Annotated in this window: 63 protein-coding genes and 1 other annotated feature (2 of these 64 only partly in view); of the genes, 4 read left to right on the forward strand and 59 right to left on the reverse strand. The window is 32.2% G+C overall.

Features of this window, described 5'->3' with window-relative positions:
* The 3 genes in view from dnaG to ccpN are tightly spaced (at most 14 nt apart) and all read right to left on the reverse strand, a layout consistent with a single transcriptional unit that may run on beyond the window.
* Positions 1-276: the beginning of a DNA primase gene (gene dnaG, locus LQ679_RS01415; RefSeq protein ID WP_025904191.1), read on the reverse strand. It extends 1,497 nt beyond the left edge of the window; only the first 276 of its 1,773 coding nucleotides appear in the window; it begins with the start codon at positions 274-276; its stop codon lies off the left edge, out of view.
* 11 nt (positions 277-287) lie between these two features.
* The gene (locus LQ679_RS01420; RefSeq protein ID WP_037588325.1) at positions 288-1,103 is read right to left on the reverse strand and encodes a pyruvate, water dikinase regulatory protein; all 816 of its coding nucleotides are present in this window, start codon (positions 1,101-1,103) and stop codon (positions 288-290) included.
* Positions 1,104-1,117: 14 nt separating this feature from the next.
* Positions 1,118-1,753, reverse strand: coding sequence for a transcriptional regulator CcpN (ccpN, locus tag LQ679_RS01425; RefSeq protein ID WP_037588327.1), 636 nt, complete (start codon positions 1,751-1,753; stop codon positions 1,118-1,120).
* A gap of 294 nt (positions 1,754-2,047) precedes the next feature.
* Between ccpN and LQ679_RS01430 the strand changes: the two genes are divergently transcribed.
* Positions 2,048-3,436: a glycine--tRNA ligase gene (locus LQ679_RS01430; RefSeq protein ID WP_204188565.1), complete on the forward strand. Its 1,389-nt coding sequence runs from the start codon at positions 2,048-2,050 to the stop codon at positions 3,434-3,436.
* A gap of 102 nt (positions 3,437-3,538) precedes the next feature.
* Here the strand turns inward: LQ679_RS01430 and recO are convergent, their stop codons facing one another.
* From recO to lepA, 20 genes are all read right to left on the reverse strand, one after another.
* The gene (gene recO / locus LQ679_RS01435; RefSeq protein WP_037588328.1) at positions 3,539-4,291 is read right to left on the reverse strand and encodes a DNA repair protein RecO; all 753 of its coding nucleotides are present in this window, start codon (positions 4,289-4,291) and stop codon (positions 3,539-3,541) included.
* Positions 4,292-4,313: 22 nt separating this feature from the next.
* Positions 4,314-5,213: a GTPase Era gene (gene era / locus LQ679_RS01440; protein ID WP_037588330.1), complete on the reverse strand. Its 900-nt coding sequence runs from the start codon at positions 5,211-5,213 to the stop codon at positions 4,314-4,316.
* Complete coding sequence (gene cdd / locus LQ679_RS01445; RefSeq protein WP_025904197.1) at positions 5,214-5,618, reverse strand: cytidine deaminase; 405 nt, start codon at positions 5,616-5,618, stop codon at positions 5,214-5,216.
* A gap of 19 nt (positions 5,619-5,637) precedes the next feature.
* Positions 5,638-5,985, reverse strand: a complete 348-nt coding sequence (locus LQ679_RS01450) for a diacylglycerol kinase family protein (RefSeq protein ID WP_107565597.1) — start codon at positions 5,983-5,985, stop codon at positions 5,638-5,640.
* Complete coding sequence (gene ybeY / locus LQ679_RS01455) at positions 5,978-6,439, reverse strand: rRNA maturation RNase YbeY (RefSeq protein WP_025904199.1); 462 nt, start codon at positions 6,437-6,439, stop codon at positions 5,978-5,980. The genes LQ679_RS01450 and ybeY overlap by 8 nt, the downstream gene beginning before the upstream one ends.
* Before the next feature lies 1 nt (position 6,440).
* Positions 6,441-7,388 carry a PhoH family protein gene (locus LQ679_RS01460; protein ID WP_037588335.1) on the reverse strand — a complete coding sequence of 316 codons (948 nt, stop codon included), beginning with the start codon at positions 7,386-7,388 and terminating at the stop codon, positions 6,441-6,443.
* Positions 7,389-7,423: 35 nt separating this feature from the next.
* Complete coding sequence (locus LQ679_RS01465; protein WP_239762002.1) at positions 7,424-7,927, reverse strand: PH domain-containing protein; 504 nt, start codon at positions 7,925-7,927, stop codon at positions 7,424-7,426.
* 102 nt (positions 7,928-8,029) lie between these two features.
* Positions 8,030-8,734, reverse strand: a complete 705-nt coding sequence (locus LQ679_RS01470) for a hypothetical protein (protein ID WP_204169996.1) — start codon at positions 8,732-8,734, stop codon at positions 8,030-8,032.
* Positions 8,735-8,749: 15 nt separating this feature from the next.
* A complete protein-coding gene (gene floA, locus LQ679_RS01475; protein WP_025904203.1) occupies positions 8,750-9,745 on the reverse strand; it encodes a flotillin-like protein FloA in 996 nt (331 codons plus the stop codon).
* Positions 9,746-9,768: 23 nt separating this feature from the next.
* Positions 9,769-10,485 carry an NfeD family protein gene (locus tag LQ679_RS01480; RefSeq protein WP_176698803.1) on the reverse strand — a complete coding sequence of 239 codons (717 nt, stop codon included), beginning with the start codon at positions 10,483-10,485 and terminating at the stop codon, positions 9,769-9,771.
* A gap of 211 nt (positions 10,486-10,696) precedes the next feature.
* Entirely contained in the window at positions 10,697-10,873 is a 177-nt protein-coding gene (gene rpsU / locus LQ679_RS01485) for a 30S ribosomal protein S21 (protein ID WP_016998564.1), read from the reverse strand.
* A gap of 124 nt (positions 10,874-10,997) precedes the next feature.
* A complete protein-coding gene (gene mtaB / locus LQ679_RS01490) occupies positions 10,998-12,344 on the reverse strand; it encodes a tRNA (N(6)-L-threonylcarbamoyladenosine(37)-C(2))-methylthiotransferase MtaB (RefSeq protein WP_126477524.1) in 1,347 nt (448 codons plus the stop codon).
* Positions 12,345-12,350: 6 nt separating this feature from the next.
* Positions 12,351-13,100 carry a 16S rRNA (uracil(1498)-N(3))-methyltransferase gene (locus tag LQ679_RS01495; RefSeq protein WP_107577765.1) on the reverse strand — a complete coding sequence of 250 codons (750 nt, stop codon included), beginning with the start codon at positions 13,098-13,100 and terminating at the stop codon, positions 12,351-12,353.
* Positions 13,101-13,108: 8 nt separating this feature from the next.
* Positions 13,109-14,041 carry a 50S ribosomal protein L11 methyltransferase gene (prmA, locus tag LQ679_RS01500; RefSeq protein ID WP_037588345.1) on the reverse strand — a complete coding sequence of 311 codons (933 nt, stop codon included), beginning with the start codon at positions 14,039-14,041 and terminating at the stop codon, positions 13,109-13,111.
* 3 nt (positions 14,042-14,044) lie between these two features.
* Complete coding sequence (dnaJ, locus tag LQ679_RS01505) at positions 14,045-15,178, reverse strand: molecular chaperone DnaJ (RefSeq protein ID WP_025904208.1); 1,134 nt, start codon at positions 15,176-15,178, stop codon at positions 14,045-14,047.
* Between the two features lie 94 nt (positions 15,179-15,272).
* Positions 15,273-17,108, reverse strand: coding sequence for a molecular chaperone DnaK (gene dnaK / locus LQ679_RS01510; RefSeq protein WP_126477526.1), 1,836 nt, complete (start codon positions 17,106-17,108; stop codon positions 15,273-15,275).
* 44 nt (positions 17,109-17,152) lie between these two features.
* Positions 17,153-17,740 (reverse strand): nucleotide exchange factor GrpE, encoded by a 588-nt coding sequence (gene grpE, locus LQ679_RS01515; RefSeq protein ID WP_037588350.1) that lies wholly within the window; start codon positions 17,738-17,740, stop codon positions 17,153-17,155.
* Positions 17,741-17,767: 27 nt separating this feature from the next.
* Positions 17,768-18,742, reverse strand: a complete 975-nt coding sequence (hrcA, locus tag LQ679_RS01520) for a heat-inducible transcriptional repressor HrcA (RefSeq protein WP_037588352.1) — start codon at positions 18,740-18,742, stop codon at positions 17,768-17,770.
* Positions 18,743-18,858: 116 nt separating this feature from the next.
* On the reverse strand, positions 18,859-19,977 hold the full coding sequence (gene hemW / locus LQ679_RS01525) for a radical SAM family heme chaperone HemW (RefSeq protein ID WP_159315595.1): 1,119 nt from the start codon (positions 19,975-19,977) through the stop codon (positions 18,859-18,861).
* A gap of 54 nt (positions 19,978-20,031) precedes the next feature.
* Positions 20,032-21,855 (reverse strand): translation elongation factor 4, encoded by a 1,824-nt coding sequence (gene lepA / locus LQ679_RS01530; RefSeq protein ID WP_239762003.1) that lies wholly within the window; start codon positions 21,853-21,855, stop codon positions 20,032-20,034.
* A 234-nt stretch (positions 21,856-22,089) separates the two neighbouring features.
* On the opposite strand from lepA, the gene rpsT reads away from it, so the two are divergent.
* Positions 22,090-22,341, forward strand: a complete 252-nt coding sequence (gene rpsT / locus LQ679_RS01535; RefSeq protein ID WP_025904213.1) for a 30S ribosomal protein S20 — start codon at positions 22,090-22,092, stop codon at positions 22,339-22,341.
* 72 nt (positions 22,342-22,413) lie between these two features.
* On the opposite strand, the gene holA is transcribed toward rpsT, so the two are convergent.
* Complete coding sequence (gene holA / locus LQ679_RS01540) at positions 22,414-23,388, reverse strand: DNA polymerase III subunit delta (RefSeq protein WP_159315594.1); 975 nt, start codon at positions 23,386-23,388, stop codon at positions 22,414-22,416.
* A 91-nt stretch (positions 23,389-23,479) separates the two neighbouring features.
* Here holA and LQ679_RS01545 point away from each other — a divergent pair, with 91 nt between their 5' ends.
* Positions 23,480-23,617 (forward strand): YqzM family protein, encoded by a 138-nt coding sequence (locus LQ679_RS01545; protein ID WP_075577996.1) that lies wholly within the window; start codon positions 23,480-23,482, stop codon positions 23,615-23,617.
* Between the two features lie 35 nt (positions 23,618-23,652).
* Here the strand turns inward: LQ679_RS01545 and LQ679_RS01550 are convergent, their stop codons facing one another.
* From LQ679_RS01550 to sal(A), 33 genes are all read right to left on the reverse strand, one after another.
* A complete protein-coding gene (locus LQ679_RS01550) occupies positions 23,653-25,833 on the reverse strand; it encodes a DNA internalization-related competence protein ComEC/Rec2 (RefSeq protein ID WP_239762004.1) in 2,181 nt (726 codons plus the stop codon).
* A 147-nt stretch (positions 25,834-25,980) separates the two neighbouring features.
* Positions 25,981-26,436 carry a ComE operon protein 2 gene (locus LQ679_RS01555; protein ID WP_037588364.1) on the reverse strand — a complete coding sequence of 152 codons (456 nt, stop codon included), beginning with the start codon at positions 26,434-26,436 and terminating at the stop codon, positions 25,981-25,983.
* Positions 26,437-26,496: 60 nt separating this feature from the next.
* Positions 26,497-27,144 carry a helix-hairpin-helix domain-containing protein gene (locus tag LQ679_RS01560; RefSeq protein ID WP_126477530.1) on the reverse strand — a complete coding sequence of 216 codons (648 nt, stop codon included), beginning with the start codon at positions 27,142-27,144 and terminating at the stop codon, positions 26,497-26,499.
* Positions 27,145-27,186: 42 nt separating this feature from the next.
* A complete protein-coding gene (locus LQ679_RS01565) occupies positions 27,187-27,906 on the reverse strand; it encodes a class I SAM-dependent DNA methyltransferase (RefSeq protein WP_371683272.1) in 720 nt (239 codons plus the stop codon).
* A complete protein-coding gene (gene rsfS / locus LQ679_RS01570) occupies positions 27,903-28,256 on the reverse strand; it encodes a ribosome silencing factor (RefSeq protein ID WP_025904219.1) in 354 nt (117 codons plus the stop codon). Before rsfS ends, LQ679_RS01565 begins: the two co-directional genes overlap by 4 nt.
* A 12-nt stretch (positions 28,257-28,268) precedes the next feature.
* Positions 28,269-28,841: a bis(5'-nucleosyl)-tetraphosphatase (symmetrical) YqeK gene (gene yqeK / locus LQ679_RS01575; RefSeq protein WP_037588367.1), complete on the reverse strand. Its 573-nt coding sequence runs from the start codon at positions 28,839-28,841 to the stop codon at positions 28,269-28,271.
* Positions 28,831-29,403, reverse strand: coding sequence for a nicotinate (nicotinamide) nucleotide adenylyltransferase (gene nadD / locus LQ679_RS01580; protein ID WP_037588369.1), 573 nt, complete (start codon positions 29,401-29,403; stop codon positions 28,831-28,833). The genes yqeK and nadD overlap by 11 nt, the downstream gene beginning before the upstream one ends.
* 4 nt (positions 29,404-29,407) lie before the next feature.
* Entirely contained in the window at positions 29,408-29,698 is a 291-nt protein-coding gene (yhbY, locus tag LQ679_RS01585) for a ribosome assembly RNA-binding protein YhbY (RefSeq protein WP_103360667.1), read from the reverse strand.
* On the reverse strand, positions 29,692-30,510 hold the full coding sequence (gene aroE / locus LQ679_RS01590) for a shikimate dehydrogenase (RefSeq protein WP_239762005.1): 819 nt from the start codon (positions 30,508-30,510) through the stop codon (positions 29,692-29,694). Before aroE ends, yhbY begins: the two co-directional genes overlap by 7 nt.
* Positions 30,511-30,522: 12 nt before the next feature.
* Entirely contained in the window at positions 30,523-31,623 is a 1,101-nt protein-coding gene (yqeH, locus tag LQ679_RS01595; RefSeq protein ID WP_119650964.1) for a ribosome biogenesis GTPase YqeH, read from the reverse strand.
* Positions 31,624-31,625: 2 nt separating this feature from the next.
* Positions 31,626-32,150 carry a YqeG family HAD IIIA-type phosphatase gene (locus LQ679_RS01600; RefSeq protein WP_025904225.1) on the reverse strand — a complete coding sequence of 175 codons (525 nt, stop codon included), beginning with the start codon at positions 32,148-32,150 and terminating at the stop codon, positions 31,626-31,628.
* 230 nt (positions 32,151-32,380) lie between these two features.
* The gene (locus LQ679_RS01605) at positions 32,381-33,070 is read right to left on the reverse strand and encodes a 5'-methylthioadenosine/adenosylhomocysteine nucleosidase (protein WP_239762006.1); all 690 of its coding nucleotides are present in this window, start codon (positions 33,068-33,070) and stop codon (positions 32,381-32,383) included.
* Between the two features lie 67 nt (positions 33,071-33,137).
* Entirely contained in the window at positions 33,138-34,376 is a 1,239-nt protein-coding gene (locus LQ679_RS01610) for an NRAMP family divalent metal transporter (protein WP_239762007.1), read from the reverse strand.
* Positions 34,377-34,387: 11 nt separating this feature from the next.
* Entirely contained in the window at positions 34,388-35,146 is a 759-nt protein-coding gene (gene pxpA / locus LQ679_RS01615; protein ID WP_037588380.1) for a 5-oxoprolinase subunit PxpA, read from the reverse strand.
* Between the two features lie 12 nt (positions 35,147-35,158).
* A complete protein-coding gene (gene accC, locus LQ679_RS01620) occupies positions 35,159-36,496 on the reverse strand; it encodes an acetyl-CoA carboxylase biotin carboxylase subunit (protein WP_239705345.1) in 1,338 nt (445 codons plus the stop codon).
* A gap of 14 nt (positions 36,497-36,510) precedes the next feature.
* Positions 36,511-36,930 (reverse strand): acetyl-CoA carboxylase biotin carboxyl carrier protein, encoded by a 420-nt coding sequence (locus LQ679_RS01625; protein ID WP_204252596.1) that lies wholly within the window; start codon positions 36,928-36,930, stop codon positions 36,511-36,513.
* Positions 36,927-37,934, reverse strand: a complete 1,008-nt coding sequence (locus tag LQ679_RS01630) for a 5-oxoprolinase subunit C family protein (RefSeq protein ID WP_239762008.1) — start codon at positions 37,932-37,934, stop codon at positions 36,927-36,929. The genes LQ679_RS01625 and LQ679_RS01630 overlap by 4 nt, the downstream gene beginning before the upstream one ends.
* On the reverse strand, positions 37,931-38,656 hold the full coding sequence (gene pxpB / locus LQ679_RS01635; RefSeq protein WP_239762009.1) for a 5-oxoprolinase subunit PxpB: 726 nt from the start codon (positions 38,654-38,656) through the stop codon (positions 37,931-37,933). Before pxpB ends, LQ679_RS01630 begins: the two co-directional genes overlap by 4 nt.
* Before the next feature lie 149 nt (positions 38,657-38,805).
* Entirely contained in the window at positions 38,806-39,282 is a 477-nt protein-coding gene (greA, locus tag LQ679_RS01640) for a transcription elongation factor GreA (RefSeq protein WP_025904231.1), read from the reverse strand.
* A 29-nt stretch (positions 39,283-39,311) separates the two neighbouring features.
* Positions 39,312-39,935: a uridine kinase gene (udk, locus tag LQ679_RS01645; protein WP_025904232.1), complete on the reverse strand. Its 624-nt coding sequence runs from the start codon at positions 39,933-39,935 to the stop codon at positions 39,312-39,314.
* A complete protein-coding gene (locus LQ679_RS01650; protein ID WP_037588390.1) occupies positions 39,935-41,203 on the reverse strand; it encodes a peptidase U32 family protein in 1,269 nt (422 codons plus the stop codon). Before LQ679_RS01650 ends, udk begins: the two co-directional genes overlap by 1 nt.
* A 23-nt stretch (positions 41,204-41,226) precedes the next feature.
* Positions 41,227-42,150, reverse strand: a complete 924-nt coding sequence (locus LQ679_RS01655; RefSeq protein WP_037588393.1) for a peptidase U32 family protein — start codon at positions 42,148-42,150, stop codon at positions 41,227-41,229.
* A complete protein-coding gene (locus LQ679_RS01660; protein WP_126477539.1) occupies positions 42,150-42,791 on the reverse strand; it encodes an O-methyltransferase in 642 nt (213 codons plus the stop codon). Before LQ679_RS01660 ends, LQ679_RS01655 begins: the two co-directional genes overlap by 1 nt.
* 183 nt (positions 42,792-42,974) lie before the next feature.
* The gene (gene mltG, locus LQ679_RS01665) at positions 42,975-44,090 is read right to left on the reverse strand and encodes an endolytic transglycosylase MltG (protein WP_239762010.1); all 1,116 of its coding nucleotides are present in this window, start codon (positions 44,088-44,090) and stop codon (positions 42,975-42,977) included.
* A 79-nt stretch (positions 44,091-44,169) separates the two neighbouring features.
* The gene (locus LQ679_RS01670) at positions 44,170-44,475 is read right to left on the reverse strand and encodes a DUF1292 domain-containing protein (protein ID WP_025904237.1); all 306 of its coding nucleotides are present in this window, start codon (positions 44,473-44,475) and stop codon (positions 44,170-44,172) included.
* A gap of 19 nt (positions 44,476-44,494) precedes the next feature.
* A complete protein-coding gene (gene ruvX, locus LQ679_RS01675; protein ID WP_239762042.1) occupies positions 44,495-44,923 on the reverse strand; it encodes a Holliday junction resolvase RuvX in 429 nt (142 codons plus the stop codon).
* Entirely contained in the window at positions 44,916-45,185 is a 270-nt protein-coding gene (locus tag LQ679_RS01680) for an IreB family regulatory phosphoprotein (RefSeq protein WP_037588397.1), read from the reverse strand. Before LQ679_RS01680 ends, ruvX begins: the two co-directional genes overlap by 8 nt.
* A 67-nt stretch (positions 45,186-45,252) precedes the next feature.
* Positions 45,253-47,883 carry an alanine--tRNA ligase gene (gene alaS, locus LQ679_RS01685; RefSeq protein ID WP_239762011.1) on the reverse strand — a complete coding sequence of 877 codons (2,631 nt, stop codon included), beginning with the start codon at positions 47,881-47,883 and terminating at the stop codon, positions 45,253-45,255.
* Positions 47,884-47,927: 44 nt separating this feature from the next.
* Positions 47,928-48,093: a binding site (T-box leader), on the reverse strand.
* A gap of 39 nt (positions 48,094-48,132) precedes the next feature.
* Complete coding sequence (recD2, locus tag LQ679_RS01690; protein WP_191835640.1) at positions 48,133-50,523, reverse strand: SF1B family DNA helicase RecD2; 2,391 nt, start codon at positions 50,521-50,523, stop codon at positions 48,133-48,135.
* A 2-nt stretch (positions 50,524-50,525) separates the two neighbouring features.
* The gene (locus LQ679_RS01695) at positions 50,526-51,194 is read right to left on the reverse strand and encodes a tetratricopeptide repeat protein (protein WP_239762012.1); all 669 of its coding nucleotides are present in this window, start codon (positions 51,192-51,194) and stop codon (positions 50,526-50,528) included.
* 86 nt (positions 51,195-51,280) lie between these two features.
* A complete protein-coding gene (gene mnmA, locus LQ679_RS01700; RefSeq protein WP_037588402.1) occupies positions 51,281-52,390 on the reverse strand; it encodes a tRNA 2-thiouridine(34) synthase MnmA in 1,110 nt (369 codons plus the stop codon).
* Positions 52,383-53,531 (reverse strand): cysteine desulfurase family protein, encoded by a 1,149-nt coding sequence (locus LQ679_RS01705; protein WP_037588405.1) that lies wholly within the window; start codon positions 53,529-53,531, stop codon positions 52,383-52,385. The genes mnmA and LQ679_RS01705 overlap by 8 nt, the downstream gene beginning before the upstream one ends.
* Before the next feature lie 59 nt (positions 53,532-53,590).
* A complete protein-coding gene (gene sal(A) / locus LQ679_RS01710; protein ID WP_204188555.1) occupies positions 53,591-55,216 on the reverse strand; it encodes an ABC-F type ribosomal protection protein Sal(A) in 1,626 nt (541 codons plus the stop codon).
* Between the two features lie 316 nt (positions 55,217-55,532).
* Between sal(A) and LQ679_RS01715 the strand changes: the two genes are divergently transcribed.
* Positions 55,533-56,543: an LLM class flavin-dependent oxidoreductase gene (locus LQ679_RS01715; protein WP_025904246.1), complete on the forward strand. Its 1,011-nt coding sequence runs from the start codon at positions 55,533-55,535 to the stop codon at positions 56,541-56,543.
* Positions 56,544-56,588: 45 nt separating this feature from the next.
* Here LQ679_RS01715 and LQ679_RS01720 read toward each other — a convergent pair whose 3' ends face one another.
* Together LQ679_RS01720 and cymR are read right to left on the reverse strand one after the other, a co-directional pair.
* Complete coding sequence (locus LQ679_RS01720) at positions 56,589-57,323, reverse strand: trypsin-like serine peptidase (protein ID WP_126477544.1); 735 nt, start codon at positions 57,321-57,323, stop codon at positions 56,589-56,591.
* A gap of 215 nt (positions 57,324-57,538) precedes the next feature.
* Positions 57,539-57,671: the 3' portion of a cysteine metabolism transcriptional regulator CymR gene (gene cymR / locus LQ679_RS01725; protein ID WP_025904248.1), read on the reverse strand. It continues 287 nt past the right edge of the window; only the last 133 of its 420 coding nucleotides appear in the window; the start codon falls outside the window, past its right edge — the gene reads right to left on this strand; it ends in the stop codon at positions 57,539-57,541.

A 57,671-nucleotide genomic window follows, 5' to 3' on the forward strand; every position in this document is an offset into this window, starting at 1 on the left:
ATCTACTTTATCACCCAGTTCTCTTACTGCATCAACAAATGATATTCCTTTAATTTCTTGAATAAACTGAAAGACATTGCCGCCTTTCTTACAACCAAAGCAATGACAAATTTGTTTATCTTCAGATACTGAAAACGACGGTGTCTTTTCATCATGGAAAGGACATAATCCTATATAATTACGTCCTCTTTTTTCTAGTTTCACATATTCACTTACGACATCTAATATGTCATTCTTCTCACGTATTTCATTTATTAAATCTTGTTCTATACGCATCCTGTCACCCTTTAACGGTTTTGTTGTGTAATGATTTTAATAATGTCATTTGCTGTTTCTTCTATTGCCTTGTCAGAAACATCTAGTACAGGACAGCCAATTTTCTCAACAATTTCCTCGAAGTATCTTAATTCTTCTTCGATTCTGTCATCTTTCGCATAATTAGCATCATCACTTAAACCTAATTGAATTAATCTTGCTCTTCTAATCGCATTAAGGTTTTTTTGATTAATTTTTAAAGCGATACATTTCTTTGGATCAATTTCAAATAATCCTTCTGGTGGTGCAACTTCAGGCACTAATGGTACATTCATTACTTTATAACGTTTATGTGCCAAGTATTGTGACAATGGTGTTTTTGAAGTTCTAGATACACCAATAAGAATGATATCAGCTTTTGGTAAGCCGCGTGGATCTCTACCATCATCATATTTAACCGCAAATTCGATTGCTTCAATTTTCTTGAAATAATCTTCATCTAATTTATGGATATTGCCTGGCTCATTAAGTGGGGCTTCATTAAGTTCATTGCTTAATATGCTCATCAATGGACCCATAATGTCTACATTTTCAATATTATTTTCTTCTAATTTTTCTTTTAAGTATAATCGCATTTCTGGTTTAACCAATGTATAAACGACTATTGATTTTTGTTCTAATGCTAATGATACGACTTCATTAATATTACTTTCATTCTCTATATATGGTAATCTTACAATATCTAAAGCATTTCCTTCTGTCTTATATTGAGACGTACATGCTTTCGTAACAAGCTCTGCCGTTTCTCCTACTGAATCGGATGCTATAATTATTCTTATCTCTTCCATTTAACTAATTCCTCCTACTCATCTTCAATAAGTGAAACAAATGCTCTTGTGATCGTTGTTTTTGTAATTCTGCCTTTAACTTTCATTTTGTCGCCTTTAAGTTTTTTGACAACAGGTATCGCATCTATTTGTTTATCAATTAATAATTTAGCTGCATAAATCAATAAATCATCTTCTAAACATACTGTTATGTTTGGCATTCTGCTCATATTAATACTAACCGGTGTATCTTTTAAACTTTGACCACCTATTGCTGCCCTCAGTAAATCTTTTCTTGAACATACGCCAATTAAATTGCCTTCTTTATTTATAACAAATAATGTGCCGACATCTTCTAAAAACATCTTACATATTGCTTCATATACAGAAATACTTTCTTCTATTACAACTGGTATCGCCATCGATTCTTTTACGGTCATTTTTTTAATTGAATCACTTAATAATTGTGTACTTGATTTCCCTGTATAAAAATATCCTACTCTAGGTCTTGCATCAAGATAACCTGCCATTGTTAAAATTGCTAAATCTGGTCTTAAAGTTGCTCTTGTTAAATTTAGTCGTTCAGCTATTTTTTCTCCTGTAATGGGTCCATTGTTCTTAACAATTTGTACAATTTGTTCTTGTCTTTGATTTAATTCGATTGCTCTCACCCCTTCGAACACAATTCAGATAGATTAATTATAACATGTAACGCAAATATTGCTCAATTTGAATATCTGTTTTCACTTGATAACTCTCCCATACCATGCTATATTTTAATTAACTTTGAAATAAAAGCGAGTTAAGGATGGTGAAAGCTTAACATTAAAGTTTTGGCTTACAAAATTTTATAAAAAGTGAGTGGCTACACTAATTTGGGTGGAACCGCGGGTAATATACTCGTCCCAAGGCATTATTTGATGATGTCTTGGGGCTTTTTTAATTTAATTGAGGAGTGAATTTTTATGGCAAAAGATATGGATAAGGTAGTAACATTAGCAAAACATAGAGGGTTTGTATTCCCTGGTAGTGAAATTTATGGTGGTTTAGCAAACACTTGGGACTATGGTCCACTTGGTGTTGAACTAAAAAATAACATTAAAAAAGCATGGTGGCAAAAGTTCGTTCAACAATCTCCATACAACGTTGGACTAGATGCAGCTATTTTAATGAACCCAAGAACTTGGGAAGCTTCAGGTCACCTATCAAACTTTAACGATCCAATGATAGACAACAAAGATTCTAAAATTCGTTACAGAGCAGATAAATTAATTGAAGATTACATGCATAATGTTGAAGGTGATGAGAACTTTATCGCTGACGGTATGAGCTTTGATGAAATGAAACAATTAATCGATGATAAAGGCATCACTTGTCCTGAAAGTGGTACAGCTAACTGGACAGACATTCGTCAATTCAACTTAATGTTCAAAACATTCCAAGGTGTTACTGAATCTTCAACAAACGAAATATTCTTACGTCCTGAAACTGCACAAGGTATTTTCGTAAACTATAAAAACGTTCAACGTTCTATGCGTAAAAAATTACCATTCGGTATTGCGCAAGTTGGTAAATCATTCAGAAACGAGATTACACCTGGTAACTTCATCTTCAGAACGAGAGAATTCGAACAAATGGAACTTGAATTCTTCTGTAAACCTGGTACTGAAATTGAATGGCAAAATTACTGGAAAGACTTTGCTGCAAAATGGTTAATAGATTTAGGTATTAAAGAAGAAAATACAAAATTACGTGACCATGACGAAGATGAATTAAGTCACTACTCAAATGCAACAACTGATATCGAATATAAATTCCCGTTTGGTTGGGGAGAACTTTGGGGTATCGCTTCAAGAACAGATTATGACTTAAAACAACATAGTGAATTCAGTGGTGAAGACTTCAAATATCACGATCAAGAAACAAATGAAAAATTCATCCCTTACTGTATCGAACCATCATTAGGTGCTGACCGTGTAACATTAGCATTCTTATGTGATGCATACGAAGAAGAAAATGAAGGTGAGAAAGATCAACGTACAGTATTGCATTTCCACCCTGCTTTAGCACCTTATAAAGCAGCAATCTTACCATTAAGCAAAAAACTTTCACCAGATGCTATTAAAGTATATGAAAAATTAAGTGAAAGATTTGCAATCGACTTTGATGAGTCACAATCAATCGGTAAACGTTACCGTAGACAAGATGAAATTGGTACACCATACTGTATCACGTTTGACTTCGATTCATTAGAAGACAACCAAGTTACAGTACGTGACAGAGACACAATGGAACAAGTACGTATGCCAATTGATGAAGTTGAAAACTTCTTAGCTGAAAAAATCAGATTCTAATACTAAACAAAAACAGAGCAAAAACTTATTATCTAAGTTTAGCTCTGTTTTTTTATGATTAAGTTGTTAAGAAACCATTACGAAACACTTCACATAAGACTTTTACATTTTTAAGTTTTCGAGTTGGTTGAGTAATTTTTTGGTTCTAAATACAACTCCAACGTATTCGTCATACATGTTATCGATTAAAGTTTGTATTTCTTTTTTGACTTGTTCGTTTATTTTAAAACTGTTTAAATGTTTGATCGGTAATTGATACATGAGATTCATAAAATATAATGCTCTATTAGATATTCGATATGCATGTTCATCATGTATTAATGCTTGATTGCTAAGTGGTCCGTTATATTTGAAACTATAGGCATTTAATTGCTGTTGATCCATATCTCCTGTTACAACGCATGCATTGAAAGTTGGTTCATAACCATATTTAGGCATACATTTCAACGCGACAATCATGCTCATCGTATCTGCATCAACGCCTCTTTCTACTGCTTGGAATACACCTAACAATAATTCATAAAAGAATACATCGTGTTCTTCCGCTTCTAACGCCTTATCTACGACTTCTATACAATATGCACCATATGCACTTTTAAAAATATCGGATTGCATCGTTCTATGACTGTTTATAATATCAGCAGATGATAGTGTGCCCATTCCTTTAAACTTCGAAAAAATAAACAAGCCATGTACAAAGGGCTGAGTAGCACCTTGTAGTGGATGACTTGTTTTTTTAGCACCACGTGCCATTAATGGAACTTTATGACCGTGTTCATTTAATATAGTGATGATTTTATTGTTTTCACCATAATCTACAGAGCGAATGACAAATCCTTCTTGTTTATAAAGCATTATATCATCGCCTCCATTCTAGTTAATACTCGTCTTCTCTATAACCAATTTGTTTGATGAAATTAGGTTTATTACGCCAATCTTTTTGTACTTTAACCCATAAATCCAAGTATACTTTTGAGCCAAGTAGCATTTCAATATCTCTTCTTGCACGTTTACCTATTTCTTTAAGCATTTTACCGCCTTTACCAATGACAATGCCTTTTTGAGAGTCTCTTTCAACATAAATTGTTGCTTCTACTTGGACTTTCTCACCTTCTGCTTTTGTCATTTTATCGACGTTCACACCGATAGCATGCGGAATTTCTTGATTCGTAAGGTGTAATGCTTTCTCTCTTATCAACTCAGCAACAACAAATTGTTCTGGGTGATCAGAAATTTGGTCTTTAGGATAATACATTGGACCTTCTTCAAGGTACTTTTTAAATTGTTCTAGTAGTGTCTCAATGTTTAACCCTTCTAATGCTGAAATTGGAATAATTTCTGCAAAATCCATTGTTTTTTGATACTTTTCAATTTCAACTAAAAGTTGATCAGGGTGAATTAAATCTATTTTATTTAACACTAAAAATACTGGTGTTTTCGTTTGTTTCAACAATTCGATAATGTATTCATCGCCTTTACCGATACTTTCATCAACATTAACCATAAACATGATTAAGTCTACTTCTTTTAAAGTATTTTTAGCAATTTTCATCATGTAGTCACCTAAAGCATGTTTAGGTTTATGAATACCTGGTGTATCAATAAAAATCATTTGAGCATCATCAGTTGTTAATACACCTTGCACTTTGTTTCGAGTCGTTTGTGCTTTATCAGACATTATCGCTACTTTATGACCAATAACTTTATTCATAAAAGTAGATTTACCAACATTAGGTCTACCTATAATAGATATAAACCCTGATTTAAATTCATTCATTTATTCTAGATCCTTTCCTGAGAAACCTAAAGGTAATAATTCATTAACTGTAGTTTCAATTCTTTCATTTGTTTGATGTGTTAAAAATACTGGCATGTCATCATCACATAACTCTTTTAACACTTGTCTGCATGTGCCACATGGAGATGATGGTTTATCAGCATCTACTGTAACTGTAATACATTTGAAGTCTCCCGGTCTATACCCATCTGACATTGCTGCAACGAGTGCAGATCTCTCAGCACAAATTGTTGATGGGTAAGCTGCATTTTCAATGTTAGCACCATAATAAGCTTTACCATCTTTCGTTACTAAATATGCACCTACATTAAATTTAGAATATGGTGTATATGCTCTCTTTTGTGCTTCTCTTGCACCTTCATACCACTCTTGTTTGAATTCCATACCATTTCCCCCTATATGTTTATATTATTTTTGGTAAAAATATCATTATCCCGATTATTGCAGCCATTATTGATGTTAATAAAACGGCTAATGCGGCTGTATCTTTAGCATGTTTAGCAAGTAAGTTATATTCATCCGTAAACATATCTACTACATACTCTATAGAAGTATTGAGAACCTCTACAATGAGTACACTAAATATTGCAAATAAAATCCATAACCATTCAAATGTATTGAGATTTAATATTAAACTAACAATCAATACAAGTACAGCGAATATAAGATGTAATAAAAAGTTTTTATCTTTTTTGAGAATCGTCACTAAACCTGCTAAAGGAAATTTAAAGCGATTTACAAATTTATTCACGTGTTAATCCAAATTCATTTAATATTTCATCTTGTCGAGAAAACATTTCTTTTTCATCTTCTTCAGTCATATGATCATAACCTAGTAAATGTAAAAATCCATGTAATGCTAAAAATCCTAATTCTCTACTCAAACTATGATTATAAGACTCAGCTTGCTCTTTAGCAACTTCAAGACAGATGATAATATCACCTAACACTCTAGGCATATCTAAGCCTTCTATTTCAGGTTCATCTTCTTCTAATGAAAATGAAATAACATCTGTTACTTTATCTTTATCGCGATAATCACGATTGATAGCTTGAATCTCTTCTTCATCGACAAATGAAATTGAAAGTTCTGCTTCTTCAGTAATATTTTCCTTTTTAGCAGCAAAAGTGAGCAATGATTCAATTTGATTTTTTGTATCTTCATCAATTACTTGTTGCTCATCTATAAAATCCATTGTTAGCATATTATTTCTCCTCTTCGTATGCGTTTATTATTTTACCTACTAATGGGTGTCTCACAACGTCTGTTTGTTCTAAGTATGTCATTGCTATACCTTTTACACCACTTAATCGTTGATCGGCTTCAATCAGTCCACTTTTCACACCTTTAGGTAAATCGATTTGTGTACGGTCACCTGTTACAACCATTTTTGAACCGAAACCTAATCTTGTTAAGAACATCTTCATCTGTGGGTGTGTTGTATTCTGAGCTTCATCTAGGATTACAAACGCATCATCTAATGTTCGACCTCTCATATAAGCAAGTGGTGCGATTTCTATCGTACCTCTTTCAATTAAACGTGATGTTTGCTCAGTTCCTAACACTGTATGAAGCCCATCATATAAAGGTCTTAAATAAGGGTCTACTTTTTCTTTTAAATCACCTGGTAAGAAACCTAATGATTCACCCGCTTCGACTGCAGGACGCGTTAATACGATACGTTTCACTTGTCCTAGGCGCAATGCCCTTGCAGCCATTACAACAGCTAAGAACGTCTTCCCTGTACCTGCTGGACCTATACCGAATACTAAGTCATTGTTCTTTATATTATTGATATATACTCTTTGACCCATTGTTTTAGCTCTTATTATTTTACCATTACTATCTTTAGTGATTTCTTCATCATATAAATTAATGAGTTGATCGATTGTTCCTTTGTCAGCCATTTTAACCGCTGCTTGTACATCATTAATCGTTATACTCGCACCACTCTCAATTACTTTTAGTAAGTTCAATAATACTTTTTCAGCTTTTTCAACATTTTCTATACGTTTACCACGGACAGCAATTTCTTGTCCACGTGTTAATATATCCACCTCGAGTTCATTTTCAATATACTTTATGTGCTCATCTCCGTTACCCAACAGAGCTTGAGCTTGATCCATATTCTCGATTTGAATTAATGTAGGCATTAAATATCTCCTTTATAAGTTGAATTGTTGACACTTTAAATGTACCAAACCTTATTGTAACGTGCAATCTTATGCACTTTATTTTGTATATTATTTAGTTTTTCACGTGCAATAATGAGATTTCTAACTTTTTCATATTCATGTACTCTATTGCTATTATTTAATTTAATTTTAGGATTAATTCGAATTAATGTAATAATAAACTCACGTTCTTCAATTGGACTCACTTTTTCGACCAATTCACCTTTTGAAACAATTTCTAACATGCTATTACCTTCTATAGATTTAGTCATATTAATTTGATCGATATCAAAAATATTGTAACGATTTTTGAATAATCCTCTTCTTATGGATAAAAAATGCTCTTTTATTGTGTATCTTTCAAAAAGAATGTTTAAAATTATAAGAAAAACGAGAATAAAAGTAATAAATATTAAATACTTATTACTAATAAAAAGCGGTATTAAAGCAATAAAAAATAATAAAATCGAAATGATAATAGATAATATACTCTGCTTTTTCTTAAATACCATTTTCATCACACCCTCTTGAATCCTACCTTTATTGTAAGTCTAAATGGTATTTTTGTGAATAAAAAACAAGCTGAGACATTACATTATGTCCCAGCTTGTTTATATTCGTTATTTTAATTCATTTGGTCTTTTTAAAATTTCTGACCAAATGATACCATTTACGACTTGGTTTTCATCAACATTGATTGCTTCATCGTTAAACTTATGTTTACTGTTTAAATAGAGTTGTTTAACCATCGCTCTTCTCGTTCTTTCTGAAAGTTGCGTGTTGTTGATAATTTGCTCTGCTTCTTTTTCAACATCATCTATACTTTCACGCTGTACATTCATTAAAGACTTTTTCTCTTCTTGGCTGTATGCCAATAGCTGTTTGATTGCTTCTTGTTGTTTTTTAGGTCTATTTTTATGAATTTGCTCTTTCTTCTGATTGATATAAGCATTCTCATGCTCATTAGAAGTTTGCTCTGGTTGTTGTTCTACTTTATGTGATTGAACAGCAGGCTTTTCAACATCTATATTATATTGTTTAAGATGATTGGCAAGTTGATCTGCTAAGTTTTTATAATGGCCAGACATTCGTTCAGTTGAACTTGTTTCTGCTTTTTGTTTATAAGTTTCATACTTATTAACTAACTCTTTTAATTCTTGCTCAGCAGATTTTTTCTTATCTTCAGCTTGTCTATTTACTGGATTTTGTCTTTGTCTTGTTTGAGGTTGCTTATTTTTCTTTTTATTTTTAGAAGCGCCTTCGATTATACCGCTCACGACACTAAAAATAACCCAAATAACAAAGATGATAATGCCTATTTCCATTTTAAATCACCTCTCTTATTGGTTCGGTGAATTAGAATCTTGTGGCTTTGTACTCTTATTGATTGCTTCTCTCATGCCAGTGTCAGCTTCTATATTTTTTAAATTATAGTAGTCTTTAACACCTAAATTGCCTGATTTAAGTGCTTCTGCCATTGCAAGTGGTACTTCTGCTTCTGATTCAACAACTTTAGAACGCATTTCTTGTACTCTTGCTTTCATTTCTTGCTCAGTAGCAACGGCCATTGCACGACGTTCTTCGGCTTTAGCTTGTGCAATATTTTTATCAGCAAGTGCTTGTTCAGTTTGCAAGTCTGCACCAATGTTTTTACCGATATCCACATCAGCAATATCAATTGATAGAATTTCAAATGCTGTACCTGAATCTAAACCTTTACTTAATACTGTTTGTGAAATACTATCTGGATTCTCAAGTACTTTAGTGTGATGTTGACTTGAACCAATTGTTGATACAATACCTTCACCAACACGTGCGATAATTGTATCTTCACCAGCACCACCGACTAATCGATCAATGTTTGCTCTAACTGTAATTCTAGCTTTTGCTTTAACTTCGATACCATTCATCGCAACACCTGAGATAAATGGTGTTTCAATTACTTTAGGGTTAACGGACATTTGAACAGCTTCTAAAACGTCACGACCAGCTAAATCAATCGCTGCCCCTCTTTCAAATACTAAGTTGATTTCTGCTCTTTGAGCCGCAATAATTGCATCAACTACTCTATCAACATTACCTCCTGCAAGATAATGAGATTCTAACTGGTTCGTTGTTAATGCTAAACCAGCTTTGTGCGCTTTGATTAATGGGTTAATAACACGTCTAGGTGATACACGTCTCAAACGCATACCAACTAAAGTACCAATACCTACTTTTACGCCTGCTGCAATAGCTGAAATCCATAATCCTACTGGTACAAATGAGAATAAAATCATAAGTAGTACGATTAATATGACAGCAATAATTACAAAAGCAATTAAACCTGATAACATATGCATTTCTCTCCTTGTCTAAATTAAATTTCTCTTACGACAACTCTTGTACCTTCAACCTGTACAATTTTAACTTGCTTATCCTTCTGAATAAAACTACCATCTGAAACAGCATCTATTCTTTCGTCATCAACAAGTATAATTCCTGAGGGCCTCAATGCAGTGTATGTTGTACATAGTTTGCCAATCAAATGACTTCTATCATCATGAGATGTATAGCCAGATTCTTTATTTGTAGAGTCTCTAAGAATGACTTTATCAAAGAATGGTATTTTACGATTGAATCCTTTCACTAATATCACCCACTCTATCGTTGTTAGAATTAATGCTACAGCAATAATCATACCCATAGTTAAGATATTTTCTCCAACTAATACAAAACTACCAATAATGGCAATAAAACCAAGGATACCTAGTACTGCTCCTATAACAAATAATTCAATTATTACTAATAATGCACCGATCCCAAAAAGTAAAACAGAAATCAAACTAATTTCATCAATTATAACGTAGCCGATGAAAAAGATAAGTGTACAAATAAAGCTTAAAATTCCCGCAAAATTAATACGTTCTGAATATAATTGATATAGTGCACCTAGAAAAATAATACAAGTCAGTATCAATGTGACTAATGGAGACGTAATGAACTCACCAATAGACGACATACTTTGACTTGAAACAATACCTAAATTCAAGTTGTTCTGAAAATAAGCAAATATGTATTCATACCCTGATGTCAATAATCTCACCCCTCATATTTATTATACAATAAAATAGGCGTGAACTAAAACGTATATACATAATATTCTAAATTTATAAACTTAAATGTTTTTCAAATAAATAAAAGAACACATAAACGATATCGTTTATGTGTTCTTTATGACGTTCAACGTTAAATATTGTTCATTATAATTAATTAATATTCATTGAGGGAGTTCAATAAAAAATTAATTATTTAAATTTACGTTTACGTGCTGCTTCTGATTTCTTCTTACGCTTAACGCTTGGTTTTTCATAGAACTCACGTTTACGCACTTCTTGAATCGTACCGCTTTTTGAAACTGTACGTTTGAAGCGACGTAATGCATCTTCGATTGATTCGTTTTTACGAACTACTGTTTTAGACATCTGTATTTCCCTCCCTCCAAATATCAACAAAGCTTTATATGTCATTTACATAGTATATATTACTATGTACTTAAACATTATAAAATAAGTCATTTTTTAAGTCAATAATCATTTGTTATGAATATTAATATGCAACTAATCTTTCGTCTTTATTTGTTGCATGATCCACAACTTTTACAAGTTTACCTTGATTGATAGGATAACCTGGTGTGACAACTTTCACTTTCACTAATTCTCCAATTAATGATTCATCGCCTTCAAATTCAATCTTCATGTAATTATCTGCATATCCGACTAGTTTACCATCAGTTGAACCTTTTTCTTCAGGTATCACTTCTAATACAGTTTGATCAAATTTAGAAGCATAATCTTTAGCTAATTGATTAGATAATTCAATTAAACGATGTACGCGTTCATTTTTAACTTCTTCATCAATTTGATCTGTCATTCTTGCTGCTGGTGTTCCTGTTCTCATAGAATAAGGGAACACGTGTAATTCAGAAAATTGATGTTTAACAATGAAGTCATATGTTTCTTGGAATTCTTCTTCAGTTTCACCAGGGAATCCAACAATTACATCACTTGTAACAGCTAAACCTGGTAAAGCTTTATGCAATTTTTGTAATCTTTCAGAGAAGTGTGCCATCGTATATTTTCTTCTCATACGTTTCAATACAGTATCAGAACCTGATTGTAATGGTATATGAAGATGTCTTACAACTTTAGTTGATTTATCGATAACATCAATAACTTCATCTGTAAGCTGACTCGCTTCTATAGATGATATACGAATTCTTTCAAGATTTTCAACTTGTTCTAAATCTCTTAATAATTGCGCTAAGTTATAATCTTTTAAATCTTCACCATATCCACCTGTATGAATACCTGTTAAAACAATTTCTTTATATCCTGAGTTTACAAGTGTTGTTGCTTGGCTTACTACTTGTTCAGGATCTCTTGATCTCATTAACCCTCTTGCCCATGGAATGATACAGAAAGTACAGAAATTATTACAGCCTTCTTGAATTTTTAATGATGCACGTGTTCTGTCAGTAAAGTATGGAACTTCTAATTCTTCATACTTTCTGTTTTTCATAATATTACCTACACCATTAATAGGTTGTCTACTTTGTTTATAGTCCTCAATATAAGAAATAAGTTTATGTCTATCTTGAGTACCTACAACAATATCAACGCCCGGAATTGCCATAATTTCAGCAGGAGATGTTTGAGCATAACAACCTGTTACACAAACAACTGCATCTGGATTTTTACGTATTGCTCTTCTAATCACTTGTCTACTCTTCTTGTCACCTGTATTTGTTACAGTACAAGTATTAATGATAAAGACATCAGCATTCGTTTCAAAATCCACTCTTTCGTAATCATTTTCCTTAAATAATTGCCAAATTGCTTCAGTTTCATAATGGTTTACTTTACAACCTAACGTATGGAACGCTACTGTAGCCAATTTTATTCACCTCATTAATTCTAATTGATAGCTTAAAGCAGCTAAAGCATACAATGGAGCGGTTTCAGCTCTTAATATTCTAGGTCCTAAACTCACCTTAATAGCATCATCATAAAGATTAACTTCATTTTCAGTTAATCCACCTTCTGGTCCAAATATCATTAAAACCTTTTGTCCATGTTTAAGGTTAGAACCAATTTGATGAAATTTGCTTGTTCCCCCACTTTTAGCTTCTTCTTCATAAGCTATTATTACATAATCATATTCATTCATATTATCATAAATTGATTTAAAATTCGACTTATACTTTATACTTGGTATAGTAAGTCTCATACTTTGTTCACTAGCTTCTTTAACAATTTTTTGCCATCTATCTAATTTTTTAGATATTTTTTTCTCGTCTAATTTGACAATAGACCTTTCGGATTGGACAGCAATAAAATGATGTGCACCCATTTCAGTTGCTTTTTGAAGCAACCATTCATATTTATCGCCTTTAATAAGCCCACTCGCAATCGTTATATCAACAGGTAGTTCCGTTTGTCTTGTAATGTCTTCTATCGTTTCTAACTCAATACTATCGTCATGAAAAGCAATGATTTTTGAAATTAACGACTTTTGATCTTCAAAAGTTAATATGATTTCTTGATCGATACTTTTGCGCATCACATTTTTAATATGATGTATATCATCTGTATTATGTATAAAAAAACGCTGATTTAACTCAGCGTTTTCTTGTAAGAAATATCTTTGCATCATTTCTCCTACTTTCTAGCTCGTATTGAAACCCAACCATCTTCACGTAGTACTTTTTCGATAGTATAACCAGTATTTTGTAGTTTTTCAATTATTTCATCGGATTTTTCTTCAATAATGCCTGAAGTAATAAAGTAGCCATTATCATTTAATCTTTCATAACTATCTTCTATCATTAAATCAATAATATGCGCTAATATATTTGCAATAATCACGTCATATTGTTCTGTTTCTTCAGTAAGCAAATTGCCAGTATCTGCGACGATATCTTTTTCACAATCATTGATTTCAAAGTTTTCTTTAGCAACTTTAATTGCTAAATCATCTAAATCCACCGCTTTAATGTCGTTTACACCTAGTAAATGACAAGCTATGCTTAGAATACCTGAACCTGTACCAACATCAATCACTTTGTGTTGAGGTTGTACAACCTCTTCTATATGTCTTAAACACATACTTGTTGTTGGGTGGTCACCTGTACCAAAAGCCATACCTGGATCTAGTTTGATGCAAAGATCACCTTCGTTATTTTGATATCCTTCTTGTTCCCAACTTGGAACAATCGCAAATCTTTCAGAAGCTTTAAACGGATGGAAATAATTTTTCCATTCATTTTCCCAATCTGATTCTTTAATAATCGTTTTCTCAAACGATAAAATTTCTGACTGAATGCCATTTACATTTGCAATTGTTTCTTGAATTTCTTGTTCTAATTGATCCGTAAATACTAATTCATTAAAATAACATTTAACCCTAATATCATGATCAGGATAATCTGCGGGATTTAATTCATAAATCTCACCGTATACATCTGTATGTTCTTTCTCTAATTCTGCTGAATCTTCAATTACGACACCATTTGCACCTAATTCATTTAACAATGCTGTAACTTCTGGTTCTGCTTCGCTATTTATCATGATAGAATACTCAATCCAATTCACAGGCTATTCTCCTTTAAAAAACTTTTTGGCTCTGTCTTTAAAGCTAGATGGTTGTTCTGTAATAGTTTCTCCACCTATTTCAGCAAACTCACGTAATAGTTCTTCTTGTCTTTCAGTCATTTTATCTGGTGTTACAACTTTAACAGTTACAAAGTAATCACCTTTACCGTAACCATGAACGTTTTGCACACCTTTTTCTCTCAATCTAAATTGTTTACCAGTTTGTGTACCTGCTGGAACTGTTAATGACACATTACCAGTCAACGTAGGAACAGTAATTTCATCACCAAGTGCTGCTTGAGGGAATGATAGATTTAGATCATAGAAGATATTGTCTCCATCACGTCTAAATTTACTGTGTGGTTTCACTCTGAACACAACATATAAATCGCCTGCAGGTCCTCCATTTATACCTGGACCACCTTTACCAGCTAAGCGAATTTGTTGGTCGTTATCTACACCTTCAGGTACTTTCACTTTGATTGTAACTTTTTTGTTTTGAGTACCTTTACCATGACAATCTGAACATTTTTCTTCAAATACTTGTCCAGAACCTTCACATTCAGGACAAACTTTTTGTGTTTGCATTCTGCCTAGAATAGTATTTTGTTCAACTGTTACATGACCTTGTCCGTTACAGTACGTACAAGTTTTCTTCTTAGTGCCAGGTTTAGCACCATTACCATGACATGTGTCACATTCTACATCTTTACGAACTGTAATATCTTTTTCTGTACCAAATACAGCTTCTTCAAATGTTAATGTCATGCTATATTGTAAGTCATCACCTTGTCTTGGAGCGTTAGGATCTCTTCTAGCGCCACCACCACCAAAGAATGAACCGAATATATCTTCAAAGCCACCGAATCCAGAGAAGTCTTGTCCTCCAAATCCTTGTGATCCACCGAATCCTTGTTGCGGACCACTATGACCGAATCTGTCGTATTGCGCACGTTTGTTTTCATCACTTAGCACTTCATATGCTTCTGAAATTTCTTTAAACTTTGCGTCAGCACCTTCTTCTTGATTGATATCAGGATGGTACTTTTTTGATAATTTACGATAAGCTTTTTTTATTTCATCTTTAGAAGCATCTTTGGATACGCCAAGTACTTCATAATAGTCTCTTTTTGCCAATGTAATCTCTCCTTTACACACTGATTTATAATACGTATATGAATTAAAAAAGTCAAAGCCAATCACATTGACTTTGACTTTTTAATGATTAGTATTATTTTTTATCGTCTTCGTTGACTTCTGTATATTCAGCATCAACTACGTCATCATCGTTTGAAGTAGATTGGCCTTCAGCGCCTTCCGCACCTTGTTGTGCTTGTGCAGCTTGTTCATACATTTTAACAGATAATTGTTGTACGATTTCTTGAAGTGCATCTTTTTTAGTTCTGATATCTTCTATATCATTACCTTCAAGTGCTTTTTTCAATTCTTCTTTAGCTTCTTCAGCTTTAGCTTTTTCGCTTTCATCAACGTTATCGCCAAGATCAGTTAAAGTTTTTTCAACAGTAAATACCATTTGGTCTGCTTCATTTCTTAAATCGATTTCTTCACGACGTTTTTTATCTGCTTCAGCATTTTTCTCTGCATCTTGAACCATACGATCGATTTCTTCATCTGATAATGATGAGCTTGATTCAATCGTAATTTTTTGTTCTTTGTTTGTACCTAAATCTTTAGCTGTTACATTAACGATACCGTTTTTATCGATATCAAATGATACTTCGATTTGTGGCACACCACGTGGAGCAGGTGGAATGTCCGTTAATTGGAATCGACCAAGTGTTTTGTTATCTGCTGCTAATTGACGTTCACCTTGTAATACGTGAATATCAACTGCTGGTTGGTTATCAGCTGCAGTAGAGAACACTTGAGATTTAGATGTTGGGATTGTTGTATTTCTTTCGATTAATACTGTAGATACGCCACCCATAGTTTCGATACCTAATGATAATGGTGTAACGTCAAGTAATACTACGTCTTTAACATCACCAGTGATTACGCCACCTTGAATTGCAGCACCCATAGCTACTACTTCATCAGGGTTAACACCTTTGTTAGGTTCTTTACCGATTTCTTTTTTGATAGCTTCTTGAACAGCTGGGATACGAGTTGATCCACCAACTAAGATAACTTCATCGATATCAGAATTAGATAATCCTGCATCTTTCATAGCTTGACGAGTTGGACCCATTGTTCTTTCTACTAAATCGCTTGTTAATGATTCAAATTTAGCTCTTGAAAGTGTTGTTTCTAAGTGTAATGGACCATTTGCGCCACCAGAGATGAATGGTAATGAAATTTGAGTTGAAGATACGCCTGATAAGTCTTTTTTAGCTTTTTCAGCAGCATCTTTAAGACGTTGTAATGCCATTTTATCTTGTGATAAATCTATGCCATTTTCTTTTTTGAATTCTTCAACTAAATATTTAATGATAACGTCATCGAAATCGTCACCACCAAGTTTATTGTCACCTGCAGTTGCTAATACTTCGAATACACCGTCACCTAATTCAAGGATAGATACGTCGAAAGTACCACCACCAAGGTCAAATACTAATACTTTTTGATCAGTTTCAGTTTTATCTAAACCGTAAGCTAATGCTGCTGCAGTTGGTTCGTTAATAATACGTTCTACTTCTAAACCAGCGATTCTACCAGCATCTTTAGTTGCTTGACGTTCTGAGTCATTGAAATAAGCTGGAACTGTAATAACAGCTTTTGTTACTTTTTCACCTAAATAACTTTCAGCAGTTGATTTTAAGTTTTGTAAAATCATAGCTGAGATTTCTTGTGGTGTATATTCTTTATCTTCAACTTTTTCTTTATAATCAGTACCCATATGACGTTTAACTGATTGAATTGTATTTGGGTTAGTTACTGCTTGACGTTTAGCAACTTCACCAACTTGTGTTTCACCATCTTTAAATGCAACAACTGATGGTGTTGTTCTGTTACCTTCTGGATTTTGGATTACTTTAGGTTCTCCACCTTCTAATACTGAAACTACTGAATTTGTTGTACCTAAGTCTATACCTATTACTTTACTCATAAGAATTATTCCTCCAATTTATAATTAATTAATCATCGAGTTCATTATTCGTTTACTTTAACCATTGCTGGTCTTAAAACACGATCTTTCAATTTATATCCTCTTTGTAACTCTTCAGTTACAACACCTGATTCAAAGTCAGGATTGTTATCTTGCATTACTGCTTGATGTACATTTGGATCGAATGGTTGGTTGTAAGATTCGATTTCTTCTAAACCATTATCTTTTAATGATTTAAGTAAATCGTTATAAACCATGTCTACACCTTTTTTGAAAGTTAAGAAGTCTTCAGACTCACCTTCTTGTTTAAGTGCACGATCCATATTATCTAGCGCAGGTAATACATCTGTAAGTACACGCTGTGCTTGATAATCTTTAATAATGCTTGCTTCTTGTTTCATTCTACGTTTATAGTTTTCAAACTCAGCGTATAAACGTAAGTATTTTTCTTCTTCTTCATTTGCTTTTTGTTTAAGTTGTTCGAGTTCAGCTTCCGGAATTTCGACTACTTTATCTTGCTCAACCTCTTCAACATTTTCTTCAGTTTCATTTGCTTCTACTTCTTCAGTAGCGACAGATTGAGTTTGATCATTAGTTTCATCGAATTGTTCATTTTGCTTTTCTTCCGTCATTTCATGCCCTCCATTTTCTTTCCTTATTTAAAAATGATTCAAAAGTTGAATCACTTTGTTATAATGCATTGCAGTTGGACCAATAACGGCTAAATGACCAGTTATATCACCAGAAATTTCATAATTGGTACTTATAATCGAAATACCATGTAAATCTTTATTAATTTCTTGTCCAATTTTGACACTTATCGAATCATTAGAAGTTTCATTTAAAAATTGAGCGATACGTTCAGATTCAAGATACTTTAAAATCGATTGAATCATAGATACATTTGTTACATCTAACGCGTCAATTAGGTGCATCTTACCACCTAGAAACATTTCTTCATTATGATCATTAATTTGCGTTAATAACGCTTGTTTAAAATTAGTAATAAATTCTTGATCAATGAATGACAACGATAATGATTCTAACGTTTTTATCATTGTAGTTAAAGTATTTTGCTTAAAATACTGGTTTAAGTAGTTCATAAATTTCTCAATCTGTAATTGATTTAAAGATTCATGAATTTGAATATGAACTTTCTCTACATAACCATCTGTAAATACAATGACGCCCATGAGATGAGTTGGGCTGACTCTCACAAAATGAATTTCAAATATAAATCTTGAAAATTTATTCGGTCCGAGTACTACAGTTGTATAATGTGAACGATTTGAAATTTCTAATGCTAACCATTTAAGCATTGCGTTGACATCATATTGATTTTTATCTTGAAAATGTTCAAACCAATTTAAACTTTTCTTACTTTGAGATTTAGTCTCAAGTAATTGATTAACATAATACTTAATCCCTTGTTCAGAAGGAATACGACCTGATGACGTATGTGTCTTCTCAAGAAGGTTCAAATCTTCTAATTGTTTCATTTCATTTCTAACTGTCGCTGGACTAATCGGCAATTGATGCCTTTCAATAATCGACTTAGAACCAATTGGTTGTCCTAACTCAACATAATCCTCAACAATTACATTCAAAATTTGTAATTGCCTCTCAGTAATCATGTCATCACCTCGATTAGCACTCTATCTTCCTAAGTGCTAATTATAATTTATCAAATTGGTCAAAGAAAGTCAACGTTAAAGCATTCAATTTTTATATCTTTTTTTAATACATATTTTTAGCTTAATAAAAACTTCTCAAACACTTCATTTCCGATTATTTGTCCGCGATTACTTAAGCGTAAATAGTCTTCTTCATCTAGTAACAATTCTTGTTCAATGAGTTCTTTCACATGTTGACCAAATACATCTTCTATTGATTGGTCAAACTTATTTTTGAATTTTGATTTAGAAACACCTTTTGTCATTCTCAATCCAAGAAACATTTCTTCTTCCATTTGTTCTTTCAATGACACTTCTGTACTTTGCAATACAGGCATTTCACCATTCTTTAATTTCTTAATATATTGATTAACCGGATTAATATTGCCATAGCGTACACCATTAATATAACCATGAGCACCTGCACCGAAACCATAATATTCTTCATTTTTCCAATATACTTTATTATGAAGAGATTCATGCCCTTCTTTCGAGAAGTTTGAGATTTCATATTGATTTAGGTTAGAATCTGCTAATTTCTTTTTCAAATGTTGATACATTTCTTCACCTAAATCTTCATTAGGTAACTTCAAACGCCCTTTTCTATATAAATTATAGAATTGCGTCTTAGGTTCAAGTATAAGGGCATAACTTGAAATATGATCTACATCAAGTGATAGTGCCTTATTAAGTGAATCATCAAATTGTTCTAATGTTTGACCTGGTAAATGAAACATAAGATCTAAACTTACAGAAGGGATTTTATGTTTTCTAGATAATGTAACGGCTTTTTCAATATCGTCACTATGATGAGTTCTTCCTAATACTTTTAACAATTCATCATCAAATGTTTGAACACCTAATGACAATCTGTTCACACCATATTGTTTGAGTAATTTTATTTTTGCTTCTGTTAATTCATCTGGATTAGCTTCAAATGTATACTCTTTTGTAATCACAAATAAATCGTTAATAGCTTGCAGTAATCTTTCAAGTTGTGCTTCAGATAATGCTGTAGGTGTACCTCCACCAACAAAGACAGTCTCAACTTCTTTATCTTTTCTCGTTGACATCTCTTTTATCAAACAATCTAAGTACTCATCTACCGGCTGATTAGCAATATAGAACTTATTAAAATCGCAATAAGTACAAATTCTCACACAGAAAGGTATATGAATATATACACTTTTTGCCATATAAACGCTCCTTTAAAAATAGAAACAGCTACATATTATGCAGCTGTTTCAAAATTATTCTTCATCCATTTTAAGCACGGCTAAGAAAGCATCTTGTGGAATTTCCACATTACCTACTGATTTCATCTTAGCTTTACCTGCTTTTTGTTTTTCAAGTAATTTACGTTTACGGCTAATATCCCCACCGTAACATTTTGCTAAAACATTTTTACCCATAGATTTAATGTTTGTTCGAGCTACTATTTTATTACCAATTGCTGCTTGAACTGGTACTTCAAATTGTTGTCTTGGAATTAATGTTTTTAATTTATCTACTATTGCTTTACCTCTATCATAAGCAAACTCTTTATGGACAATAAAGCTTAATGCATCTACTTTATCACCATTTAATAAAATATCCATTTTAACAAGTTTACTTTCTTGATATCCGATTAATTCATAATCAAACGATGCATAACCTTTCGTATTAGATTTCAACTGATCAAAGAAATCGAATACGACTTCAGATAATGGAAGTTCATAAATAATATTGACACGAATATCATCTAAATAATTCATCGTCTTAAAGTTACCACGTTTTTTCTGACAAAGTTCCATTACAGCGCCCACATAATCATTCGGTACCATCATTGTTGCTTTAACATACGGTTCATATATTCTGTTGATTTTTTGCGGGTCTGGGAATTGTGATGGGTTATCAATTTGTAATTTTTGTCCATCTGTTAATTCACATTCATAAATAACTGACGGTGCCGTCGCAATCAGTTCAATATTAAATTCTCTTTCAATTCTTTCTTGAATAATTTCCATGTGTAGTAAACCTAAGAATCCTGTTCTGAAACCAAAGCCTAAAGCTTGAGAAGTTTCAGCTTCAAATTCTAAAGATGCATCATTAAGTTGAAGCTTTTCAAGTGCTTCTCTTAAATCATTGTATTTACTATTATCAATTGGATATAATCCACAGAATACCATTGGATTCATCTTTTTATACCCTTTTAAAGGCTTCTCAGCAGGTCTGTCAGCTAAAGTAATAGTATCACCAACATTGGAATCTCCAACATTTTTAATTGAAGCTACAATGTATCCTACATCTCCGACAGATAACGTATCAACTGGAAGTTGTTTCGGTGTATTAATCCCCACTTCAGTAACTTCAAATGTCTTACCTGTAGACATCATTTGAATTTTGTCTCCAGCTTTAACTGAACCTTCAACAACACGTATAGAAGAAATTACACCTCTATAAGCATCAAAAGAAGAATCAAAAATAAGCGCTTGTAATGGGTTATCTGGATCACCTTCTGGAGGTGGTACCATCTCTACAACTTTCTCTAATATGTCTTCAATTCCAATATTAGATTTAGCACTTGCAAGTACTGCATCACTTGCATCTAAACCAATTACATCTTCAATTTCTTGTTTAACACGCTCTGGTTCAGCTGCAGGTAAATCAATTTTATTAACAACAGGTATTAATTCTAAGTCATTGTCTAATGCTAAATATACGTTTGCTAACGTTTGAGCTTCGATACCTTGTGCAGCATCTACAACTAAAATCGCACCTTCACATGCTGCGAGTGATCTTGAAACTTCATATGTAAAATCGACATGCCCCGGTGTATCAATTAAATGTAAGATATATGTTTCCCCATCTTTAGCAGTATAATTTAATCTAACAGCATTAAGTTTGATTGTTATACCACGTTCTCTTTCAAGATCCATAGAATCTAATAATTGTTCTTTCATTTCACGTGATTCTACACTTTTTGTATTTTCCAAAATTCTATCAGCTAACGTAGATTTACCATGGTCAATATGAGCAATGATAGAAAAGTTTCTAATTTTATTTTGGCGCTCTAGGCGTTTAGTTCTGTCCATTTGAACTCCAACTTTCTCGTTAATTTTACATGTATTAAATGTAAGTCGCATCTTTGATATGATACCGTCTTTATGAAATAAATGCAAACGTATTATCAAACTATCAATAAAGTGTTATGCTTTATAAGGAATGTGTAAATAATCATTGCACTTATGCCCTACATTTGATAAAATATTTTTTGTTGCAATCAAAAATTCTTTGATCACGGACAACATATTTAGGAGGTGACTCTCATGCCAAACATTAAATCTGCTATTAAACGCGTTGCTGTAACAGAAAAGAAAGACGCTGCTAACATTTCACAAAAAAATGATATGCGTTCAGCTGTTAAAGCTGCTAAAACTGCAATCGAAAACAATGCTGAAAACAAAGCTGAATTAGTTTCATTAGCTGTTAAAAAAGTTGATAAAGCTTCTAAAAACAATCTAATTCATTCAAATAAAGCTGATAGAATTAAATCAAGCTTAATGTCAAAAGCTAACTAATTATGTGAGAGCGTGACACAGAACATTCTGTGTCACGCTCTTTTTTATGGCATGAAATACCAACCTCATATCTTATATTTTTAAAATGAAAAGTTCTAATATGAGTACTTTATCCATATATGAAGATTTCAATTGGTAATCTGTATCAGCACAAATATCAATAGTCGCTAATAAACGATCGAGTGATAGCTTTCTCGTAATACGAAGTGCCAGTTTAACCCTATATGGATGTACACCAATCGTTTTGGCTATTTGTTGTTCGCTATAATGTTTACCAGCAAGAATCTTACATTGATAATACAAGCGATAATTACTTGTGATTAACGCTAACAGCTTAATCGGCTCTTCTTTCATATTGATTAAGTCTTTCAGTAAATTAATAGACTTTTCTTTTTGACCCTTCTGAATATATTCCGTTAACAAAAATACATTCTGTTCTAGAGAACGACTCACAATTTCTTTAACGTCTTGTTTATTAATAACCGCTTCATCACCAATAAATAACACTAATTTATCTAATTCTGCTTTAATAATATTAAATTGAATACCTGTCAGTTCTAAAAATTCTATTAGTGCATCTTCTTTTATATCTTTATATTGTTCATGCAAATAAGATTTAATCCATTGTTTTATTTCTTGTTCAGTCATTTGGTCAATTTTATTGAGCCTTGCATTTTTCTTAACTGTTTTAACGAGTTTCTTTCTTTCATCTAATTTCTCATTAAACACATCAAATACGACTAACGTTTCACCATCATATTGTTCAATAAATTGAATTAATTGATCGATATTTTGATTGATTTGAGTACTAACTTTTTCTCCTGTAAAAAGGTAAGCATTCTTAACATGTACAACTTTTTTGTCTGAGAGGAATGGTAAAGTTAATGATTCTTCTATCGCGCTTGAAATAGGTGTTTCATATAAATCAAATTTAACATAATTGAAATCGTCTCTTTCTCCACCTAAATATTGATTTATAATTTCGTCAGATTTTTTCTCAATAAGTGCATTTACTGCACCATAATTCAATACAATATTGTCTTCCAAAATAAGTCTCCCTCTCTTATAAAGTTCTAATTAAGTATAGCATTTTTAAGTTTAATATCATATAATGAAAGTAAGTATAGGAGGGAGTCATATGAACAGATTTGAAGGTGAAAATACTCAAGGGCGTAACAATGATGTTAAAGACTCTGGATTTGGATTTATAATTGGTTTCGTATTCTTAGCAGCAATTTATATTATTGCACAAGTATTCAGTTTACTACCAAACTAATATATCAAATCCATTTATATAAAGCTTACAAACGACTACTGTCGATTGTAAGCTTTTTTATTATGTTCTTGTAGTCCATTTGTCATTATCATGTTGTCTTTATTGATTTCAAATTGCACCATTCCGTAATCTTGTGTATTGAACACTTTACAATTGTTTTGTTTAAGTTTATTTACAATAGCCTCTTTCGGAAGTCCATGCCTATTATGTCGACCAGAACTTATGACACAAATATGTGGCTTTGCTTTTAATAAAAAGCGATCACTTGTACTTGTCAAACTACCATGGTGCGCTACTTTTAAAATATCATAATGCCCTTTAAGTTGACTCAATATACTTTCCTCTACCTTTTCTGTTGCATCACCCGTCGTTAATATCGTACTGCCAAACGTAGTGATTTCAGTTACGATTGATGTATCATTCTTATCTTCATAATTCGGACTATTTTGATTGAAAAATTTATATGTCGATTCTCCAATCTTTAATTCATTCAAATTTGAGCTATCTACAATTTGTGTGTTCGTTTCTTTAACCTCTTCTAACAAATGTTTTAATTCACGGCTATCCCAAGTCTTTTTATTAATAATTAAATGTTTGATTGATACCCTTTTACTCAAAGTAGCTAATTCTCCCATGTGATCTGCATGTGGATGTGTGATGATTAAATAATCAATCTTTTGAAATCCCTTTTCTTTAAGTTCAGGCACAATAATTGAATCTGTATAATTTGATATTTTACTTCTAGTTTGCCACGGTTTCTTCTTCAATTTATCTTTACCACCCGTATCGATCATCACAATTTGATTTACATCATGATGATAAGCTATCATTGCATCTCCTTGGCCAATATCAAGAAATTTTAAAATAACCTCATTATGATTAAAATGGTATATGATTGCAAAGACTAACATCGTGAAAAGTAGTAAAAATTTAATATATTTCCTTTTAATAAATAAAGTTAAGACTAGTACTACAACTATAAGGACGATTAAATATATCCATTCGGCTAGATTTCTAACGACCAACTCGTTTATTGGAATACGACTCATAACATCTATTAATTTAAAAGTTTGATTCATACAGATTTCTATTAGTGTTGTAAATAAATTTGGAACTTTACCAAAAGTTGCAAACATCAACATGAATAACATCACAAGTGGAAAAATAATTAATTCAAAAAGTGGAATAAAAAGAAAGTTTGTTATAAACCCTAACCATTGAAAAGTATTAAAGTGAATCAGTAATATGACAAATGAGGATAATTGAGATACGACATTGATCGTAATGATTTTATGGATTGTATTGAAAGACTTTATAAGTGGTACACATAAAATGATAAACGTGGAGACAATATAAGATAATTGGAAACCAATATCGAAAATAATGTGAGGATTATAAATTGTATAAACAATGAAAGTGATAGATAGGATTTGTAAAGCGTCTATTTTCATGATTTTATTCAAAATCATATAAACCATTACTACACCTACTGCTCTAAGAACACTCGGGCTTAAGCCAGTTAAGACAGCGTATATTGGTAACAATATAAATATCATATTCTCGGCATGATGATATTTGATATTCATTCTAAGTAATAATTTAAATAAAAATATATTTAACAATGCGACATGTGATCCACTTACAGCATATAAATGATATATACCTAATTTCTTAAGTTGATCTATTCTTTCTTCACTTAAATAACTTGTATCACCTAATGTGAGCGCAATAATATCATCAACACCATCTAAATCAAGTTGTTTCATTTCATGAATTAAATTCGTTCGATATAGTTGAATACGTTCGATAATAGTTAATGACCGATTCGAACAAGTATTTAAAAATAAGTGTTCTATCTTAATAACACCTTTAATATCATGATTTTGCAAAAACTCAAAGTATTGAAATTTTAATGCGTTAGTATTAGGTAAAGTTTGATTAACAGAGTAAGTAATACGGCAATTTTTTAAATAAGGCATTTTCTTCAGAAGTTTAAGCTTTTCTTTTTCATTTTTAATCGTATAAAATGCTTTATACGTTTGATTATGGATTTGTCCTTCAGCTTGAAAAGCATCTCCATCAATCGTTATCTTATCTCCAAACTGAATCACTTCAGTATAATTTTTATGATTTTTTGAAACATTAAATGATTCGTAATATTGTATTGGATCATTCGGATAAATTAAGCAACCTATCATAAAAAAAATAAAGCTCATCACCAAAATTTTTAATGATTGCCATTTAATATAGCAACTTATAACTAAGATAATGAGCATGACTATACTTACATAGGGATGTACAAAGAAAATTAAACCGGACAATAAATAAAGTGCAAAATAAAACCACATCTTATATATTAGTCCTTACTTTAGATATTTAATAATGTCTTCTGGATGGAAATTAATTTTTTCATAGTGTACACCAGACTGTTCTAACAATTGTATTGCATATGTATGATTATGATAATCGTCAGCATAATAAATTTGTTTAATACCAGCTTGTATAATTGATTTCGTACAGTTTAGACAAGGGAAATGTGTAACATAAATAGTCGCACCTTCTGAGGAAACACCTAACTTAGCACATTGTATAATCGCATTCATTTCAGCATGAATGGTTCTAATACAATGACCGTCCACTACAAGGCAGCCATTATCTATACAATGTTCTTCTCCTGAAACAGAGCCATTATATCCACCAGCAATCACTCTATTATCTTTAACGATTGTTGCACCAACAGATAATCTTTCACATGTTGACCTTAATGATAATAGATGACTTTGAGCCATAAAATATTCTTTCCATTCAATTCTATCCATTACACATCGACCTACCTTTCATATATTCTTATTGTAAAATTTAACAAGTATAAATGCAATTCAATTTAAAACGATAAAGTCTTTTAAACTTTCTACTGTTTTATCTCCAAATCCTTTGACCTTCTTCAAATCATCCACAGTTTTAAATTCTCCATTTGTTTCTCTATATTGTAAAATGGCATCTGCTTTACTCGGACCGATACCAGGTAATTTTTCAATTTCTGATTTATCTCCTGTGTTGATATTAACTTCTACTTTATCATTAGAAGATTGGTTTGTATTAACACTTGGCACATGTTCGCCAGTTATTGGAACATATATATACATTTGATCTTTAAGTCGTTCTGATAGATTGATTTTAGACAAATCTGCATTATGCTTTGTTTGAGCTTTCTTTAACACATCATGTACGCGATCCTTTGAAGACATTGAATATGTATTGGGATAATTAACAGCTCCTTTCACATCTACTACGACATTTCGATCAACATCTTTAGTAAATTTAGATTCATCCATCTTATCAACTGGCTTCTCTTCTGAAGACTGTTGTTTAACTTCATTTATAGTATCTTGTTGATGAATAATAGCTTCATGATCATCATTACCAGTCAAAAGGCTATTACAAATAAAAAACAATACAACAATCATGATGATTGCAAGTTGATAATTCTCTATTATCCATTCTTTTATTTTATGAATGTATTTCAAAAAAACACCTCCTACATAATTAAACGTAGGAAGTGTTCTAAATTACTTTCGTGCAACTATAAAATGTCTATCGCCTTTTTCATCAAATTGTTCAATATTGAAATCAGTAAATACATTTTCAACTTTAAATCCAGCAAAGTCTAAAAGTTGTTTATAAAGGTCGATTTCATATGTGACTTGATAATGTTCTTCATCGAATCGTTCGTAAAGTCCATCTTCTCTTTCGATGAAAAATGACATTTGATGATATACACTATTAGGTTCTTCACCAGCAATTGCTTGCCATGCTAATGTTAATTGTTCGGTTTCATCAATATAGTTACGGTTATTAAATTGATGATTCATCTTATATAGTGAATGCACATCAAATATAAGTAATCCACCATCATTTAAAAATTGATTAACATAGTTAAATACTTGAAGAACTTCTTCAGGGTCGGTTATATAGTTCAAGCTGTCACAAAAGATGGTAATTACATTGTAACTTTGTGGTAAGTCTAAATCTCTCATATCTTGGCAATACCAATTTATATTAGGATTACGACTTTCAGCTACTTCTAACATCTCTTCACTTAAATCAAGTCCACTTACACGACCATATTCTAATAATTGCTCTGTTAAGCGTCCTGTCCCACAACCAATATCCAAAATATCGTTATCATTACCTGTAACATAATGACCGACAATGTCTTTCCATTTATCATATGGTTGATCTTCAGTCAGAAGGTCATAATAATGACTCATACGATTGTATGCCATTATTGTGCTACCTCATTTAGTGTAATAATTGGTGCGTCTTTATATAATCTTTCTAAATCGTAGTAATCACGTTCTTCTCTATGGAATACGTGTACAACAACATCGCCTAAATCAATTAATACCCATCTTGCTTCATTAAAGCCTTCTAGTCTTTTTACTAATACATCATTTATTTCCGCTTCGTCTTTAACATTTCTTGCAATAGCTTGAACTTGCTTGTCACTGTTACCATGACATACAACAAAATAATCAGCTATATCGCTAATACCTTTCATATCAATTGCAATAATATCTTCAGCACGTTTATCATCACATGCTAGTAACGTTTGTTTCATTAAATCATTTGAATTCATTTAACCATTCCTTTATTGTTCTGAATGCATATTATAATAATTTAAGCATTCTATAGTTTTTAAATGTACTGTTTTATCCTTATTAATTAAGTGTAACACTGTACGTTTTGATATTTCATAAACTGCTTTATCCAAGTTGCGTTCTTTAAAGACAATATCTCTAATTTCATCTACACCTGGAGTTGTTCTTTTAGGTTCAATATAGTCAGCAATAAAAATTATTTTTTCAGTCTTATTCATTTGTGCTCTACCAGTCGTATGATTATAAATTGCATAATAAATATCTTCGTCATTTATATCATATTGATCTTTAAGCCTTGCAGCAGCAACTGGTCCATGTAGTATTTCTGAGCCATAACTTAATAAATCTTGCCCTAGATCATATTGCGTTACACTTTGGTATAACGCTGAAAGTTCTTCATATTTACATAAATCATGCAGTATACCTGCTAATTCAACTTTTTTCATATCACCATCAAAGATTTCTGCCATTTTCTTACCTGTTTCGGCTACTCTCATAGAGTGATTATATCTTTTTGATGGTAATGTTTCTTCAACCAATTTGACTGCTTTTTTAATTTTCATACAATCGTCCCCTTTTGATATATCTTTCAATTCGTGGCGTAACGAGCATCTTTATAGATTGACGATTTTTACATCTATTGCGAATGTCTGTTGAGCTTACATCCATTCTAGGAATGTGTAATGCTAACATTCCTTCTTTTACATCTTGTTTATCAACTTCTCTATTAACTACGACAAATGTTAATAATTCTTTCAATTCTGCAATGTTTCTCCATTTATGCAAATTCTCGTATTGATCTGAACCGATTACAAAATATATTTGATAATCAGGAAATTCTTGTTTAAATTCTTTAATCGTATCAAATGTGTAACTCGTACCTTTTCTATTAAGTTCTCTCTCATCAACTTCACCGAATTGCAAATCTTCAATAGCTAATTCTAACATTTTTACACGTTCTGATTCTATTAAATACGATTCGTTATGTTCTTTAAGTGGTGATTGATAACTTGGTAAGAAAATGAATTTATCAGGTTGAACAAATTGATATGCTTCACTCGCAACTAACATATGTCCAATATGAATTGGATTAAATTGACCTCCATAGATCATGAGCTTTTTCATAATATTATGGTAGTTCTAATCTTTTATTTTCTTTAGATTCTTTATATAAGACAATAATATTACCGATAAGTTGTACGAGTTCAGCACCTGCTTGTTCAGCGATTGATTCAGCTACTTCTTTATGATCATCCATATTGTTTTGTAAGATATGAATTTTGATCAATTCTCTTTTTTCAAGTACGTCTTGCACTTGTTCTATCATATTGTCATTTAATCCACCTTTACCAATTTGGAAAATTGGATCTAAATGATGCGCTTCTTTTCTTAAATATCTCTTTTGTTTACCTGTTAACATAATAATCTCCTTTTAAGTTCCTCTTGTACTTTATTTCTCATTGATTCTATATGAGCTTCTTGTCCAGTCCATATTTTAAAGCTTTCTGCGCCTTGATAAACGAACATATCCAATCCGTTATATATTGCAATACCTGCTTGTTCACATGCTTTGAGTAGCGGTGTCTTGTCAGGAATATAGATAATATCACAAACTAAACTACTTTTACTTATCTTCTCCACAGGAATAATGAATTCACTATGCTGAGTATTCATGCCTACCGGTGTCGTATTAATAATAATATCAAATGTGTGAAGAATAGATTGAACATCTGTAAGACTTATTGTATTTATATCAATTTGCCAATTATCAAATCTAGACATCGTTCTATTTGCTACTGTTATTTTATGATTCGTGAACTTCTGCATTTCCGAAACAATACCTTTACTCGCACCACCAGCACCGAGTACTAAAATTTTACGATCTTGAATACTACCATAATGTTCAATTAAACCTTTAACAAAACCAATACCATCTGTATTATACCCAATCCATTTATTATCTTGTATTAGAACGGTGTTAACAGCACCAATATGCTTAGCATTTGATGATACTTCATCTAAATAAGGCAAGATGGATTCTTTATGCGGTATTGTAATATTAAATCCATCTAAAGCTTTTTCATTTATAATTTCTTTAATTTGTTTAAATTGTTCTGGTGGGATATCTAAAGCACCATATTCATCTTCTCTACCTAATGCTTCAAAATTTGCTGCATGCATAATCGGTGAAAGTGAATGGCTAATAGGATGTCCGATAACTCCAAACTTCATTTAATTCACCTCTTATAAAATAGATGTTCTTAATGTAACTTCGACTTCTTTAGGTGCCGTAACATGTATTTCTGCACCTGCATCTACAGTTACAAATCCTAATCCTGAAATCATAACATCTTTTCTTTCAGCTTCAGTTGTAATCTTAGTTGTTTTTAAGTTGTCGAAGTTAAAGTTTGATGGATCATATGGAGGTTTAAGCAGTTCACCAATTTGACGTTTCCATAAATCATCAGCGTTTGATAACTTTGTTCTATGAATGTTTAAATCGTTTGATACAAAACAAGTTAATGAACGTCTACCGCCACTTACATAATCCACTCTAACTAAGCCACCTAAGAATAAGCTTTGTTCTTCGTTTAATTGATACACTTTAGGCTTAATTTCTTTTTTAGGCATAACAACTTTTAATTCTTTATCTGTAACGTAATGTGTCATTTGATGACTTTGAATAATACCTGGTGTATCAAACATATATGAATCATCATCTAATGGAATATCAATCATATCTAATGTTGTACCTGGAAAATGACTTGTTGTAATCACTTCTTTTTCGCCAACACTCTTTTCAATCAATCTATTGATTAATGTAGATTTACCTACGTTTGTTGTACCCACTACATAAACATCTTTACCATCTCTAACTTTCTCGATAGTTGATAATAAATCATCAATTCCTTGATTTTTATATGCAGAAATCAGTACAACTTCGTCAGGATTAAGTCCAAAGTCTTTCGCACGATTTCTTAGCCATATTTCAACTCTTCTTTTATTAATGGCTTTAGGTAAGATATCCATTTTATTCGCGACAAGTACAACTTTTTTCTTACCTACTATATCTTTTAAGCGATGTATCATCGAACCTTCTAAATCAAATACATCCACAACATTGACGATTAGACCATCTTCATTGTGAAGAGATTTCAACATATTTAGAAAATCTTCACTTGTTAAATCAACATCTTGGACTTCATTATAATTTTTAAGTCTAAAACATCTTTTACAAATGACATCTTCTTTATTCAAACTTGATTGTGGAACGTATCCAGCTTCATTCGGATTTTCAGATTGAAGTGTTGCACCACAACCAATACATTTAGCAAACTCTGTCAAATTTATTCCTCCCAGTTAATTAAACCTTTTCTCTTAAAGTAATTTAAAAATCTTCTTTCTATTAATCGATTAAATTTCGTAACGAAACCATCTGTTTTTTTCACAGGTACGACCATAATTGTATATAATCCGTTTCTATTTCCACCAAACACATCTGTTAACATTTGATCACCAATAACAACTACTTCAGACTTATTGACGTTCATTAATTTAGCTGCTTGTCTAAACGCTTTACCACGTGGTTTACGCGCTTTAAAAATATAATCAATATTTAATGTTGATGAAAATGACGCAACACGTTCTTGATTATTATTAGAAACAATCGTAACTGTTATACCATTATCTTTCATATTTTCAAACCAATTTCTCACTTCATCTGTTGGATCTTTAACATCCCAACCAACTAATGTATTATCTAAGTCTGTGATAATTGCTTTTATATTTTTAGATTTTAAATGTTCAGGTTCGATATTAAAAACTGATTGAACATATTCATTTGGTAAAAAATATTTTGTAAATAATCCCATTATTACACCTCAATATTATCTTTTATTTTAACATAAATTATATTTACATTCCTTTAGTTCAATACAAAATAAAAGTGTTGCAAATCACTTACGATTCGCAACACTAAATATTATTCTGTAATTTCACGGTCAGAAGATTTTTCAACTTCTGTATTCGCATAAATCACATAACCAACAAGTGCTGTAGCAATGACAGCGATAGCCATTAATATTAACATGAAACTGCCTCCTTATGCCACTCTATTTAATAATAATTTTACAATTTTACTAGAATTGACGCAAGCTACTTTTAAAAATTCTTCAAAAGTAACATCAGATTCTTTATCTGCTAAATCTGAAACAGCTCTCGTAACAATAATAGGCACATTATATTGGTAACAAGTTTGCGCAATTGCACCAGCTTCCATTTCTACGACACTCGCAGTAGGAAAGTTAGATTTAATCACTTTACGCTGATCAATTGAGCCTATGAAACTATCACCTGTAGCAACTTCACCAACAATACCATTTAAATCAAGTTGTTCTATTGATGATTTAGCTAAGTCAATTAATTCCTTATCAGTTTCATAAAATTCTGGCATACTTGGTACTTGTCCCAATTTGTAGCCAAATGCCGTTGCATTAACATCATGATAATAAACTTTATTACTAATAATGATATCACCAATATTTAATTCGCTATCAACAGAACCTGCTGATCCAGTATTAATGATTAAATTTGGTTTAAATTCATTGATAAGTAATGTTGCTGTAATTGCAGCATTTACTTTACCAATACCACTTTGTGCTAATACAACTTGTTTATCTTCTATATTACCTTTATAAAAAATAACATGTGCAATTTGGATTGTTTCTCTATTTTCAATAGATGACTTTAATATTTCTACTTCTTCTTCCATTGCTCCAATAATACCAATCATGCTTTATCACTCCATCATATTCATTCATATTTATATTAACATAATTAGTATACTTTGAAATAAGTTTTTAACTATTCCACAAACTTTGTAAGCCTTGTAATGATAAGACCCCTGCTATTAATGTTGTAACAACAGCAATAATACCAATTACAATCATCCAAGTTGGGTGTTTATAGTCACCAACGATACTTTTCTTCTTAGAAGCAATTAAAATTGTTCCTAAAGTTACTGGTAAAATCAAACCGTTCAATGCACCAGCAATAATCAACAATTTAACTGGCTTACCAATTGTTAAGAATACAATAGATGAAACGACTATGAAAATAATAATAACTAAGTTTCTATGATTTTTAATAGATGGATGTAATGATTGAATAAATGTTGTACTTGTATATGCACAGCCAATTACGGATGATAATGCTGCTGCAAATAATACAACACCGAATACTTGTTTACCGACAGGTCCTAATACATGTTCAAATACAGAAGCTGGTGGATTGTCTGGATTTAAAGTGAATCCTGTAACAACAACACCAAGTACTGCTAAGAATAAAAATGTTCTCATTATACCCGTTGTTAAAATACCTGAAATGGCCGCTCTATTTACAAATGGAATATAGCCTTTTCCAGTGATACCCGCTTCTAACAATCTATGAGCACCTGCAAATGTAATATAACCACCAACAGTTCCACCAACCAATGTGATGATTGGTACGATGAGTTTACTAATATCATCAGGTACAATCATTTTTTGTGCCGCTTCGACAACTGGTGGTTTCGTTAATACCATTACATAAGCAACAATGGCAATCATGAGCACACCTAAAATTTGTGTAATAATATCTACGACTTTTTGTGCGTTTTTAACAACAAATATTAAAATCGCTAATACGCCTGTAATACCTGCACCAATTCTTACATCTAAACCGAATATCGCATTAAGTCCTAGTCCAGCACCTGCAACGTTACCGATGTTAAATGCTAGCCCACCAATAGCGATTAATATTGCGATAAATGTACCTAACCCCTTAAACACATCATTCGCGATATCTTGTCCACCTTTACCGACAACTGTGATAACACGCCAAATATTAATTTGTGCACCGATATCAATCAGAATAGATGCAAGTATTGCAAATGCAAAGCTTGCAAGAAATTGCTCAGTAAAAACTGCCGTTTGAGTTAAAAATGCTGGTCCAATAGATGAAGTAGCCATTAAGAATACTGCACCCCATAGAATTCTTCTATGCTTATTTGTTATTTCAAACGGTTGATTTAACTCCTCATACCCTTTATTTTGCTTCATACGCTTTCCTCCTATTTCATTGCACTAATTTCTATGCCTTCAGCTTTAAACTGTCGAATAATTTCTTGAACAAAATCTAAAGCATGTTGTCCGTCTCCATGTACACAGATTGTATCTGCTTCAATCGGAATTTCATTTCCATTTATCGTCATAACTTTAGATTCTTTTACCATTTTAATAACTTGTGCGACAGCTTGGTTAGTATCTTTTATAAGCGCGCCCTCTTTTTTTCTTGAAACTAATTGGCCATTATCTTCGTATGCACGATCAGCAAATACTTCGCTCTTATACGTTAAATTATGACGTTTACATGATTCGATTAGTTCACTGTTAGATAAACCAACAAATAATAATTGATCATCAAAATCTTTCACTGCTTTAACAATTGCATCGGCAATTACTGGATCTTTAGCACCCATTTGATACAACGCACCATGTGGCTTTACATGGTGTATTTTTGTTTGATGTATTTTACAAAATCCAGATAATGCACCTAATTGATAAATGACTAAATCATAAACTTCTTCTGGTGTAACATCTATGTTTCTACGACCAAATCCAATTAAATCTTGAAATCCTGGATGAGCACCAATATGTACATCATGTTGAACTGCCAATTTAACTGTTTCATTCATAACGTGCTGATCTCCTGCATGAAAACCACAAGCGACATTTGCAGAAGTAATTAAAGGTAATATACTTTCATCATTACCAAGTTTATAGTTACCAAAGCTTTCTCCTAAATCACAATTCAAATCAACTTGTACCATAATACCCTCTCCTTAAACGATTTTATGTTCATGTAGAAATTTAATGGTTATATCATTTTTAATATATGGTTCATAGCTCAACACGCGATATAAAAAGTCTAACGTTGTCGGAAAACCATCAATGACCGTTTCTTCTAACGTACCTTTCATTTTTTCAATTGCTTCAAGTCTATCTTCACCTTTAACAAGTATTTTAGCGACTAATGAATCGTAGTATGGTGGAATTTGATAGCCATCATATAACATACTGTCTACTCTCGTATTAAATCCATTAGGTAAATGTAATGCTTGAACAACACCTGCTGCTGGGCGGAATTGTTTTTCTGGATTTTCAGCATTTATACGACATTCAATCACATGCCCATCAAAATGGATATCCTCTTGATTAATAGATAACTTCTCACCATTAGCTACTAATATTTGTTGCTTAATTAAATCAACACCTGTTAATAATTCTGTGACTGTATGTTCAACTTGAATGCGCGTATTCATTTCTAAGAAATAATAGCCGTCATCAGTTAGTAAAAATTCAATTGTTCCAGCACTTTCATAATTACAAGCTTTAGCAGCTTTAACAGCATCAGCATGTAGTGAATTTCGCGTTTCTTGATCTAATGCTGCACAAGGTGCTTCTTCGATTAACTTTTGGTTCTTTCTTTGAATTGAACAATCACGTTCACCGAGATGAATCGCTTCTCCATGTTTACTCGCGAGTATTTGAACTTCCACATGTCTAGCTTCATCAATAAATGTTTCAATATACACACGTTTATCTCCAAAGTATTTTTCGCCTTCAGATTGAGCTTCTTTAAAGAATTGTTCAAGTTGGTCAGGTTCTTGTACGATTCGAATCCCTTTACCACCACCGCCACTAGCAGCTTTTAATACAAATGGATAGCCTACTTTTTGAGCAACTTCTTCTGCTTCTTTAACTGTCTTTACTTCTCCAATAGACCCAGGAATAATAGGTACGTTCGCGTTGTACATCGTTTCTCTTGCTTTTATTTTATCTCCCATTAAATCCATCGTATTATAACTAGGACCGACAAAGATAATATTTTCTTCATCTACTCTTTTTCTAAAAGTCGTGGATTCTGATAAAAATCCATAACCAGGATGAATCGCATCTGCTTTACTCATCTTACAAGCTTCTAAAATGCGTTCAATATCTAAATAACTATCACTTGATTGACTTGGTCCAATACAAATGGCTTCATCTGCTAATTGCACATGTAAACTATCTTTATCTGCTTTGGAATATATTGCGATTGTTGTGATATTCATCATTCTACATGTTCTAATGATTCTTACCGCAATTTCACCTCTGTTTGCAATCAGTAAACGCTTAATCATATAAATCCCCCTTATTTCAATGTGATAATCGTTTGTCCGTATTCAACAGGATCCCCATGATTAATTTGAATATCATTAACGATACCGTCATACTCACTTATAACTTCATTGAGCACTTTCATTGATTCGATATAACCGACAACTTGACCTTTTTTCACTTCATCTCCAACTTTGACAAGTGGATTTAGTAATGTTTCTTCATCTTGTAAATAAAATGTTCCAAGAATTTCCGCTTCTATTGTATTAAGCTGTTCTTCCTGATTTGCTGATGGCGTGTTTTCTTCAACATTATTGACTGGTGTTGTAGTCACGTTATTTGATGTTGATTTTAAATCTAACTCGACTTCGACCGTTTCATCTTTATATTTCATATAATTTACTTGATTTTGTCTCATGAGTTTAATAAGTTCTTCTATCTTTTCTATATTCATGACTGATTCCCCTTTATAAGTTTTGCGATTTTTTTAGATTTAGGACGAATATTGCTTAAATCTTTATATTTTTTCAGTTTAATATCATCTATATCTGCTTCTAATTGTTTAATATATGTTTGATATTCAAGCGTGGCATCTTCAAATGAAATCCATTTAAAAGTAATGCTGTCATTTGCTTTTAATTGAGAGAGCTTTTCTCTACCTATAAAACTAACTGTAGCAATCTTTGTATAACCACCTATCGTCTGACGATCATTAAGCAATATAATCGGTTGACCATTAATAGGAACTTGTACACTACCTGGTGCAATCGGTTCAGAAATAATGTCTGCGTTGTGCTTATGTTCAAGCGGTTCATCCCCATTTAATCGATAACCCATACGATCTGACATTTCTGATATTGTATATGATTGATTAACAAGTTGGTCATGTGCTTCTGATGTAAATTCATCAAATTGTAGCCCTTCCATAATTGGAATGATGTTTGCATCTTCTAATTGATTGATATTAAACGTATTACCTATAATGTCATGGTTGATTGTTTTATCTTTGAATTTCAAAACATCATTTCTATTTAATATTCTTCCATTCATGCCACCTATGCCACTTCTAGTATGTGTCGATACACTGTCTAATATGGGTTCAATATTTAAAGACTTATGAAAAGCTAAATAGCCTCTCGCCCCAGATGAAATAGTCTTTATATTGAGCACTTGCCCTTTTTCTACATAAATTGCTGTATTTACTGGTATTGTTTGATCATCAAGCTGTATATCAGCATCATACGCAACAAATGCAACGATGTTCGATTCTTCAAATTTCAATGTAGGACCATTTAAAGTCACTTCTAAAACAGGTGCATTGTCATTATCCACTAAAGCATTTGCGATACTGTATAAATATTGATTCATAACACCCGCTTCAGAAAATCCATCTTTTTCAAACTTTGATCGACCAATATCTTGAACAGTTGTAAACAAACCGGGTTTTATACATTTCATTTCAATTCACCTACTAACTGACTATAATCAAATGTGCCATTTGCAATTTCGTCTTCGATTCTTGTAAATTCTTCTTGATGAATTGCTTTAAAAGCAATATAGTCTCCAGCTTCGTATAAAATCATAGGCTCTCGATCTAAGTTAAAAACATCTATCGGCGTGCGACCAATAATTTGCCATCCGCCTGGTGATGATTTCGGATAAAGTCCTGTTTGATTATTTGCAATTCCAACAGATCCTTGGACGATTTTACTTCTAGGAGTTTCCTTTCTAGGTGTATGTATTTTCTCATTTAGTCCTCCTAAAAATGGAAAGCCAGGTAAAAATCCAATTGCATAAATTAAATAATTTTCTTCCGTATGTATTTGAATCACATCTTCTTCTGATAATTGTGCATGCTCAGCAACAATATTTAAGTCTGGTCCAAATTCACCACCATATACAACTGGTAATGTTATCAATTTTTTTGAACGTGATGCATTTTCTTGATTAAGATTTAAATGATGTAAGTCTAGTTCATCAAGGAGTGTTTCGTATGTATAATGTTTAACATCAAATGCGACCATGATTGATCGATATGATGATGTCACACTTATAACAGCAGGATGCTGCAATGATTCAATATGTAAAGCGATTGTCGAAATTTTATTCCTTATTTCTGGACTGATTTCATTTTGTTCATAAATCATAAAATGCGTCTCACTCACTTGCTTAATATCCAATTTTACCACCCCTTTGTTAACGCTTTTAATAATCAGATAATTAAATCAATTATACTTTATCATAATACCATGATTTATATATAAAAAAAAAGCTGTAAAAACGTTTGTTTCATACGTTTCTACAGCTTTTCTATTAAATTATTATACGATTAATCGATTTTTACGATTTTAACTTTCATTTCGTTACCATTTGGTAATGGAACATTTACTTCTTCGTTTAATTTTTTACCAATTAAAGCTTTAGCAATTGGAGATTCATTAGAAATTTTACCTTCGAATGGATCTGCTTCTGCTGAACCTACAATTTTGTAGCTTTCTTCTTCGTTACCTGGAATTTCAGTAAATGTTACAGTTCTACCGATTTGCACGTCATTTTTTGAACCATTATCTTCAATAATTTGAGCATGACGAATCATATTTTCAATTTTTTGAATTTCTTGCTCAATGAAACCTTGCTCATCTTTAGCTGCATCATATTCAGAGTTCTCAGATAAGTCACCAAAACTACGTGCTACTTTTATTTTTTCAACGACTTCTGGTCGCTTAACTGTTTTTAATTCTTCAAGTTCTTTTTCTAATTTGTTAAAACCTTCCTGTGTCATAGGAAATTCTTTTTGTGTTTCCATTCTTCCATCTTCCTTTACTTTATAATTATTTAAATATTTTTAACTAACGATTGAATTTTCGTAGTCATAATATCAATAGCTACCTTATTACTACCACCTTCAGGGATGATGATATCCGCATATTTCTTAGTTGGTTCAATAAACTGGATATGCATCGGTCTTACAACTGATAAGTATTGATCAATTACTGACTCCATCGTACGTCCTCTTTCTTTAATATCTCTCGTTAAACGACGTAAAATTCTTAAGTCAGCATCAGTATCAACATAAATCTTAACATCCATTAAATTACGTAAATCTTCATTTTCAAGCGCGAATATACCTTCAAGTATAATAACATCTTTAGGTTCGAATCTAATCGTCTTATCGCTTCTCGTGTGATTTGAATAATCATACGTAGGCACTTCAATTGCATGTCCATCTTTAATTCTTGTTAAATCTTGTTTTAATCTTTCATTATCGAAAGCGAATGGATGATCATAGTTAGTCTTCAATCTATCTTCAAAAGACATATGTGATTGATCTTTATAATAGTAATCTTGTTCTATTAATGCAACACTATATCCATCTAAATTTTTCATAATTTCGGATGTTACAGAAGTCTTACCTGAACCAGAACCCCCTGCAATACCTATAATTGTAGTCTTTCCCATCAAACGATTCCCTTTCTCATCATGTTATTTGGATAAATCTGACGATCCACTTTTATTTGAATGACTTGAAGTGGATGTCTGGCTGCGTCTAGCTCTTCACCATTTTCATCATATATCTTATCAATGACTTGAGTGAAGTTTTCAATCTCAGGTCCAAAAAATTCAATTTCTTGTCCTGGCTTGAAATAATTTCTTTGTTGGATGGTAGCTATTTGTGATACTTCGTCATAGTCTAACACTAATCCACAAAAATCAAAAGGTGTTTTTTTATTTGATTCGTGTCCAAACATTTGTTCTTCGTAATGTGGTACACCTTCGAAGAACGCTGGTGCAGTGTCTCTATTCGCACATTTATCTAATTCAATCAACCATCTAGGATCAATTTTAAAGTTTTCTGGATCCTCAGCATAGCGATCAATTACTTTACGATATACAGATACAACAGTAGCAATATAATGAATAGATTTCATTCGACCTTCAATTTTTAGAGAATCTATACCGATGTCCATCATTTTAGGTATTGATTCGATTAATTTCAAGTCTTTTGGACTCATTGCAAAAGGTGTGATCTCATTACCATCGAAATATGGCTCTAATTCTCCATCTTCTTCTACTGAAATTAAATCATAATCCCATCTACAACTTTGACAACAGCCACCTCTATTTGAGTCTCTTGCTGTCATATGATTACTTAATGTACATCTACCAGAATATGCAATACACATTGCACCGTGAATAAATGTTTCTATTTCAATATCAACTTTTTCTTTCATTTCGCGCATTTCTTCAGCACTCGTTTCACGAGCTAGAACGACTCTCTCAAGCCCTTCTTCTTTCCAATATTGAACTGCACGGTAATTTGATAAAGATTGTTGTGTACTTAAATGGATTTCTAAATTAGGTGCAACACGTTTACACGTTTCTATAATAAGTGGATCGGCAACTATAATACCGTGTGCACCCGTTTCATTTAGATTTTTTAAATATTCTTCTAGCCCTGGAATATTTTCATCATGTGCAAAAATATTTGTTGTAACATAAATTTTCGCGCCATATTTTGCTGCAAACTGGACGCCTTCTTTTATTTCTTCCATCGTAAAGTTATCAGCATTTGACCTTAAACCATATTCTTGTCCACCTAGGAACACTGCATCCGCACCATAATGAACAGCAATTTTGAGTTTTTCTAAATTTCCTGCAGGCGCTAGAAGTTCTGGTTTTTTTATCTTTGTTTGACGACTAGCGCCAATAGGTTCTAGAACTTTCATATATATCATTCCTTTAATATAACTTAATAAACTGTTTGTTTGAACATAAATCCTTGATCCATTGGACGATGATCTTTTTGAACCTCTTCAATAGGTTCAACTAACATAAATTTTTCATCTTCATATAACTCTGGATCTTCGTTATATAAGTCAATCGCTTGTCTATATTGCTCAGTCGCGATATTAATATATTCTTCTGTTTGAAGTACGCCGTCAATCTTAAACGCATCAATTTGTGCTTCTAATAAATCCTCTAAGTCTTCGATTAAGCAAATATCATTCGGACTCATAATGTGTGTACCATTATAATCTTCATAAATTGGATATTTATTACTTCTTTCTTCATCATATAAAAGCATGTCTTTATTTTCTTTACGATTTTCAATTTTCATGACTTTATCTTGATACATAAAGTAATTACCAAGTAATTTTCTTTTAGACTGGAACATACAAGTCATGCCGTGTACTTGTACTTCAATTTCGACATTACTTTTTTCTTTAATTTCTAGTACTTCTTCAATACTTAACTCACGAGCCAACACTGCTCTAGCTGAACCTCTATCACCCCAATAATTACATTGAAAATGATTTGTCACGATTGTTTCAGCATTCCAATTTAAAGGTATAGGATTCTCACGATGTTTCATTGCCATAACAACTGCTGGATCGCCAAAAATGATTCTATCTGCTTTTAATTCATGTAACAGATCAATATAGGATTCCAAATCATCAATATGTTCATTATGAAAAATACCATTTACCGCTACGTATGCTTTTTTACCATGCTCATGGATAAGCTTAATGGCTTCACGAAGTTCTGGTTCTTTAAATTCACCAGCAAGTCTTAATCCAAATTTTTCTTCACCAATGACAAATGCATCAGCACCTAATTTGATTAATTGTTCAATATGTTCAACGGACTTAGGTGTCACTAGTAATTCTGTCATTACAATTTCTCCTTTTTAGAAATGGCCATTCCATCACCAATATTAATCAATGTCGTTTTATAATTTTCATGATTCATTAACCAATGATTATATTTTTGAACTTTCTTAACCATTTGTTTAACGTTTCTGTTTCTTACAATTTCAATATTACTTACAAAACCATGGTATAAAATATTGTCTGTAATAATGATGCCATCATCTTTAAGCAGTGGTTCATAAAGCTCAAAAAACTTTTGTGATTGTGCTTTAGCAGCATCGATAAAAATCATATCAAATGACTGGTCGGTAGGTAATAATTCAAAAGCTTCTAATGCATCAGAAAAGATAACATTAACTTGGCTTTCATAACCAAAGTCTTTAATATTTGAAAGAGCTTGTTCATACATTTCTTCTTTTCTTTCAATCGTCCACACATTAATACTCGGATCACATGAAGCAAAATGCATCGCGCTATATCCAATTGCCGTTCCAATCTCTAGAATACTTTTCACATCTTTAATTCTAATTAATTGTTTAACAAACTCTGTGGAGATTTTGTCCATTATTGGAACATTATATTGTTCAGCATAATGCCTTAATTCATCGATATTTGATGAATTTTGAAACAACAATTGTTCGATATATTCTATATCTTTTTCCATGTCATTACTTCCTTACACTCGAATATAATAAAAAACCCAACTAGTCTCCTGACTAGTTAGTATGTATCAGTCATATCTGCAATATGATTTCATAAACATTAGATATTTTACCATATTTTCGAATAAAAAGTAAGTATATATATAACAAGAACGCTTTTAAAATTTAAAAGCGTTCTTGTTATATTATTTATCTCTATTCTTTTCTTGTTCCTTTAAGTTCTCTGCAAATAATACTTTACCCTTTTTAGTTGTTGTATAGTAAAAATAATCTGTTTCCGGAGGGTTTACCGTTGTTCTAGCTGTTTCATCAGATATATTACATATTGGACCTATAGGTAATCCTTTATGTGCATATGTGTTATATTTTGAATCATTTTTATAATCTTTATCTGATAATGCTTCAGTTGTCTCTTTTTTATTTGCATATCTTACAGTCGCATCTGAATTCAAAGCAATTTGTGGATTGTTTTCAATTCTGTTTAACAGTACTGAAATATATCTCGATTTATCTGTCACGTTTTTCATTTCTGATTCTACAATTGATGATAACGTTAAATACTCATGGAAAGTAATCTTCTTTTCTTCATAGTTAGTCGTATATTTAAAGCCACCATTTTCTTTATATATTTTATAAGTTGTATGGTAAGTTTCATTCAGCATTTCATTTGTAACGTCATCAATCGTCACATCTTTTTTTGAAAACTGATACGTACTTGGTGCTAAATAGCCTTCTAATGGGTATCTTAAGTTTTTATTTAATACTTCGTCCGTTAACATATCGGGATATTTTTTTTGATATTTTTTCACAAAATCTTGATCTCTCATTTTCTTTAAAAAGCTTTCGCGACTAATAGAAGTATTTTCTTCTAAAATACCAGCAATTAATTCTATATTCGAACCTTCTTTTATATCATATTGGACTGCTGTTTTTAAATACACTTTTCCAGTTTCTAAACTTTTCGCAATATCTCTTGGTGACATTGATGGTGAAAACTTATATTCCCCAGCTTGAAAGCTAGAAATATTATTAAGTTTCAAATAATATTTGAAAATAGTAGCATTTCTAATTATTTTTTTATCGGATAACTCTTGGCTTAACATTTCAGTATTTGTGTTTGGATTAACATTGACAATAACTTGCTCATTGCTATCGGCGTTAACAGGTTTCACATTAATACCTACTACAATTAAGCCTATTAAAGTAATTAATATAAGTAATAAAAAGAGGATGCTGATGATTGTTAAACTAATATACTTAGATAATAATCTCGCATCTTTATATATACTATTTTTTTCCATATGTAACTCCTTATGTAAAATAAATACCCCTAATGATTATATCACATTAGGGGTAAAGTGTACTATTACATATTAAATTTTAAACATCGTCCATTTCAGTATTAACGATTTCTTCAATCATATCCCACTCTTCGTCAGTTTCAACTGGTAATAATTTACCACCTTCACCGTCGTCATTAGCTTCATTGATCATTGGGATTAATTCAATTTCTTCATCATCTGCTGTACCTTCTTCAGCTAAGATGATGTATTCTTTCTTGAATTCTGGGTGATAGAATTCTAATACTTTACGGTATAAGACTTCATTATTATTTTCGTCTATTAATGTTAATAATTCTTCCTCATTGTTAATTTCTAAATGTCCTTCGTGATTATGTTCAGTCATTATTCATTCTCCTCATCAATTATTTAATAGAATCTAGGTAACCCTGTAATATAAATACAGCTGCCATTTTGTCTATTACTTTTTTTCTTTTTTTTCGAGAAACATCTGCTTCTAATAATGTGCGTTCAGCACCAACTGTGCTTAATCTTTCATCCCACATTACCATTTTTAATTCTGGTCTTTCTTGTTGAAGTAAATCTTTGAATTGAATGGATGTCTCTCCGCGAGGACCAATAGAATTGTTCATGTTTTTTGGCAATCCTATAATGACAGTATCAACATCATATTCATCAATGATTTTTATAAGTTGGTCAATTCCAAAATCTTCGTTTTCTTCGTTAATGCGGAGTGTATCTATACCTTGAGCTGTCCAACCCATCGCATCACTTACAGCTACACCTATTGTTTTACTACCGACGTCTAAACCTATTATCCTGTTTTTAAGCATTGAATTCATTTTCTTGCTTTAAATAGTGTGATACAAGCTCTTCCATAATATCATCTCTATCTAAACGTCTTATTTGATTTCTTGCTTCGTTGTGTCTAGGTATATAAGCTGGATCGCCAGAAAGTAAATAACCGACTATTTGATTTACTGGATTATAGCCTCTTTCTTCTAAAGTTCGATAAACATTTTGTAGTACTGTTTTGACATTTTCTTTTGGAAAATCATCATAGTTAAATTTCATAGTTTTATCAAAATTATTCATCTTTATTTACACTCCCTAACTCCATTAACTTAATATTAATTATATCATATTCTAATTACACGTAAAATTATAGCGTTTTAATGTAGTCTTTAACAAACTGTAATGCTTCTGTTACTTTAGATGGATCTGTTCCGCCACCTTGAGCCATATCAGGACGACCGCCACCTTTACCGTTTGTAATTTGAGCAGCTTCTCTAATAATGTCACCAGCTTTAACTTTATCCGTTAAATCTTTAGGTACTGAAGACACAAGTGAAACTTTATCTCCGTTGACACTAGCTAATAATAGAACTGTATCTTGCATTTTAGATTTAAAATCATCCATGATTGATCTTAATACTTTTGGATTTTCAGCTTCAACTAATTGTGAAAGTACTTTAATACCATTAATTTCTTCAACGCTATCTTCAATATTGCCTGATTTTAATTCAGTAATTGTTTTGTTCTTTTGTTGAACTTCTTTTTCTAAGTCTTTATTATGTTGTTGAATTTGTTCGATTTTTTCAATTGTTCTTGATTGGTCTTTAATTTTGACATGTTGCATAACATCTTTAAGGATTGTTTCTGTTTCTTTTAATGTTTCGTATGCTTTTCTACCTGTTACAGCTTCGATTCTTCGAACACCTGCACCTGTACCAGATTCTGAAACAATTTTGAAGATACCAATTTCACTTGTGTTACGTACGTGTATACCACCACATAACTCGATTGAGTATGATGACATTTCAACAACTCTTACAACATCACCATATTTTTCTCCGAATAATGCCATAGCGCCTTTTTCTTTAGCTTGTTCTATTGGCATTTCTTCGATTACTACAGGAATGTTTTGCCAAATTTTTTCGTTAACAATTTTTTCGATTGTTTCTAATTCTTCTTGTGTAACTTGACCAAAGTGTGAGAAGTCAAATCGTAATCTATCACTTTCAACTAATGAACCTGCTTGATTAACATGCGTACCTAAAACTTCTTTTAAAGCTGCATGTAATAAGTGAGTTGCTGAGTGGTTTTTGATAATTGATTTACGATCATCTTTATTAACAATAGCTTCTACAGTTTCACCAACATGAACTTGTCCAAATGTCACATGTCCAGCATGTAAATTTTGACCATTAGGTGCTTTTATAACTTCTGTCACTTCAATTTCAAATTGATCATGACGAATGATACCTTTATCCGCTACTTGACCACCTGATACTGCATAAAATGGTGTTTCTCTTAAAATAAATTGGATGTTTTCTCCACTTTCTACTTCATCAACTAATTCACCATTAAATATAATATCTGTAATTTCTGTTTGTGCTTCTGTTACGTCATAGCCAACGAATTTACTTGGTGTATTAATGCTACCAAGTACTTCATTTTGAACTTGCATTGATTGCGTCTTTTGACGTGCAGCTCTTGCTCTTTCACGTTGTTGATGCATTTCATTTTCAAAACCTTCATTATCTATTGAAATGCCTTCTTGAGCAGTGATTTCTTCTGTTAACTCGATTGGGAAACCATACGTATCATATAATTTAAATGCATCTGATCCAGATAATACATTATCCTGTTGCATAGCTGATGCCATCATTGTGTTTAAAATTGCTAAACCTTCTTCAAGTGTTTCATGGAAACGTTCTTCTTCAGATTTTACAACTTTTTTAATGAAGTCACTTTGTGCTTTAACATTTGGATAATAAGGTTCCATAATTTCTGCTACAATATCAACTAATTTATATAAGAATGGTTCGTTAATATTAAGTGATTGGCTAAAACGAACAGCTCTTCTTAGTAATCTTCTTAATACATATCCTCTACCTTCATTTGCAGGTAACGCACCGTCACCAATCGCAAAACTGATCGTTCTAATATGATCAGAAATAACTTTAAATGCGATATCTTGTTCTTTATTCTCTAAGTATTTTAATCCACTAACCGCTTCGACTTGTTCAATAATTGGAATAAATAAGTCTGTATCATAGTTCGTTGGTACATCTTGAGAAATAGATGTCATACGCTCAAGACCCATACCTGTATCAATATTTTGATTTGGAAGTGGCGTATAAGTATGGTCAGCATTATGGTTAAATTCACTAAATACTAGATTCCACACTTCTAAATAACGTTCATTTTCTCCACCTGGATACATTTCTTCAGCTGGATCTTCTTTCCCGTATGTGTCGCCTCTGTCATAGAATATTTCAGTATTAGGTCCAGAAGGTCCTTCACCGATATCCCAGAAGTTACCTTCGATTCTAATAATTCTACTTTCTTCAAGACCAATCAAATCATGCCATAAATCATATGCTTCTGTATCTTCAGGATGAATCGTTACATATAATTTCTCTGGATCCATTGCCATCCATTTATCACTCGTTAAAAATTCCCAAGCATATTCAATTGCTTCACGTTTAAAGTAATCACCAATTGAAAAGTTTCCTAACATTTCAAAGAATGTATGGTGTCTTGCAGTAAAACCAACATTTTCAATATCATTTGTTCTAATTGCTTTTTGAGCATTTACAATTTTAGGATTTTTAGGGATTTCTCGACCATCAAAATATTTTTTTAAAGTCGCAACACCTGAGTTTATCCATAATAAAGTATCATCATCAATTGGCACTAAAGGTGCAGATGGTTCTACCATATGTCCTTTTTCAACAAAAAAGTCAATATACATTTGTCTGATTTCACTAGCTTTTAATTTTTTCATTGTCTTCACTCCTCAATTAAAATAAAAAAACGTCCATCCCCTAAAAAAGGGACGAACGTATCGCGGTACCACCCTAGTTATGACTATAAGTCATCACTTTAAGTTTATTAAACTTTTATAAAAGAAGTAGCGTTCAATAATCATTGTCATGTTTCTCACCAGCCAACATGTCTCTTAAACAATCAATTATTTACTCGGTTTCTTTTTTGTATTCTATTTGATTATAATCACTCGATTTTTAGATGTCAATTATTTCATAAAATCATATGGTGTTTTATCATTCATATTAATCATTGGATCTATTTCAAACATATTATCTTCAGTTAAAATAATATGTTTCGTTTGAATAGATTCTGTTTCAGACTCCGTATCTTCTTCAACATCAGTATCGAAATACATTTTTAATTTCGTATCAAACGATGTCATTCTCTCATGACCTAGCGTTTGAATACCTTGGTTAAAGGCTTGTTCTTCACCGCAGACGACAAGCGACTGTTTCGCACGTGTAAGTCCGGTATATAGAATGTTCTTTTGTAACATTCTAAAGTATTGTCTGACAATAGGCATGATGACTATCGGGAATTCTGACCCTTGTGATTTATGAATTGAACAACAATAAGCATGTGTAATTTCTGATAAATCTTGTTTAGTGTATGTTATGTCATTCCCTTCATAATCTACAATGACGACATCTTTGCCAAGTGCATTTTCTTCTGCTTTGTAAACACCTGTTACTACACCAATATCACCATTAAATACATTATCATCTGGACGATTAATAAGTTGTAGTACTTTATCATTTTCTCGATATTCAATATCGCCATATTGAAGGAATCGTGTATCTTCATCTTTCGGATTTAATATATCTTGCAATAATTCATTTAATTTATTAATACCAGCTGGTCCACGGTATATTGGAGCTAGCACTTGAATATCTTGCATATTATATCCTTTATTTACGGCACCTTGAACGACCTTTTCTACAACTGTCGCAATTTGATTACTACTGCACGGAATAAATGAACGGTCGTGATGTTTTTCATTGATAGAAACAGGCAATCCATTTTTTATTTTATGCGCTAAATCTATGATAGATGATCCTTCTTGTTGTCTATAAACTTCTGTTAAGTTCACTCTCGGTATAACTTTAGAATCAATCAAATCTTTAAAAATCTGACCCGGACCTACTGATGGTAATTGATCTTCATCACCTACAAATATGATTTGGGCATAATCAGGGACTGCTCTTAAAAATTGGTACATTAACCATGTATCTACCATAGACATTTCATCTAGAATGATTAAATGGGCATGAATATCATTATCTAACACATCATCCGGTTGCGTATCTTTACTCCATCCAATTAATCTATGAATTGTCATCGCTTCTAGTCCCGTTGATTCACTTAAACGCTTTGCTGCACGTCCAGTCGGTGCTGCTAATACAATTGGAAAGTCTGTCCCTTCTTGATAATCATCATAATTCAAACTCACACCGTGTATTTCAGAATACAACTCACAAATGCCTCGAATAACGGTCGTCTTACCTGTTCCAGGTCCACCTGTTAAAAGCATCATTTTATGATTAATAGCTGTCTCTAACGCTAATTTTTGTCCATCTGCATATGAAACATCATTCATATCTTCAATTTGACCAATGTGTAATTGAAGATCACTTTTCTCAATTTCTTTGAGCTCATCTTGATGTTGATAAAGTCTATGAATGATTTGCACACTTTTTGCTTCTGAATAATAAAGTGAAGGTAAAAAACAATTATCATTTTCGATAATAAGTTTATTTTCTTCACTCATTTCGATAATGACACCATTAATCTGATCTTTATTTACAACTTCAGGTTGATTATGATTTAACAATTCATATGCCCCGTTGACCAAAATATCAACAGGTAAAAATGTATGACCATTCTGTAATGATTGTTGGTCTAAAAAGTAACTCACACCTGCTACAAGTCGATCATGATGATCTTTAGATATCCCAACTTGTTCAGCTATTTGGTCAGCTCTTTGAAAACCTATACCATTAATATCCATCACTAAACGATAAGGAGATTGCTTAATAATATTAAGTGTTTCATCTTTATAAAATTGATAAATTGCCATCGCAAGTTTCGGTCCAAATCCAAGTTCATTAAGTTTAATCATAATGCGTTCAATGGCTTGATTTTCACGTATGGATTCTGCAATCGTGTCTCTTTTTTGCTTATTGAGTTTAGGTATTTCTTTAAGGACATCCGGGTCATCTATAATTTTCTGAAGTGCATCTTCACCAAGTTTGTCCACGATTGTTTCTGCTGTTTTCTTACCAATACCTTTAAATAAATCACTCGATAAGTAATGGATAACACCTTGTTTCGTTTGTGGCAATTCTTTTTCAAATGTTTCAGCTTGTAGTTGTTTACCGTATTTCGGATGGTTTGTTACTTTACCTTTGAAAAGGTACGTTTCTCCTTCAACTATTTGAGGTAAGTAACCAACAATTGTGACTTCTTGATCAAAATCTTCATTTGAATCCATCACATCGACTTTAATAACGGTATAATAGTTATCACTGTTTTGAAAAAGAATTCTAATAACTTCACCTTTTACATGTGAAAGATCAAATAAAGATAAGTTTTCCAATGTTAGTCCTCCTCTTCTAATAATTGTTCAAACATGTTGATAGCATGACCACTTAATAAATGATCTGGTTGAATGTCGACCGCTTTTCTAAAATAAACAAGTGCTTCTTCAGCATTTTCATTTTTCATATATTTAGCCAATCCTAAATTGTATAATGCGTCAACATGTTTAGAATCTTTTTCTAATATTTTTTCTAGTTGCACAATGGCCTCATCGAACATTTCTAATTGGCATAATGTTAATCCGTATTGGAATCCAATTTCTACATCATCTTCATTTAGCTCATGAGCTCTCATTACATACGGTAAAGCTTCAGTATGTGCACCTAATTCGTTGAAACTCATTCCTAACATAAAATTAGTATCTGCATCATTAAGCCCTCTTTTAATCGCATGTTGATATAATTTAATCGCTTCTTCAAAGCGCTGTTGGTTGTAGTATAAATTTGCAAGACTATAATAAGCACCACCATGACTTTCGTTTACAGTAATGGCTTTTTGAAAGAATTTCTCAGCTCTTTCAATATCATTTGCTTCTGCTAATATTGTCCCTGCATTGATATAATTGGTTACTTCGTTTGGATCTTCTTCTATATTTTCAAATAAATGCGACAATGCTTCGTCGAATTTTTTATTTTGAATTAATTTAACAATTTGTTCTTCACTATGCATGTTGTGACTCCTTTAAATATCATTACTTGCTATTATAACAAAAATAAAAATAGACTGAGACATAAATTTATCTCAGTCTATATATTTTATACCATATAATCTAATTGCTTTTCTGTTTTATATACTTCATCGATTGTTGCGCCACCTAAACAAACATCACCGTCATATAATACGACAGCTTGACCAGGTGTAATTGCACGCACTGGTTCGTCAAATATCACTTTAATTTGATTGTCAGAAATTTTTTCTACAGTTACTTGTGTATCTTTTTGTCTATATCTAAATTTTGCTGAACATTTCACCGGTTGTGAGAAATCAAGATCATTCACAAATGAAATATCAGAAGCGATTAAATAGTCACTATATAATGCTTCGTGATGGAAACCTTGTTCTACATATAGGATGTTTTCTTTTAGGTTTTTACCGACTACAAACCAAGGGTCTCCGTCTCCGCCTATACCAAGACCATGTCTTTGGCCAATCGTATAATACATTAAGCCACTATGTTCACCCATATCAACACCGTCTAATGTTTGCATTTTACCGTTTTGAGCAGGTAAGTATTGAGATAAGAATGTTTTAAAGTTTTTCTCACCAATAAAACAAATACCAGTAGAGTCTTTCTTTTTAGCAGTTGCTAAGTTTTGTTCTTCAGCAATTCTTCTTACTTCACTTTTTTCTAATTCACCAATTGGGAACATCACTTTAGATAATTGATCTTTTGTAAGTTGATTTAAGAAATAAGTTTGGTCTTTGTTGTTATCTACACCACGTAGCATTTCTACTTTATCACCATCACGATTAACACGTGCGTAATGACCTGTAGCAACATAGTCCGCACCTAGTTTAAGTGCATGATTTAAAAATGCTTTAAATTTAATTTCTTTATTACACATTACATCTGGGTTAGGTGTTCTACCTTTTTTATATTCGTCTAAGAAATACGTAAATACTTTATCCCAATATTCTTGTTCAAAGTTAACTGCATAATAAGGTATATCTAATTGGTTACATACTTCGATGACATCATTATAGTCTTCAGTAGCTGTACATACACCATTTTCGTCTGTGTCATCCCAATTTTTCATAAAAATTCCAACTACATCATAACCTTGTTCTTTTAATATATGTGCAGTTACCGAGCTATCTACGCCCCCGCTCATCCCAACGACAACGCGGGTAGATTGATTATTCATTTTCTTCCTCCTTAAATTGTTGATATATTTTCATTATCGTACTTACGATATAATTAATTTCTTCTTCAGTCGTTAATGAGCTGAAACTAAATCTTACAGATTGTTTCACTCTATTATCTTCACCAAACATCGCTTCTAGAACGTGAGATGGTAATGTTGAACCGGCTGTACATGCAGATCCACTTGAAACATATATATTTGCCATATCAAGTAACGTTAACATCGTTTCAACTTCAATAAATGGGAAATATAAATTTGTGATATGACCAGTTGTATCTGTCATACTACCATTAAGTTCAAACGGAATTGCACGTTGTTGTAAACCTACAATGAGCTTTTCTTTTAAGTTCATTAAATGAATATTACTTTCATTCATATGTTCATAAGCGTCTTTCAGCGCTGTTGCCATTCCACATATATATGGAACATTCTCTGTACCTGCTCTTCGCTTTACTTCTTGTTCGCCACCTTGTATAAACGTTTCGAACTGAACACCTTGTTTTACCAACAATGCACCTATTCCTTTTGGTCCGCCAAATTTATGCGCAGTTATGCTTAACATATCAACTGGCATTTCATCGAATTCTATTGGCATATGACCGATAGCTTGAACAGCATCAACATGAAATACGATATCCGTATTCTCTATGACTTCCGCAATATCATACATAGGTTGAACTGTACCGACTTCATTATTCACTAACATAATTGACACCAATGTCGTATCAGGTCGGATTGCTTGTCTCAAAGCATCAATATCGACAATACCTTCTGAATTTACATCTATATACGAAACATCGAAACCTTCACGTTCAAGTTCTTCAAAGACATGCAATACAGAATGATGCTCTATTCTACTCGTTATAATATGTTGACCTATATGTTTTCGTTTTCGTGCTATACCTTTTATTGCTGTGTTATTAGACTCTGTTGCCCCACTTGTAAAAATAACTTCTTGAGGCTTTGCACCTAATAATGTAGCAATCTCTCGTCTTGATTGATCTAAATACTTTCTACCGTCTCTCCCAATTGAATGAATAGATGACGGGTTTCCAAAGTGTTCAGATAATATTTCTGTTATTTTTTCAGTTACAACGGGCTTAACTGGAGTAGTTGCTGCATAATCTGCATATACTTTCATGTTGAACGTCCTTTCTTAGTTTTCAATGTACCTATTCTAGCACCATTTTTATGAAAAGACTAGAACTCTGTTTCACGATTTCTTTCTTCTGTATATTGTTCTAATTCTTTTAATTGATGTTTCATAGATTCTGTATTAATTGGATCTTTAACTTGAACATTTTCATGCGTCATTTGATGATTTTTGATCGTCCATATTTGGTCTTTAATTTGTGATTTAAAATAATCATCATGAGATACAATAAGGACTGAACCTTGAAATGATTGTATTAATTGAATGATTTTTTCTTGCATGCCAATATCAAAATAGTTTGTCGGCTCATCTAAAATCATAATATGAGGATTTGAAAAATATAATTTTACAAATTGTAATCTACACTTTTCACCCATGGACAGTGTTTCAACGACATCATTTATTCTATTCTTATCGAAATAAAAGCTTGCTAAAATGGTTCTTGCATCTGCTTCTTTCATTTCAGGAATTTCTAATATTTCATTTAAAACAGTATTGTGCATATTTAAGTTCTCAAAATCTTGAGAGAAATATCCAATTTCTAATTCAGGATGAACAGTTATATCACCTTTAGTCGGCTCGAGTTCACCGAGTATCAATTTGATTAAAGTTGATTTTCCTGTTCCATTTCTGCCTTCTATAATCACATTTTGATTTCGCTTAATATAGAAAGATACATCTTCGAATATCTTCCTATTATCATATGCAAACGACACATGGTTAAATTGAACTAAATAATGTGATTTAAAATCATGATGTTGTATTGAGAAAGCTTTCTCTTTTTTATTTGGATTAGCGATGTGCTCTTGATCAAGTTTACGATTTAATTGTTGTTCTTTTGATTTGAATCGTTTCGCTAACTTACTTAATTGTTTTTGTTGATACGGGTTTCGCACAGAAGCACTTTGTTCTGCTTTTTGATACCACGCTTTATATTTTTTGATCGTTTCTTCAATAGCCGCTTGTTCTTTTTGTTGCTTTTCATATTGTAGCTTTAATGTTTCATGCTCTATATCTTTTTGTTGTTTGTATTTATCGTATTTACCGATATATTTCTTAGCACCATCAGGACTCAATTCTAATATAGCATCTGGTGTTTCATTTAAGAATGTTCTGTCATGAGATACAAATAATATAGCACGTTGTTCTTGTTTAAAAGCTTTCGTCAACCATTCCTTCATTTCTAAATCCATATGATTTGTTGGCTCATCGATTAATAATAACGATGCCTTAGACATTTTTACTTTTAAAAATGAAACTTTTGTCTGTTCTCCACCACTTAAAGTAGAAATTTTCTGTTCTAGTTGTTCCTCTTTTATGCCGAGCTTTTTTGCTTCTGTTACGATTTCTCCTTCTATAAGGTATCCATCTAACTCAATATATTTATTAATCATATCTGTATGATTAAGTTGCGATCTAACCTTGACGATTTCTGGGTAAGATTCAATTATATAATCCATAACTGTCCAATCATTATAAGGTGTTAAATCTTGTTCCATCATCGCTGAATCAACTGTTTGATCTTGGTGAATCACTTTTAATAATGTAGACTTTCCAACACCATTAACACCAACGATTGCTAAATGTTCATGGTCCTCTATTGAAAAAGTCAACTCGGGTATTAATACTTTATGTTCAACTTCTAATGCTTTTTCTTCAAATAAAAATAGCATAATGTAGCCTCCTATACCCATGTATTACACATGAAGACGCACCATTACACTATTCTCAGTTTGTAACGGCAACATCATATTATAGACATACTTATCCAATCATCATTGCGTAATACAATGGTTTTTTACGTTATTTACTATTAGCGCAAAAAATTATTGGATATCCATGCCTATTGTTGATGCCACCTCTCTGTAAATTTGCATTAATTATAACTTTTAGTTACATATTAGTCAAATGTTGTTGAGCAATTAAATAGTACAACATAAATACAGTTGATATACTTCCAATATATAATTATGTAAGGAGCGTCACAAAATGAAATCAAAATTCCCAGTTTCTGCATTAAATCTAGTTCCACTTAGAAAAGGTGAAACGGAACAAGATGCTATTAAGAATATGGTATCACTTGCTCAAAATGTAGAAAAATTAGGCTACGAACGTTACTGGATTGCAGAACATCATAATGCACCAAATTTAGTAAGTTCTGCAACTGCTTTACTCATTCAACATACACTTGAACATACAGAGTCTATTCAAGTAGGTTCAGGCGGTATCATGTTACCAAACCATGCGCCTCTTATTGTTGCTGAGCAATTTGGAACAATGGCTACAATGTTTCCTAATCGATTAAATCTTGGCTTAGGACGAGCACCAGGTACCGATATGATGACCGCTTCTGCACTAAGAAGAGATTCACATAAAGGTGTATATACATTTGGTGACGATATTAAACAATTACTACAATATTTTGGTCCTGAAGAACAACAATCATATGTAAGACCATATCCAGGTGTAGATACAAATATACCGATATATGTGTTAGGATCTTCAACGGACTCTGCACATTTAGCTGCTCGATTAGGTTTACCATACGTCTTTGCAGCACACTTTGCACCAGATCAAATGGCTCAAGCAATCGAAATATATAGAGACTTATTTGAGCCATCAGAATATTTAGATGAGCCATACATGACCGTTTGTTTAAATGTCATTGTTGGCGAAACAGATGAAGAAGCGACTTATTTATCTTCAACTATGCACTTGATGTTCTTAAGTATTGTAAGAAATGCGCGCATGCCATTACAACCCCCTACTGATCAACTTGAAAACATTTGGTCACCACAAGAAAAATATATGGCGCAGTCTAAAACAAACACATCTTTCATTGGTAGTGAAGAAACTGTAAAACAACAATTGATAGATTTCCAAAACAAATACAATGTAGATGAAATTATGGCAGTGAGCTATATTTATGATTTAGATAAACAATACCAATCATATGAATCATTCAAGAAAATTGTAGATGATGTATACGGGGAAGCATAAAAAAACGATCATAAAGTGATGAGTCATCACTTTATGATCGTTTTTTTATTTTAAATTACTTTGTATAAATTGTTGAACGTTGCTGTTAAATAACACGCCACTATTATGGCTATCTGGTACGCCACCATAATGTAAACCAATAACTTGGTTATTTGCATTAAAGATTGGTGAACCTGAATTACCACCATAAGTACTTAAGTCGTAAGATACGTCACTACCTGAAGCAGACAATATATTACCTTTACTTTCCCATAATGTCGCAATAGGTTTATCTCCTGGATAACCTGTTACTGTGATGTTATCACCTTTTTTAACTGAAGATGTATCTGCGATTGTCGCTGCTTGAACAGCGTCACCAATAGATTGACCTTTACTATTTTTACCGACTGTAACGACTGCTAAATCTTCACCGCCTGGCGCTACTTTATAATCAGTTGCTGTAAATGTACCAGCTGGGAAATTCCCATCGCCATTTGCTGCTGGTGAGAATTTTAGTACAGAAGCATCACCATTCGTAGCATCTACTACATGTTTATTTGTAAGAACGGTATTTTTACCGACAACTACACCTGATGCAATTGATGTACCTCCGATATCAGCGAATGCAATCGATTGATAATGTGCAGACGTTGTATTCGTAATTTGTGTACGATCATTTTTCGGTAATATAACTCTAGATGACGGACCATCTGTCTTTGCGTTAACTTCAAACGGTAATGCAATGAAACTTAATAATAAAACTGCTACTACACTTAATATGTATCGTTTTAAATTTTTCATATACTCTCCCCTTTGTTGTAGTGTACAACTATCTTAATATGAAAATAATCTTGAAGGGGAATATTACACTACTTAACACATATTCATGCTTAACTGTTAAAATAACGAAATATTTTGTGCAGTTAGGCATGAAATCCATACAGTTAAGAAATAAAAAATAAGATAGCAATCTTCAATATTCGTCTTGAAGATTGCTATCCTATTTAATTTGTGAACTAGATATAGAACATATAGCCTTCTAGTTCATCTTCATTTGTATAATTTGCTAAGTATTCTAGTGTTGTATTATCTAGAACTTCTTTTACAGCGTCTCTAATACGAATCCACAATTGTTGTTGTGCAGGTGGC

This window comes from Mammaliicoccus sp. I-M35 (assembly GCF_022386455.1).
Lineage (GTDB): Bacteria > Bacillota > Bacilli > Staphylococcales > Staphylococcaceae > Mammaliicoccus > Mammaliicoccus sciuri_A.

Coding starts and splice junctions, on each gene's coding strand:
- LQ679_RS01420 (WP_037588325.1), bottom strand. CDS start 1,103: ATGGAAGAGATAAGAATAATTATAGCATCCGATTCAGTAGGAGAAACG.
- LQ679_RS01430 (WP_204188565.1), top strand. CDS start 2,048: ATGGCAAAAGATATGGATAAGGTAGTAACATTAGCAAAACATAGAGGG.
- recO (WP_037588328.1), bottom strand. CDS start 4,291: ATGCTTTATAAACAAGAAGGATTTGTCATTCGCTCTGTAGATTATGGT.
- era (WP_037588330.1), bottom strand. CDS start 5,213: ATGAATGAATTTAAATCAGGGTTTATATCTATTATAGGTAGACCTAAT.
- cdd (WP_025904197.1), bottom strand. CDS start 5,618: ATGGAATTCAAACAAGAGTGGTATGAAGGTGCAAGAGAAGCACAAAAG.
- ybeY (WP_025904199.1), bottom strand. CDS start 6,439: ATGCTAACAATGGATTTTATAGATGAGCAACAAGTAATTGATGAAGAT.
- LQ679_RS01460 (WP_037588335.1), bottom strand. CDS start 7,388: ATGCCTACATTAATTCAAATCGAGAATATGGATCAAGCTCAAGCTCTG.
- LQ679_RS01465 (WP_239762002.1), bottom strand. CDS start 7,927: ATGAAAATGGTATTTAAGAAAAAGCAGAGTATATTATCTATTATCATT.
- LQ679_RS01470 (WP_204169996.1), bottom strand. CDS start 8,734: ATGGAAATAGGCATTATCATCTTTGTTATTTGGGTTATTTTTAGTGTC.
- floA (WP_025904203.1), bottom strand. CDS start 9,745: ATGTTATCAGGTTTAATTGCTTTTGTAATTATTGCTGTCATATTAATC.
- rpsU (WP_016998564.1), bottom strand. CDS start 10,873: ATGTCTAAAACAGTAGTTCGTAAAAACGAATCAATCGAAGATGCATTA.
- LQ679_RS01495 (WP_107577765.1), bottom strand. CDS start 13,100: ATGCAAAGATATTTCTTACAAGAAAACGCTGAGTTAAATCAGCGTTTT.
- dnaK (WP_126477526.1), bottom strand. CDS start 17,108: ATGAGTAAAGTAATAGGTATAGACTTAGGTACAACAAATTCAGTAGTT.
- grpE (WP_037588350.1), bottom strand. CDS start 17,740: ATGACGGAAGAAAAGCAAAATGAACAATTCGATGAAACTAATGATCAA.
- hrcA (WP_037588352.1), bottom strand. CDS start 18,742: ATGATTACTGAGAGGCAATTACAAATTTTGAATGTAATTGTTGAGGAT.
- hemW (WP_159315595.1), bottom strand. CDS start 19,977: ATGGCAAAAAGTGTATATATTCATATACCTTTCTGTGTGAGAATTTGT.
- lepA (WP_239762003.1), bottom strand. CDS start 21,855: ATGGACAGAACTAAACGCCTAGAGCGCCAAAATAAAATTAGAAACTTT.
- rpsT (WP_025904213.1), top strand. CDS start 22,090: ATGCCAAACATTAAATCTGCTATTAAACGCGTTGCTGTAACAGAAAAG.
- LQ679_RS01545 (WP_075577996.1), top strand. CDS start 23,480: ATGAACAGATTTGAAGGTGAAAATACTCAAGGGCGTAACAATGATGTT.
- LQ679_RS01550 (WP_239762004.1), bottom strand. CDS start 25,833: ATGAGCTTTATTTTTTTTATGATAGGTTGCTTAATTTATCCGAATGAT.
- LQ679_RS01555 (WP_037588364.1), bottom strand. CDS start 26,436: ATGGATAGAATTGAATGGAAAGAATATTTTATGGCTCAAAGTCATCTA.
- rsfS (WP_025904219.1), bottom strand. CDS start 28,256: ATGAATTCAAATGATTTAATGAAACAAACGTTACTAGCATGTGATGAT.
- yqeK (WP_037588367.1), bottom strand. CDS start 28,841: ATGAAAATTAAAAAAGCAGTCAAATTGGTTGAAGAAACATTACCATCA.
- nadD (WP_037588369.1), bottom strand. CDS start 29,403: ATGAAAAAGCTCATGATCTATGGAGGTCAATTTAATCCAATTCATATT.
- yhbY (WP_103360667.1), bottom strand. CDS start 29,698: ATGTTAACAGGTAAACAAAAGAGATATTTAAGAAAAGAAGCGCATCAT.
- aroE (WP_239762005.1), bottom strand. CDS start 30,510: ATGAAGTTTGGAGTTATCGGACATCCTATTAGCCATTCACTTTCACCG.
- LQ679_RS01600 (WP_025904225.1), bottom strand. CDS start 32,150: ATGGGATTATTTACAAAATATTTTTTACCAAATGAATATGTTCAATCA.
- LQ679_RS01605 (WP_239762006.1), bottom strand. CDS start 33,070: ATGATTGGTATTATTGGAGCAATGGAAGAAGAAGTAGAAATATTAAAG.
- LQ679_RS01610 (WP_239762007.1), bottom strand. CDS start 34,376: ATGAAGCAAAATAAAGGGTATGAGGAGTTAAATCAACCGTTTGAAATA.
- pxpA (WP_037588380.1), bottom strand. CDS start 35,146: ATGGTACAAGTTGATTTGAATTGTGATTTAGGAGAAAGCTTTGGTAAC.
- LQ679_RS01625 (WP_204252596.1), bottom strand. CDS start 36,930: ATGAATATAGAAAAGATAGAAGAACTTATTAAACTCATGAGACAAAAT.
- LQ679_RS01630 (WP_239762008.1), bottom strand. CDS start 37,934: ATGAAATGTATAAAACCCGGTTTGTTTACAACTGTTCAAGATATTGGT.
- greA (WP_025904231.1), bottom strand. CDS start 39,282: ATGGAAACACAAAAAGAATTTCCTATGACACAGGAAGGTTTTAACAAA.
- udk (WP_025904232.1), bottom strand. CDS start 39,935: ATGGGAAAGACTACAATTATAGGTATTGCAGGGGGTTCTGGTTCAGGT.
- LQ679_RS01650 (WP_037588390.1), bottom strand. CDS start 41,203: ATGAAAGTTCTAGAACCTATTGGCGCTAGTCGTCAAACAAAGATAAAA.
- LQ679_RS01655 (WP_037588393.1), bottom strand. CDS start 42,150: ATGACAGAATTACTAGTGACACCTAAGTCCGTTGAACATATTGAACAA.
- LQ679_RS01660 (WP_126477539.1), bottom strand. CDS start 42,791: ATGGAAAAAGATATAGAATATATCGAACAATTGTTGTTTCAAAATTCA.
- mltG (WP_239762010.1), bottom strand. CDS start 44,090: ATGGAAAAAAATAGTATATATAAAGATGCGAGATTATTATCTAAGTAT.
- LQ679_RS01670 (WP_025904237.1), bottom strand. CDS start 44,475: ATGACTGAACATAATCACGAAGGACATTTAGAAATTAACAATGAGGAA.
- ruvX (WP_239762042.1), bottom strand. CDS start 44,923: ATGCTTAAAAACAGGATAATAGGTTTAGACGTCGGTAGTAAAACAATA.
- LQ679_RS01680 (WP_037588397.1), bottom strand. CDS start 45,185: ATGAATAATTTTGATAAAACTATGAAATTTAACTATGATGATTTTCCA.
- alaS (WP_239762011.1), bottom strand. CDS start 47,883: ATGAAAAAATTAAAAGCTAGTGAAATCAGACAAATGTATATTGACTTT.
- LQ679_RS01695 (WP_239762012.1), bottom strand. CDS start 51,194: ATGCATAGTGAAGAACAAATTGTTAAATTAATTCAAAATAAAAAATTC.
- mnmA (WP_037588402.1), bottom strand. CDS start 52,390: ATGAATAATCAATCTACCCGCGTTGTCGTTGGGATGAGCGGGGGCGTA.
- LQ679_RS01705 (WP_037588405.1), bottom strand. CDS start 53,531: ATGAAAGTATATGCAGATTATGCAGCAACTACTCCAGTTAAGCCCGTT.
- LQ679_RS01715 (WP_025904246.1), top strand. CDS start 55,533: ATGAAATCAAAATTCCCAGTTTCTGCATTAAATCTAGTTCCACTTAGA.
- LQ679_RS01720 (WP_126477544.1), bottom strand. CDS start 57,323: ATGAAAAATTTAAAACGATACATATTAAGTGTAGTAGCAGTTTTATTA.